The 57,671-nt window shown below is 43.1% G+C and carries 35 protein-coding genes, 2 pseudogenes and 1 CRISPR repeat array (1 of these 38 running past the window's edge); of the genes and pseudogenes, 18 read left to right on the top strand and 19 right to left on the bottom strand.

The window, feature by feature from the left end:
- Positions 1 to 192: 192 nt before the first annotated feature.
- On the bottom strand, positions 193 to 9,729 hold the full coding sequence (locus tag HUZ36_RS18765) for a tandem-95 repeat protein (RefSeq protein WP_176033674.1): 9,537 nt from the start codon (positions 9,727 to 9,729) through the stop codon (positions 193 to 195).
- Between the two features lie 809 nt (positions 9,730 to 10,538).
- On the opposite strand from HUZ36_RS18765, the pseudogene HUZ36_RS21815 reads away from it, so the two are divergent.
- Positions 10,539 to 11,225 (top strand): annotated as a pseudogene (locus HUZ36_RS21815) (transposase); the annotation flags it as partial.
- Between the two features lie 106 nt (positions 11,226 to 11,331).
- Here HUZ36_RS21815 and HUZ36_RS18770 read toward each other — a convergent pair.
- The 6 genes and pseudogenes from HUZ36_RS18770 to HUZ36_RS18795 form a co-directional block, all read right to left on the bottom strand.
- Positions 11,332 to 11,769: a nuclear transport factor 2 family protein gene (locus HUZ36_RS18770; protein ID WP_252095742.1), complete on the bottom strand. Its 438-nt coding sequence runs from the start codon at positions 11,767 to 11,769 to the stop codon at positions 11,332 to 11,334.
- Positions 11,770 to 11,794: 25 nt separating this feature from the next.
- Positions 11,795 to 12,082 (bottom strand): annotated as a pseudogene (locus HUZ36_RS18775) (transposase); the annotation flags it as partial.
- Positions 12,070 to 13,347: an ATP-binding protein gene (locus HUZ36_RS18780; RefSeq protein WP_147389926.1), complete on the bottom strand. Its 1,278-nt coding sequence runs from the start codon at positions 13,345 to 13,347 to the stop codon at positions 12,070 to 12,072. The pseudogene HUZ36_RS18775 and the gene HUZ36_RS18780, both read right to left, overlap by 13 nt.
- Before the next feature lie 7 nt (positions 13,348 to 13,354).
- Positions 13,355 to 14,044 carry a response regulator gene (locus tag HUZ36_RS18785; RefSeq protein WP_128732428.1) on the bottom strand — a complete coding sequence of 230 codons (690 nt, stop codon included), beginning with the start codon at positions 14,042 to 14,044 and terminating at the stop codon, positions 13,355 to 13,357.
- Positions 14,044 to 14,400 (bottom strand): DUF3019 domain-containing protein, encoded by a 357-nt coding sequence (locus HUZ36_RS18790; RefSeq protein WP_241651713.1) that lies wholly within the window; start codon positions 14,398 to 14,400, stop codon positions 14,044 to 14,046. The genes HUZ36_RS18785 and HUZ36_RS18790 overlap by 1 nt, the downstream gene beginning before the upstream one ends.
- Before the next feature lie 22 nt (positions 14,401 to 14,422).
- The gene (locus HUZ36_RS18795) at positions 14,423 to 15,298 is read right to left on the bottom strand and encodes a MipA/OmpV family protein (protein WP_217704717.1); all 876 of its coding nucleotides are present in this window, start codon (positions 15,296 to 15,298) and stop codon (positions 14,423 to 14,425) included.
- Positions 15,299 to 15,668: 370 nt separating this feature from the next.
- Between HUZ36_RS18795 and HUZ36_RS18800 the strand changes: the two genes are divergently transcribed.
- Positions 15,669 to 17,678, top strand: a complete 2,010-nt coding sequence (locus tag HUZ36_RS18800; RefSeq protein ID WP_176033677.1) for a beta-propeller domain-containing protein — start codon at positions 15,669 to 15,671, stop codon at positions 17,676 to 17,678.
- 220 nt (positions 17,679 to 17,898) lie between these two features.
- Here HUZ36_RS18800 and HUZ36_RS21995 read toward each other — a convergent pair whose 3' ends face one another.
- Positions 17,899 to 20,934: a TonB-dependent receptor domain-containing protein gene (locus tag HUZ36_RS21995; protein WP_176033678.1), complete on the bottom strand. Its 3,036-nt coding sequence runs from the start codon at positions 20,932 to 20,934 to the stop codon at positions 17,899 to 17,901.
- 323 nt (positions 20,935 to 21,257) lie between these two features.
- On the opposite strand from HUZ36_RS21995, the gene HUZ36_RS18810 reads away from it, so the two are divergent.
- On the top strand, positions 21,258 to 23,324 hold the full coding sequence (locus tag HUZ36_RS18810) for a winged helix-turn-helix domain-containing protein (RefSeq protein WP_176033679.1): 2,067 nt from the start codon (positions 21,258 to 21,260) through the stop codon (positions 23,322 to 23,324).
- Positions 23,325 to 23,411: 87 nt separating this feature from the next.
- Complete coding sequence (locus HUZ36_RS18815) at positions 23,412 to 23,885, top strand: peroxiredoxin (RefSeq protein WP_128732424.1); 474 nt, start codon at positions 23,412 to 23,414, stop codon at positions 23,883 to 23,885.
- 94 nt (positions 23,886 to 23,979) lie between these two features.
- Here the strand turns inward: HUZ36_RS18815 and HUZ36_RS18820 are convergent, their stop codons facing one another.
- Positions 23,980 to 26,748 carry a methyl-accepting chemotaxis protein gene (locus tag HUZ36_RS18820; protein ID WP_254879594.1) on the bottom strand — a complete coding sequence of 923 codons (2,769 nt, stop codon included), beginning with the start codon at positions 26,746 to 26,748 and terminating at the stop codon, positions 23,980 to 23,982.
- Between the two features lie 203 nt (positions 26,749 to 26,951).
- On the opposite strand from HUZ36_RS18820, the gene HUZ36_RS18825 reads away from it, so the two are divergent.
- A complete protein-coding gene (locus HUZ36_RS18825) occupies positions 26,952 to 27,677 on the top strand; it encodes a YebC/PmpR family DNA-binding transcriptional regulator (protein ID WP_125252585.1) in 726 nt (241 codons plus the stop codon).
- A gap of 66 nt (positions 27,678 to 27,743) precedes the next feature.
- Here HUZ36_RS18825 and HUZ36_RS18830 read toward each other — a convergent pair whose 3' ends face one another.
- Entirely contained in the window at positions 27,744 to 28,559 is an 816-nt protein-coding gene (locus tag HUZ36_RS18830) for a hypothetical protein (RefSeq protein WP_176033680.1), read from the bottom strand.
- 363 nt (positions 28,560 to 28,922) lie between these two features.
- On the opposite strand from HUZ36_RS18830, the gene HUZ36_RS18835 reads away from it, so the two are divergent.
- The 4 genes from HUZ36_RS18835 (at position 28,923) to HUZ36_RS18850 (ending at position 31,272) form a co-directional block, all read left to right on the top strand.
- Positions 28,923 to 29,849 (top strand): hypothetical protein, encoded by a 927-nt coding sequence (locus HUZ36_RS18835; RefSeq protein ID WP_176033681.1) that lies wholly within the window; start codon positions 28,923 to 28,925, stop codon positions 29,847 to 29,849.
- A 711-nt stretch (positions 29,850 to 30,560) separates the two neighbouring features.
- Positions 30,561 to 30,782, top strand: a complete 222-nt coding sequence (locus tag HUZ36_RS18840; protein ID WP_128731904.1) for an EF-hand domain-containing protein — start codon at positions 30,561 to 30,563, stop codon at positions 30,780 to 30,782.
- 47 nt (positions 30,783 to 30,829) lie between these two features.
- The gene (locus HUZ36_RS18845; RefSeq protein ID WP_125252589.1) at positions 30,830 to 31,051 is read left to right on the top strand and encodes a crotonobetainyl-CoA--carnitine CoA-transferase; all 222 of its coding nucleotides are present in this window, start codon (positions 30,830 to 30,832) and stop codon (positions 31,049 to 31,051) included.
- Between the two features lie 8 nt (positions 31,052 to 31,059).
- Positions 31,060 to 31,272 carry an EF-hand domain-containing protein gene (locus HUZ36_RS18850; protein WP_176033682.1) on the top strand — a complete coding sequence of 71 codons (213 nt, stop codon included), beginning with the start codon at positions 31,060 to 31,062 and terminating at the stop codon, positions 31,270 to 31,272.
- A 112-nt stretch (positions 31,273 to 31,384) separates the two neighbouring features.
- Here HUZ36_RS18850 and HUZ36_RS18855 read toward each other — a convergent pair whose 3' ends face one another.
- Entirely contained in the window at positions 31,385 to 31,894 is a 510-nt protein-coding gene (locus tag HUZ36_RS18855; RefSeq protein WP_125252591.1) for a hypothetical protein, read from the bottom strand.
- Positions 31,895 to 32,146: 252 nt separating this feature from the next.
- Between HUZ36_RS18855 and HUZ36_RS18860 the strand changes: the two genes are divergently transcribed.
- The 5 genes from HUZ36_RS18860 (at position 32,147) to HUZ36_RS18880 (ending at position 39,154) form a co-directional block, all read left to right on the top strand.
- On the top strand, positions 32,147 to 33,175 hold the full coding sequence (locus tag HUZ36_RS18860) for an NAD(P)H-dependent flavin oxidoreductase (RefSeq protein ID WP_176033683.1): 1,029 nt from the start codon (positions 32,147 to 32,149) through the stop codon (positions 33,173 to 33,175).
- Positions 33,176 to 33,404: 229 nt separating this feature from the next.
- On the top strand, positions 33,405 to 34,367 hold the full coding sequence (locus tag HUZ36_RS18865; RefSeq protein WP_128731908.1) for an LNS2 domain-containing protein: 963 nt from the start codon (positions 33,405 to 33,407) through the stop codon (positions 34,365 to 34,367).
- Positions 34,368 to 34,617: 250 nt separating this feature from the next.
- Positions 34,618 to 35,535, top strand: a complete 918-nt coding sequence (locus HUZ36_RS18870) for an esterase/lipase family protein (protein WP_176033684.1) — start codon at positions 34,618 to 34,620, stop codon at positions 35,533 to 35,535.
- Positions 35,532 to 36,371 carry a lipase chaperone family protein gene (locus HUZ36_RS18875; protein ID WP_176033685.1) on the top strand — a complete coding sequence of 280 codons (840 nt, stop codon included), beginning with the start codon at positions 35,532 to 35,534 and terminating at the stop codon, positions 36,369 to 36,371. Before HUZ36_RS18870 ends, HUZ36_RS18875 begins: the two co-directional genes overlap by 4 nt.
- A gap of 313 nt (positions 36,372 to 36,684) precedes the next feature.
- Positions 36,685 to 38,359: a CRISPR direct-repeat array (repeat unit 32 nt; unit sequence GTCGCGTCTCCCGCAGGCGCGTGGATTGAAAC).
- 354 nt (positions 38,360 to 38,713) lie between these two features.
- A complete protein-coding gene (locus tag HUZ36_RS18880) occupies positions 38,714 to 39,154 on the top strand; it encodes a hypothetical protein (protein WP_176033686.1) in 441 nt (146 codons plus the stop codon).
- A gap of 125 nt (positions 39,155 to 39,279) precedes the next feature.
- Here the strand turns inward: HUZ36_RS18880 and katG are convergent, their stop codons facing one another.
- The 3 genes from katG to HUZ36_RS18895 form a co-directional block, all read right to left on the bottom strand.
- The gene (gene katG / locus HUZ36_RS18885) at positions 39,280 to 41,502 is read right to left on the bottom strand and encodes a catalase/peroxidase HPI (protein WP_176033687.1); all 2,223 of its coding nucleotides are present in this window, start codon (positions 41,500 to 41,502) and stop codon (positions 39,280 to 39,282) included.
- 386 nt (positions 41,503 to 41,888) lie between these two features.
- The gene (locus HUZ36_RS18890) at positions 41,889 to 42,668 is read right to left on the bottom strand and encodes a class I SAM-dependent methyltransferase (protein WP_125252597.1); all 780 of its coding nucleotides are present in this window, start codon (positions 42,666 to 42,668) and stop codon (positions 41,889 to 41,891) included.
- Between the two features lie 435 nt (positions 42,669 to 43,103).
- Positions 43,104 to 45,122 carry a S9 family peptidase gene (locus HUZ36_RS18895; RefSeq protein WP_176033688.1) on the bottom strand — a complete coding sequence of 673 codons (2,019 nt, stop codon included), beginning with the start codon at positions 45,120 to 45,122 and terminating at the stop codon, positions 43,104 to 43,106.
- A 479-nt stretch (positions 45,123 to 45,601) separates the two neighbouring features.
- Here HUZ36_RS18895 and HUZ36_RS18900 point away from each other — a divergent pair, with 479 nt between their 5' ends.
- Positions 45,602 to 46,015, top strand: a complete 414-nt coding sequence (locus tag HUZ36_RS18900) for a VOC family protein (protein ID WP_128732690.1) — start codon at positions 45,602 to 45,604, stop codon at positions 46,013 to 46,015.
- A gap of 365 nt (positions 46,016 to 46,380) precedes the next feature.
- On the opposite strand, the gene HUZ36_RS18905 is transcribed toward HUZ36_RS18900, so the two are convergent.
- From HUZ36_RS18905 to HUZ36_RS18925, 5 genes are all read right to left on the bottom strand, one after another.
- Positions 46,381 to 49,092 (bottom strand): lamin tail domain-containing protein, encoded by a 2,712-nt coding sequence (locus HUZ36_RS18905; protein WP_176033689.1) that lies wholly within the window; start codon positions 49,090 to 49,092, stop codon positions 46,381 to 46,383.
- Positions 49,093 to 49,446: 354 nt separating this feature from the next.
- Positions 49,447 to 49,980, bottom strand: a complete 534-nt coding sequence (locus HUZ36_RS18910; protein WP_176033690.1) for a GNAT family N-acetyltransferase — start codon at positions 49,978 to 49,980, stop codon at positions 49,447 to 49,449.
- Positions 49,981 to 50,027: 47 nt separating this feature from the next.
- Positions 50,028 to 50,756 (bottom strand): 5-oxoprolinase subunit PxpA, encoded by a 729-nt coding sequence (locus tag HUZ36_RS18915; protein ID WP_176033691.1) that lies wholly within the window; start codon positions 50,754 to 50,756, stop codon positions 50,028 to 50,030.
- 9 nt (positions 50,757 to 50,765) lie between these two features.
- Positions 50,766 to 51,566 carry a D-glutamate cyclase family protein gene (locus HUZ36_RS18920; protein ID WP_176033692.1) on the bottom strand — a complete coding sequence of 267 codons (801 nt, stop codon included), beginning with the start codon at positions 51,564 to 51,566 and terminating at the stop codon, positions 50,766 to 50,768.
- A gap of 10 nt (positions 51,567 to 51,576) precedes the next feature.
- On the bottom strand, positions 51,577 to 53,373 hold the full coding sequence (locus tag HUZ36_RS18925; protein ID WP_176033693.1) for a glycoside hydrolase family 3 protein: 1,797 nt from the start codon (positions 53,371 to 53,373) through the stop codon (positions 51,577 to 51,579).
- A 174-nt stretch (positions 53,374 to 53,547) separates the two neighbouring features.
- Here HUZ36_RS18925 and HUZ36_RS18930 point away from each other — a divergent pair, with 174 nt between their 5' ends.
- The 3 genes from HUZ36_RS18930 to HUZ36_RS18940 form a co-directional block, all read left to right on the top strand.
- Positions 53,548 to 53,892, top strand: coding sequence for a VOC family protein (locus HUZ36_RS18930; protein WP_125252605.1), 345 nt, complete (start codon positions 53,548 to 53,550; stop codon positions 53,890 to 53,892).
- 548 nt (positions 53,893 to 54,440) lie between these two features.
- Positions 54,441 to 56,633 (top strand): sensor domain-containing protein, encoded by a 2,193-nt coding sequence (locus HUZ36_RS18935; protein ID WP_217704718.1) that lies wholly within the window; start codon positions 54,441 to 54,443, stop codon positions 56,631 to 56,633.
- A gap of 267 nt (positions 56,634 to 56,900) precedes the next feature.
- On the top strand, positions 56,901 to 57,671 hold the 5' portion of the coding sequence (locus HUZ36_RS18940; protein ID WP_176033694.1) for an acyltransferase family protein. The gene runs 186 nt beyond the window's last position; the window shows 771 of its 957 coding nt (coding positions 1-771); the start codon lies at positions 56,901 to 56,903; the stop codon falls past the right edge of the window.

The following is a 57,671-nucleotide window of genomic DNA, read 5'->3' on the forward strand; positions in this document are numbered from 1 at the left end:
ATATATGGCAGCAATGAACTTTGAAATTCTATCAATTACTATCTTGTAATCGGAGAGAGTCCATATATGGTATTAATCTTTTTGAGTAATGGTATGAAAAAATAAACCCTGCTCAAAAAGCAGGGTTTATCAACAACCTGAGCCCTATATGGCATATAGGGCTTTTGGCTTCTTTATGTAAATTTATTTCAATTAAAAGCGATAGCTAACTGATGCTGCAATTTCATCAATATTATTCTCTGAAATAAAATAATGACTGTAGTCAACACCCAAGTAAATAGAGCTATTCAGCTGGTAATGCAGCCCAGCCCCCACATAACCGTTGGCGCCACTTTCTTTATGTAACAGGCTAGCACTGCTGTTCAGCCTACTGTTAATTTCAGATTTCCAACTGAGTACACCGACAAACAGCTTACCTACTAATTCGCTGGCTAGATTGGTTTCATAGCCAACCTGCAATGCAGCACCTTTTGGAAGAGCTGGGGCTATAGAAGACAGTGTTTTATGTATTTCACCGGGTGTTGCTGATAGACCACTGAACTCAACTTTTCCTTCACCCAAATCAATATATCTCAAACCAATATCCCACTGTGGAGTTAATCGATAAAAAGCACCGATAGACCAGCTTGTACTTTTTTCATCTAGATAAGTGGTAGCGAACGATTCGTTTGATACGTCACTGTCCGCTGATGTGACACCGACAGTACCCGCAACTTTCCATTCACTAGCCATCGCTGACGTGGTTACTAGCGCTATGCTGCTCACCAGTGCAAATGCAGGTAAACCTGATTTGCTGCGACGAAGCACCAATGCAGAAATCAGTAATAGACTCAGTAAACCCATGCTACCGGATGAACTGTTTTCAACTTTGCCATGAGGTGTGGTCTTGACTGTGACACTTACTTCAGCCTCTGCTTTGGTACCAAATTCATCGCTAATTACGTAACGAATAGTATCTATACCTTCAAAGTTATTTGCTGGAACATAACGCAATTTTGCTCCTTCGATAGTAACAGTACCGTACTTAGCGGTGGCTGAGACTAAGGTAAGTGCTGAACCTTCAGGATCGGTGTCATTGGCCAATACGTCTAGCATTATCGTAGTGCCATCTGTGTTGGCACTGTCATTGATCGCATTTGGCGCTTGGTTATTGACGATAGAAACCATTACCACACTTTGTGCTGTACCACCGACTCCGTCTGTAATACCGTACTGAATGGTTGCAATTCCCACAAACATAGCGGGCGCTGAGTAACTTAACTGGTTTTCTACCACGTCAACTTGGCCAAAGTCGACTGATGCACTAGTAATGGTTAGCGTATTGTCATCTGTATCCGTATCGTTAGCTAGTGCATCGAATACCACATTTTGGCCTGCAAATACGGTCAAGGCATCGCTGTTTGCGACCGGTAAGCTATTGCCTGATACTGGCACTGCAACACCACCTGGGTCCACCACAGTTCCATTAGCAACGCCATCATCGTCGTTCGCACCACCATCTTGAATACGCAGCTGCACACAGTAATCACCTTCGGTCATACCGTCTGTCCACTGGGAGTCCCCCGGAGGAGGGCAGAAGCCTAGCTCACCACGTGCAGATAGCACTTGGTTGCTTGCATCAATCACAAAGTTATTCCACTGGCCATCTTTGAACTTACGGTATACCGCATTGGCTGGAATAGGTTTACGTTGTGGGATCACAATGCTGTACACATCCCCATCTTTTGGCAGACCTACTGCAATGTAGTCAAAGATACCGCCAATGTTGAGCGCTTCAGTGTCAGTGGTAACTTCACTGTCCAACAGCCGTATACCGCCAGTTTGGTTTTGTGCAACAGTGGCACCTTTACGCAAGCAAACACCAGCATCACCTTCTACTAAGAATTGTGACGATTGATCCACGTGTTGTGGCATTACATTACAGGTATCGATGTTATCTAGGTAGTCAGGAATACCATCACCATCTGAGTCCTGGTAGCCTTCTTGGTTATCAGGGATCAAGTCGCCATCGCTATCGCTGTCTGACAAGGTTGCGAGTGCATCGACTACTTCAATATACACTTCAGTTTTAGTTGACAGGCTAGGTGTAGCATCGTCAGAAGCAATCACCACCACTTTGTAAATACCAACCGCAAGTGACTGAGGATTGAATGTAAATACGTTATCAGTGAATGATAAGTTTTCAAGCTCACTTGAAGCTTGCCACTCAACGTTTACTTGGTCGTTTGGATTCACATCGGCAACCTGTGCAGTAACCGACACCTCTGCGTTGGTTGCTGTTACTAGACTGCGCTCCTCACCATTTTGCGAAACCACTGTACGCACGTTTGGTGCTACATTGTCTTCAACAATTGTGATAGTTGTGGTTGATTTAGCACCTGCATTTACACTATCACCTAGGCTAATGACTATGGTTTCGTTGCCTTCCACTTCGCTGTCTGCGAATACGCTGAACTCAATGCTCGCTTGCGTTCCGGAGGTAATAATAAACTCACCAGACTGTAAATCATGATCCGCTGCGTCAGCCGTACCTGTTACTGTATACGGAATAGTGACAGGGTAACTTGGCGCATCACCGTTTAGGTAAACGTTTACATGGTAATTGCGGTCTTCGCTCACTTGGCTGTCTTTTTGCAAAGAGACAAGAGGATTAACCTTGACCACCTGACTTGCAACCACTTCTTGACCTTGGCTGTCTTGTGCTTTCCAATGTACAAGGTGATTTCCCGGCGAGAATATTGGCTGAGCTTTATTAAGCGAGACTGGCAGGGCAACCCCATTACTGTCATTGGCCGTGGCTGTACCTAGGTCGACTTTAGTAAACAAGCCTGTAGCATTAACTGTAATTGCCGGTGGCGCGATAATTGTTGGTCTGGTGTCGCTGTTTGAATTACTTGAAATCGTGACCTCTGCTCGGCCTTGATCTCTGCCTTTATTACTATCTTCAATAGCATAAGTGATCACAGCCTGTCCTTGTGACATTCCTTCTACAAGCAGATTCAGTGCGTTACCTTCAATGACAACACTGCCATATGATGACTTTGCACCGACAATACGAAGTGCATCACCGTCTGCATCGGTATCATTTTCTAAGACTGGTAAAGTATATTGGCCAGAATTAGTCGCGGTGAATGAATAGCTGTCATCTATCGCGATGGGTAAGTCATTGACTGCTGTTACTATCATCGTTACGGTTGCGACAGTAGAGGTGAATGTACCGTCCTTGACGACATAAGTGAATGTATCTGTACCATTAAATTGAGGTAGAGGCGTGTAATTGAACACCTTACCTTGAACTGAAAGTTGGCCACGTTGTGGTTGGTTTTGAACTTCAACAGTTAAGGTGTCACCGTCAATATCGCTGACGTTGGCTACAAAGCTGGTTGTACCGTCTTCTTTAACCGTTTGCTGCATATTGTTAGCAATTGGCGCTGCGTTCACTGCCAACACTTCGAGGTTAAACGTAGCAAGACTGTCGCTTAGCAAACCATCGCTAACGCTTATCACAATGCCACGGTAAGTCCCTACATCATCACGTGTTGGTGTACCTGACAGCACCCCAGACTCTGTGCTGAACTCAGCCCAGTTTGGTTTGTTGGTAATAGTAAATGTCAGCGACTCGGAGTCAATGTCTGACGCAGACGCCGCAAAGCGATAAGGCTTATCTTGTTTCACATTAAGTGTTGGCGTCCCAGAAATCACAGGCGCATCATTTACGGCATTCACTGTGATGCTAAACGCATTTAGGCTGGTTGTGGTTTTACCATCGGTTACTGAAATGACAATGCCAGCATAGTTGCCATCTTGACCTTCGGTTGGTGTACCTGTTAACGTACCCGTCGCGTCATCAAAGCGTGTCCAGCTAGGCTGATTTTCGATAGAAAACGTCAACGCATCTTGATCCACATCGCTAACAGCTGGCGTAAATCGATAGGCTTGATCCTCATCAACTGACTGAGATGGCGTACCTGAAATTACCGGTGCATCATTGACCGACTCAATGGTGATGGTTACTTTCGCTTGGTTGGACACTAACCCTTCGGTGTCTTCAACTGTGTATATTAACTCGTCATTACCAAAGTAGTTGCCATTTGGCGTGTATAAAATAGCGCCTTTTACAGTAACTTTAGCGGTACCATTTTTTGGTTGTTGAACCACAGTCACCGATGTTGATTTCAACTCACTATCCACGTCGGTGTCATTACCTAGTACATTCACTTCAACACTGCCATCTTCTAGCAGTTGTGCTGTGTTTTCTTTTGCCACAGGCGCGTCGTTTACAGGGGTAATTGTCACTTCAACACTAGCAGGTTCTGAGCGCAAATCTTCGCTATCAGCTACGGTATAAGTAAAGGTAAGTAGACCGTTTTTGTCCTGCTTAGGCGTAATAGTTAGTTCCCCATTATCACCAACAGTAACCTTGGCTAACTCGTAGTCACCACCATCTTGTAACGTAATTTTGGCAGCTGCGAATGTTTCATCTTCAATGTCTTCATCATTAGCTAAAATAGCTAAGGTGACTGACTCATCTTCTTTGGTCGTCGTTGTGTCGTTTGTAACTGTCGGACGGTCATTGACTGCACCAATGTTGATAGACACTTCCGTTTCGTTTGACTCTGCGCCATCGTTGTCGGCAATCACATACTTAAAGCTGTCTTCTTTGTTTGCGTTCTCATTTGGCGCGTAAACAAGCGTACCTGCTTCTTGGTTAATGGTGACTCTACCTTTACTTGGCTGTTGAGTAATACGAATGTCGCCTTTCGGGTTGATGTCTTCAACGTCAGTTGCTGTTGCTCTTACCGCTAACGCGTCTGATGTTGTGTCTTCATCAATGTTAACGATGAAGCCTGCTGCTTTTGGAACGTCGTTTACCGCCCTAATGTTAACTTGCACCTTGGCTTCTTTCGATACCTGCTGCTGAGTGTCTTTTACAGTGTAAGTAAAGCTATCTTCACCATTAACATTGTCATTCGGGGTGTAGATTACAATACCGTTTTCGACGTTTACCTTACCTTTGGTTGGCTGAATCACCAGAGTCATCGAAGACTTATCCATATTGTTTTCAGGATCGGTGTCATTGGCTAACAAATCCACTTTTGCCGATGGCGTGTCTTCTGTTAGGTTAATCACATCGTTCGCAACAGTCGGTGCGTCTTCAACGGCTTCAACTGTAATAGTCGCAGTATATTTATCAGACTCTGCTTTGGCGTTGTCTTGGTAGTAGAAAGTAAAGCTATCTTGATGGTTTTCGCTACCATCATGAATATATTTATAGCTACCGTCTTGGTTTAACGTCAGCGTGCCGTATTTGGGTTGGCTACCAGCAAGCACAATAAGCTTTTCATCAAGATTATTAGCAGTGTCATCGTCTTTGCCGTTCTCCATCAAGCCACCTGTCGCGTTAACTTCTAGTGTTTCACCTTCTTTAACGTTAAGTATTACGTTTTCACCAGTCGGTGCGTCATTAGTATTAATCACTTTTAGATCAAAGCTATCTAAGCTAGTTTCATCTGTACCATCGTTAACGGTAATAATGATCCCTGTGGTTTCACCCACGTGCTCGTTCTTTGGTGTACCAAATAAGCGTCCAGTGGTAGGCTCAAACTTCGCCCAACTAGGTGTTTTATTGATCGTAAAGGTATGAGTATCGCCTTCGTCGGTGTCTGTTAATGTCGGCGTAAAGTCAAACTCGCTGTCTTCATCTACCGTAGTTGCTGGTTGACCAGATAGCTCAGGTTTGAAGTTATAACGCTTTGTCACTGAGGCTGTTACGGCGTCACTGGTGTTACCCGCTTCATCGGTTACTAGTATTGACAGTGAAATTTCACCTTCGGGAAAGCTAGATAAGTCAATATTCGCGATAGTTTGCTTGCCATTAACCGCTGCAAAATCAGGTGTAAGTACAATTGGCTCTGGCATGCGACCATCAACCATTTGACCTGTGAAAGTCAACTTAAGTGTGCCTTTTTCTTCCAAGCCGGTAAGCGTAATGCTGGTCGTTTGTTCATTGGCTTTGTTGATCAGTGTTTGATCAAACATCGCTGTAATACCCGCAGGAGCTTTGGTATCAACCGTGATAGTAATGTTATCACCGAAAAGTGTATTGCCCGCGTTATCAACCACACGCACAGCAAAAGTATGATCACCATCGCTATAAGTGCCTGCAGGCTGAAGTGACCAATTGCCATCGCTCCCCGGTTTTGCAGAACCAACCACTTCACCATTGACGAGTATTTCTACGGTATCGTCTGTGCTAGCAGTACCTGAAAAAGTAAACGTGGTTTTGTTAGTCAGTTTATCATTTTCACTGCTAGTTGAATCACCGCTTAGTTTGATTGTTGGTTGAGTCACTGGTTTATCAGTGTCGATTATAAGCGTATACGCCGCTGACGCTGGGCTATCGTCACTGAATTCGCTGCTATCAGTAGCCGTTGCTGTAATGACATATGTGGCTGAGTTCTCAGCTAGCTCCGACGAGGTAATAGACCATTTTCCTTCATTCACAACGCCACGACCAATCTCATCACCATTTGCAAGTTTGAGGATAACAGTGGAACCATTTTCACCTGTGCCGATAAAAGTTGGAGTGCGGTCATTAGTGATATTGTCAGTAGTTATACCCGAGTTCGAGTCAACATGAAGCGCAGGAACCGATGGCGTTGCAGGTGCAATATCATCTTTTACTTTAACCGTTAACGCTTGCTCAAAAGCTGTCGTTCCGTCATTGCTCTGTACACAAACGGTGTAGTCTCGTGCTTCAAGTTTTTGTTTAGAAAGCAGTTTATTTTCCGTGATGGTAAATGCTGTGTTATCCGTGTTCGCTGCACAGCGACCATTATCACTTGTACCTGCTGTTACCAAGGCATAGTGATGACTGTCACTCGCATCAACGTCTGTGGTTTCAACGGTAATAACTGTTTTATTTTCGCCAGTTATTGATTGATTAACTTCTGTCGCTGATGCGGTAATGGCCGTTGGCGCATCGTTTACGTTAACTACTTCCAATGTAAACGCTGGTAGGCTGACAGTGTCTTTTTCATCAGTTACACTGATAATGATGTTTTCAATTTTACCTACGTGCTCATTTTTCGGCGTACCTCTAAACTCACCTGTGCGCGTATCAAAGGTTAGCCACGAAAGCTTGGGATCAGTTAGGTTTTTATTGATAGAAAAAGTAAGCGCATCACCTGCGTCGGTGTCTGTCGCACTGGCTTTAAAGTAATAAGGGCTGTCTTCATTTACTTGAGTCGCAGGCGTGCCGCTGATCACAGGTTTGGCGTTATATTGTTTTTTAGCTGTGTCGGTCGCAGCTGCGCTTTCGTTACCAGCCCAATCGCTCACAACCACAGACAGTTTCAACGTACCTTCAGGTAAGCTTGTTAAATCAATATTCTCTAGTTTTTGCGTACCTGTTGTTGAAGTGATCAGTGTTTCTCTAACTATTGGTGTTGCATTTTGACCTTCAACGGTAATGGTTGCTGTTATCTTACCTTGGCTTTCTAAGCCAGAGATAGTGATGCTCGCGGTTTTTTCATTTTCTTTGGTGAAGTCGTCTTGATCAAACGCGGCAGTGATGCCCGTTGGAGCCGTTGTATCAACCTCAATAGTATTACTAGAACCGCTTGCGGTATTACCCGCTGCGTCATTCACGACAATTTTAAAAGTATGGCTACCATCAGTCAGTGCTAGGTTAGTTGGAAGCCTTGCGGTTAATCTGCAACAAAAACTACCAGTATTAAAATCGGTGACATACGTTGATGTACCACTACCAACCTTATACAAGCTATATCTGTGGCTACTATCCCCTGAACTGGTACTGGTAAATGTTGGTATCTTTTCTTTTGTTAGTTTATCTGTACTAGATAGTCCAGTATCACTCGAAGAGGATAATACGATTTCAGGATATTCTTTCGGTGGGACAGCATCTATCCTTACAGTCTGTTTTGCTGATTCAGCACTGGTATTTCCAGCAAAGTCTGTTGCTGTTGCGTAGACTTTCGAAGTCTCATCAATTTCCCGACGGTTTGGGTATTTAAGGATACCTGTGGCTTTTATTTCCCAAGTATTGCGATAGTCTGGCAGCCTCACTCTACCCAATTCAATCGTCTCAGTTGTATTAATCTGAAGATTTTGTACAGTCCGCTCAGCATACAGTATCACAGTCGAGTTTGGTTCTGCAGTACCTGTAAATGTTGGTTCCTTTATATTGGTAATCTGATCAGACTTGCTTCCAGAGTTTGAAGCATCAGTCATAGTAGGTATTGAAGGCGCTTCTGGTGCCTCGTCATCTATAATGCTGAATTCGATTGGTTTTTTAAATGTTTCGCCTTCACTGTCTTTACTTAGCACACAGACTGAGAAGTTACCATTAAACCCGTTATATCCGGTCATATTGTATTTGCCATGCAAACTCCCTTCAACAATCGTAAAGTACATATTGTCAATGTCACCAGAGTCACCGTTGGGCAGTGAGCATGTACCAGCAGTCGCTTGTGTTGCGCTTGTGGCTAATTCATAGGTATGTGTATCCCCAGTATCTGGATCTACCGTTGACAACGCACCTAAGACTTTCGATGTGCCAAGTTCACTATGTTTAAACGACGTTTTAGCAAGCGTTATATCTGTTGGTGCGCGGTTTGGAAAAGCAATTTTTACCCCTAGTGTATTGTCACCTTGGCTATCGGAAATACCATCATTAAAGGTATATTTAAGTGATACGTTATCTGAGGGGGTCTGAGAAGTGTTTTTGTATTTTATTTGAGCAATGGCGGTGTTTAAGCTAGTTTTTGAAAGCTTGGAACTATCGCCAGATTTACGGTCAAACTTTATTCTTAACACGCCCTCTGAGTTTTTCTCTACCTTGCCAAAATGTTGACCAAAGATTTCGAAGTTACCGTTTTCAGCCAAGTTAGTATATGGATGTGAAAAAACATCTTCCTGATTTGCGCCGCCATCACGCATGATTGTGAGTGTACTACCAAAATAGTCACCTTGTGCTGACAGTTCGCTGTCATATATCTCAAGTTGCGAAGTTATCTGTACCGGTTCGCCACCGAGCTGATAAGCTGCTCCGGCGATAAGCTTTCTGAAAACAGGCGGGGTGTTAGCTGGAACCACAGCATCTGATACACGAACAGATTCTATAACGTGTCTATAGCCATACTTTCCATTGCGTCGACCATTACTGTTGATCATTGGAAAGCGTATATCTACTCTATAGACGTTATTCCAAGCATCGCCCGCAGGGTTAATTGGACGTTGCTCTTCTAGGTCAATCTGACCCACTGAGTAAGTTTCGACGAATTTACCGGAGGCAGAATAACCTGTCAGCTCAACATGCAAAGCATAACCATTAACAACATTGTAACCTGACTGAGCATAAATCGAAAAACCTAGAAACTTAAACGCTGTATTGTTTTCTGTATATAATTTATACCCTCTATTACGTGTAAGACCACTATCATCTTTTGATGATATCACCGTATCAGAGTAAAAGTCAGTGTTATAAATTGTCACTTTTTCTTCGTCGAGTGTTTCTCCCTCTCCTGCATCAGCAAAAATGGTTATTTGTTGCTGAGCTGAATTAGTAAACGAAGAAGTGACATAATCACCCTGATTCTGGGAAGTGAAAGCGAGCGTTACACCTTCAGCTAAAAGATTCGATGAGTACATCATGCACGTAAATAACCAAGAGAATGTTATTCCCTTGATCAATTTGGTTAGCTTCATATTTACTCCATATTCAGGTTTTACCCTGAGGTAACCAAAAAGTTAAAACAACGATGAGCTGGCATGTGAGCCATGCCGTGTTCATTTCTATATAAAATAAAACTTATTATTAAATTCAATAAAATGGCGGTACTTAATGGGCTTAATGATTTTCAGCTCCGTTGTTAAGCCCCCAATTAACCGCATTATTTGGTGGTTGTAGGTAGAAAACTCATACTGGCCTCCAATCCAAATAACACTCAAAGCGGTAACCGTGGAACAACCCATGCAGGGTGCCAATAAAGTCAAATCGCAGGCTTGAAAACATGGTACTTTTTAACGTCAAGAAAGACTTAAGTTGAGTATAAGTTGAATGTTTCAGTAGCCATTTTACTGAGGGTTTTACATAGTCAATCGCGGGCGGGAAAACATTTCTTTTTTGTTGTTTTTGCATCACGGCTCTTATTGCATTCAAAGCATGTTGTTGTTTGTGTCGTTTTTCATTGTGCGAGTAAGTCCGCACTATCTTTATCAAAGACTGATTATCAGAGCAGAGAAAAATACCTATATTGCCCTCTCACAATGGCTTAGTCGCCAACAAAGAAGTTATTGCGACCGGAAGTTAGAGCTATATAGTTAGTGTACCAAATTGCTAAACAAAGATACATTACAGGGTATTACATAAATCTATAGTAATTAATGACTTGCGATAAAAAATGATAACAGAATGATAGCATGGTGTTACTGTTTCAACCCATTGCTGCTAAGCCACAGCTTAGTTTTTTACTTGTCTAGCTAAGGAGTTTTAGCAGAAGCACCGCATTTGCTGACACAAGCTATTTAAAGGTAATTGGATAACGTGGAAGTTTATCGAGGAAGAGCCACTAATCGAGTTAGAACAGCTGATACTCTATGAATATATTGCCAAGTACAGACTAAGATTGGTAGATATTAGCTGGTTTATGCGGGTACTCAACGAGGAGATTGCCCGCAGGGCAAATAAAGAAGATGAATGTACTGGCAGATTTTGGGAAGGCAGATTTCAAATCTCAACCCTTGTTAGACGAGGCCGCATTAGCTGCCTGTATGGCATAAGTCGACTAAAACCCCAATAGAGCTAAATTAGCTCCAACGCCTGAAACCGCTGACTTTACCAGTATCAAAAAACGCACCGACCATGCAAGGCAAATGACCAAACAGCCGATTACGTAAGGTTTGCGGACAGCCCCGACAACACATGTTAAAAGTCCTGCCTTTCGAACTCAAGGCTTACTTAGAGTTAGTGGAGCTTACGGGTAAATGTATACGCACCGATAAAAAAGGCGCTATTTTAGAGTTTTAACCAATTTTGTCTTAACTAAACATCGAACCTGATTTTTTGGATAAAGCTCACAACACTATTTTGTTGGGTTTTTTGCAGGGCTGCAGGTCGAGCGCAGGTATTGAAAACTTACTGTGAAACACTCAAAAAACGACGACGCACAAATCTGGCAAATTGTGAATGTTTGCTGGTTTAACCAAATAAAGCCTTTAGCTACAACTCTCCAAGCTATACAAGTCATGCTAGCTTTTTCGTGTGCGGTACACTGATTTTGGCGTCGAGAAATACGTAAATACTACCAGCTAGAATATGCTATTTTTGTTCCTAACTTTTCCACCAGTAAGAAGTGCATACAGGCGCATAGAAAAGCTAATGCCCTGAATGGTATCCCAATGTTCGACAAGGCGCCCATTTTCCACACGCCATGTATCCACAATATTAAACCCCTCGGTCTCAATGCCTCGATGTTTGGCCTTTAAAGTTACATGTGAATGCAATACGACATGGTCACCATCAACGAAAATATGTTTGATGTCGTAACTGAACTCAGGGGCATTATTTACAAGACTGCTTACAGCTTCAATGACGCCTTCAATTCCATCTGCGATGTTTCGGTTATGTTGTATGTACTGTTGGCCATAAAAAAGCTCGCGTATGCCATTGAAGTCGTGATCATTCATGATGCGCTGTACAAATTCGACAGCAAGCTTAGCGTTATGTAAATCTGTAACTCCACCCAATTTAGTACAGCTCTTTCGTAGAATTTTATGCTGCCTCAAGGTAACCAATTGGTGTCATATCACCAAGTGAATCATGAGGCCGCTCATAATTATAAATACTTAACCACTCATCTATGATTTCACGTACTTCTTGCAGTGATTCAAACAAGTATAAATCTAGCACTTCTTCACGGTAACTTCGGTTAAACCTCTCCACAAAGCCATTTTGATAAGGGCTACTAGGTTTTATAAACTCAAGTTTAATACAGTTTTCCGTCGCCCACGTTTCCAGCATAGTCGAAGTAAACTCTGGGCCATTATCTACTCTAATTTCGCATTGGTGCCAGAGTAACTGCTTGTGCGATGTGCGAGTGGCAAAATAAAGGTAAACTTAGCTCCGCCAAGTTCAGTTGAGCAACCAACATGACAGCTACCCTTATGCCAAGTGGCAATCTTGCGTACAATTGCAAGGCCAAGTCCATACCCTCCACCGCCTTTGCTACGGCTTGCATCAAGTCTAGAAAAGGGCACAAATACGGATTCCCACTGTGATTTTGGGATCCCATTACCATCATCTTCGACCTGAATATAGGCATATTTTTTGTCACTTTCGGTACGGATCATGATGGCTGAGTTGCCGTACTTGTCTGCGTTTTGCACAATATTTTGGATAGCGCGAGATAAATAATGTGGGTTGGCTAGGAGGATAATTTCATCGCAGCTGCCTTGAAAGGAAACCTGTTTATCAGTGAGTTTACTTAGCTTGCTTATTTGGTCTTGAACTAACTCATTAAGGCTAAGCGGGATCAGCTCCAGCTTTTTTACTTCAAATTCTAGCCGCGCATAGGCCAGCATTTCATCTATCATGGCCTCCATTTCCAACACATCATCAGCCATATCATTGCCTTGCTCTCGACTGTTTTCAGGTAGCATTGCAAGAGCAAATTTAAGTCTAGCCAAAGGGGTACGCAGATCATGAGACACAGCGTTGACTAATAGCTTTTGATTGTCAATCAGTCGTGCCACTTGCGATGCTAAGTGGTAGATTTGCTCTGTAAGATTAGAGATAGCAGAGAATCTAGAGCGTCGCGTCGTTTTAGGCACCTGACCTTGAGCGAGGCATTCGGTAATATAGCGAAGTTGTAAAAGGTCAAGCCAGAGCGGCCTTATCCACAACATGAGTAAAAAGGCCAATACAGCATAAGAGAGTAGCTTGATAAGCCATTGCTTGTTGGTCGCAGAGGTTGCAGGGGCGAGCGGCCCTAGTTGCAGCAATAAAGTTGACTCTGGTATTTTGAAAGTCAGCCAAGCACTGCCGGTATCATCAAAACTCGTTAATATACCACCCTGTTTTAGGGTACTAGCTTGTTCTGGCAACCAAGCCACATCATCCATATCGAGTATTTTTATGGTGTCTGACTCTTTGGGTAAGCTATTTGGAGAAATACTGGACTTCAGTGTGTGTGCTATGGTTTTTGCATGGCGCAACTCGTCAGGTGCAGAATGCACCCAATGCGTCCAAATTGCTTCACTTACTTGGTTAATAATAACAATGCTGGTAAACACAGCTACATATAAGCTGAGTAATAGCTTTAACACAGATAAACTAATCCCAAGCAGACTTTGAACAAAGGTAACCTTTACCCCAAACGGTAATGAGTCGAGCCGGTTGCTCTAAGTTGTCACCGAGTTTTTTACGCAGACGGCTAATACGTACGTCTACACTTCTATCCAAGCCATCGTATTCACGTCCAACTACATGTTTGTAAATGTAATCACGGCTGAGGGTTTCTCCAGCATGACCTGCGAGTGTCTTCAATAAGTCAAATTCATAACTGGTGAGCTCTACTTCATGATTGGATAAATAGACTTTTCTGTCTGATTTATTGATCCGTAACTTGCCAAGCACGATAGAGTCTGATTGTACTTGTTCGCTTTGTGTGCGCCTTAATAGGGCGTTTAGCCGAGCCAGCAATACATAGGGTTCTACTGGTTTAATAATATAATCATCGGCACCAATTTCTAGCCCTTTGACATGATCAAAGTCGCTATCTTTGGCAGTTAAAAATAAAACAGGCCCTTTAAACTCACTTCGAGCCGCTTTACAAATGGAGAAACCATCAAGTCCGGGCAACATGATATCAAGAATAAGAATATCGGGCTTTTCGGCTTCAATCGCTTTTATCGCATTGATGCCATTGTGCAATTGTACGACTTCAAAGCCGTTGTGAATAAGAAACTTTGCGGTTAACTCTGCAAGCTTAACATCATCTTCAACTAGTAATACTTTTGCCATTAAAACACACTCCAGTCGCTTCTCAGTTTGCGTCGATATTGCTGGTTGACGCTTGTGTGTAGTTCGATAGTTTGTTTCGCAATCATGTTATTTTTAGCATCCCTCAAGCTAAAAATCATGGATTTTGATAGCGAGATGGTCTGTGTTGATTTTGCCTCAGCAGTTTGCTCCCAACATTGTAGTTTTTGTTCTTCTTGAAATAAGCACAAATTTCTTTGGAAGGGAGATTGCCACGCTATTTTTGCGGTCATTTCACAGCGTTGTCCTGCTTGCTTTACCATACAAGTAATGGGTTTAATTTCAAAGTTAACTTCATTGCTAGGTGTGGTTGAGGCGGTGCTAGAAGCACTAAACATTATAATTATTATTAAGTACAACCTAAAATTCATATTTTCCCCCGACAAAGACTGTCGCGGTATAGCTATCCTCGACTATCGGGCTATCTGTCATAACAGTGTCAAGCTGTTGATATTTCGCGTTAAATTTGAAAGTCCACGATTTGCTTATGGGATATGAATAAGCAAAACTCAAATAGGGCTGGTAACTTGAGCTACCTTCATACCACAAGGCTGAGTTAAGGGTGTCAGCTTTATCAATACCATAGTAGTAATCGATTAATTGTCTACTTTTCCATTTTAGTCCTGCTTTGATGAGTGCATGGGCATTTGGTGTATTATTGAAGCGGAATCGGTAACTTATACCTATATCCGCATTATAACCTTGATATGTGTTGGTGATGTCGCTCAGCCATGATGCTGTTACTTTGACATTATCATTGATAATCCAATGTGCTAGCACTCCCCCATCAACTGCCCATTTCCTTGACTTAATATCATCAAGTGAGATGACACGTTGCTCCGCGAGAAACTCACCTCCAGGTAATTCAGCACTGGCATCTAACAAACTTTTTTGTACAAAAATATTACTCGGGTGGAATTTCTCAAAATACGCTTGTTCTGTGTTAAATGTGCCAATTAAGCTGATGTCAAATTGGTCGTGATAGTAGAGTGTATAGCCTAATGTTCCATTATCTAAAAATAGGTTCTCGCCGTAATAGCTGATATAAGGCACTGCAATCAAAGGTATGTTATCACCGCCATGTAGTGGGTTGGTGATCACCCCGCCACCGAGTGCGACACCAAAACGCCATTGGCCAATAGCTGTACATTCGCTGTCATTGGCGTCACATGGCACTGTATTGGCACTTACCTTGGCGGCGAGCAGCAAAGTTAAGGCCACTAGTAACTTTTTCAATGTGAAACTCCAGTTTGAGTGATACAAATTTGTTTCGTTAGCTGATCTATTTTGATGACAGAAAGCAGTGTTGATAACACCACTGTCGCATTTTGTTATCACCAAGCCATTTGTGTCCATGTTGGTGACGTTAAATAAAAAGCGGTAATGCCGTCAGTGTTTGATTTCCTCAACTTGAGTCAGTATTAAAACAAAATGGTAGTCGTTTTTTGGCGGTGAGTGGTCAGCCTGCCCTAATGTGTAATTTACCAGTCGCGGTACAAATTACCAGAAAGGGTAACATTAAATAACAAAACAAACGCTGATGATAACAGAAATGCCAGCGTAAAAGTTTAGGCTTAATTGACGCTTAACTTTCAAGGATAACATTATGAATTACAAAATTTGGTTGAGCTTGCCACTTGCTGCAGGTTTGAGTGCATGTGGTGGTAGCAGCAACAATGAAGAGAATAAGATGTTGCCAGCGCTTAATGCGCTAAATAACAGTACGGCACCGCTACAAGCATCTTCCACAGCGCAATTTAGTCAGTTTGTTAAAAATGGTATTTTTATCGCAAGTGGAGGGGGGAAAAACGGCGAAGACGTGTCGGAAAACCCAGCCGCTACTACCGTAACAACGCCATACTCTGGGACAAACCAACTTGTGGATGGGGTATCACAAAGCGACCGGATCAAGTTTGACGGGCGCTATTTGTATATTACTGGGACGACGGAGGTTGCCTACGAGGGGGACAGCAGTAAAACCTTCGTTAGAGTGTTAGATACTGTGGCTGACGAAGTGCCAGTACAAGTGAATGAACTTATTGTGTCGGACTCAGCGTTTGCTAGCCAAAACCTCTATTTACAGGATCACCAGTTAATCAGTGTATTGATGGATTATGATTACGACTTTGCAGACGACATATCGATACAGTCAATCCAGCCACAAGTGGATTATCAAGGTTTTATAGAGCTGGCTTTCAGTGACGTATCCATGCCCGAACAAGCAGCCGTCGAGAAACGCTTTCGGATGGATGGCTCACTAGTTGGTAGCCGCCTAATAGGTGATACTCTGTATGTAATAGCTGAACATACATTGAGTTACAGTGGATATACGGACAATGACAGATTAGCAAGCTATAACCAACTAATGGATATGGATGTCAACGCACTGCTCCCTACCTTTAAAAACCTACAAACAAACGCAGAAGCACCATTAGTCGCAGCAGATAGCTGCTATCTGCCTGCAGATGCAACGGCATTAGATGGCTACCATGGCTTAACCACCATAACCCAAGTGAATATTCACACTCCTGATGACTTTAAAACAACATGCGTAAGCACCCGAACCGCGGGCTTTTATATGTCAGCGACGGCGCTATATCTGTATAACTACACATTCGCCGATAACACTGATGAGGTCAATACCGCGATTTGGCAACCTCATGGTTTAGTATTACACCAATTGACACTAAATAATGAAGGGGTAACTTATCAAGCGACAGGAGAGGTTGAAGGTCAGCTTGCACAGGTGAGTAGTAACATGGCGGCAACGCGATTTGATGAACAAGACGGTATGCTCAGAGTGTTCACAAGTAAATATGACACTAGCATGGGAAATAGCCACAAGCTGCATATTCTAAAACCAGAAGGCAACACATTGGTAACAGTTGCCACTTTACCAAATGATAAATATCCCACCCCAATTGGTAAAGTGAACCCACAAACCAATCAAGTAGATGAAGATGTGTACGCCGTGCGGTATTTTGGCGATACTGCCTATGTTGTTACTTTTAGGCAAACAGACCCTTTATATGTCTTAGATTTATCGGATGTTACAGAGCCTAAAATGGTTGGCAGCCTAGAAGTACCCGGTTTTTCCTCATACTTACACCCAATTGGCGAAGGCTTATTGCTTGGCGTTGGGCAACATGTAACGGAGCCAAACTCTGAAGTCGCTTCAGGTACACAAGTGAGTTTATTTGATGTGGCTGATCCGGCGGCACCTAAGCTGTTAAAAGCACATATCTTTGAAGGGGGATTTACGCCACTGGAGTATGATTATCGTACGCTGGCGATGCTAAAAGACAATGAATCAGTGACGCGATTTACGTTACCTATTGTGTATTGGACTACCGAACAAGAGAGTGACGCTAGCTCCACTTGGTATACTGCTAATGACCTGGCTGCATTTGAAGTAGTACAAGGAGTGGACTCCACGTTGACCTACCGTGGTAGCAGCCGAGCAGCGCTCACCTTGCCTATTAGTAATGATAAAGTGCTGGGATATACCGAGGCGGATAGGGGGCTTATCCAAGGCGATAAACTTTTGTACATACATGGCAACTATGTGTGGCAAAGCGATTGGTTAACACCTCAAAATAACACCGGCCCACATTAGAGCAGATGGTTACCGTTTGAACTCTTAACGTCGTTTTAGGGGGATTTCACAGTCTTGTTGTACATGGTTTTGTTGTGTAGCGGTGAACTGTAGCACCGCAGCCTACCGTTTCAGTAAGAGCGTTACATTTGCTGAGTCTGTATCGATAAAATCATGATTTTAGCCCCACCTAATGTGGGGCTTTTTTGTAATTACCGTGGCCTAAACCACAGTATTTACTTTAAAATTGGTACTTGGCACCAATGAACGCAAAGCGTCCAACACCAGAACCATAAGCACTATCAAAGTTACCTCTACCACCGACAATAAACGGTCCCTTTTCATCGAATAGATTGTTGATACCACCATAAATCGATAAAGAGCGATCGTTATTCAAATCCATGCTGTAGTTTACACTGATACTATGGGTGACAACCGATGGCAGTGAACCTTGCCACAGTGGCTCAGGGTTACTGATGCAGCTTGACTCTCCAGCGGCACAACGGGCATCATTTTTCGTCATTGCAGCTTGCCAATCTTCATATCGAGAGCGACTTGCTTCCACAGCACCTTTGTACTTTGTACTCCAGCGCACACGCCAGTCATTTTTGTACCAAGTCAGTGCAATAGCGCCCTTGTCTTCAAAAATGTCATCGCCTAAGTAGCCTTCGTATAAATCCTCATATTGGCCATCAGGACCCGTACTGGTGATTGAATACTCAATGACGTGCGTCCAATCCGCTTTTACCTTAAAGCGGCCATATTCACTGGCATCGTACAGATACTCCATGGCAATATCGTAACCTTTGGTGCGAATTTCATCAGTGTTAATAACGCGCTGATTTACTTCAAAGATCTGCCCTTCTTCATCACGCTTGATGTCGCGACAAAATTCATTTTCGCTGCCATATTCCATGGATGAGGCATAACAGAATTTGATGATATCTTCGTTGCCCAGCGCCGTAACTGCGTCATCGATTTGAATATCATAATAGTCTAACGCCATTCTAAGGTTGGGAATAAACGAAGGGGCAAGGGACAAGCCAAGCGTAATTGTATCAGCTGTTTCTTCAAACAACTCATTATTCCCTGAGTTTGGAGAATAGCCATTATTCTCATCTTCAAACTTCCCTTCTGCAGCAATGGTAGCGAGGATCCCTGCCTCTTTTCTACAGTTATCATGGCCCGGTTCCATTGAAGTGGCAGTAACGCCATCGCAAATATCATCAAAGCTATCATAATCACCACGAGGAGGAGACATTAGCTCTGTGATAGTAGGTGCTCTCATCGCTCTGGCCCAATTGGCCCGGATTGAGTAACCTTCAATTGGCTCGTAGATAAATCCAGCTTTATAACTTTGGATAAGCCCTGTATTTGCCCAGCTGTAATCGGCAATACGAGCTGACACTTCTGCACTGAGAGACTTAGCCAAGGGGGCATCTTTTAGTAACGGCAACGAAAGCTCAGCAAAAGCTTCTCGCACGCTCACATCACCATCAAAAGTAGGTACATAGTTGAAGGTTACACCGCCATTAGGCACATTGGTAGCGACACTCTGACTGTCTTTTCTATATTCGAAACCAAAAGCAGAGCCTACAGCACCTGCAGGGAGCTCAAATAAATCGCCGGTGATGAAACCAGATACAGTAACTTGATCGATATCTGTGGTTATGGATGGATTAGCTCGAATATAATTAGCGGCTTCTGCTGTGATTGACCCTTCACCAAATAAGTTGATTGGTACACAACCTTGGCCTCGAGCTTGTTCGTCTTTACACTGAATGGTGCCGTCCGCTAGACGCTCGGCGTTGAGTGCTTGTTTGACACGTGCAACAAAAATCTCGTTACTACGGTTTTGCTCCTGTTTGAACTTGCCATAACCTACGGAGACATCCCACTCCCAGTCATCCCACAGGTAGCCGCGTAATCCACCCCATGTCCTAATCGTGGTTCTTTCATTGTCGTTTATGATATTTCCCACTTCTGAGAACAGTCGATCCCATTTTACGCCTTTTGAACTTGCTTCTGCGCGGATAGCGTCAGGCATATAGGGATTATCATAGGGGATACGGCCCATACAATCTGAGCCAAATTGATTGTTTGCAGGATCGTATGTAACTATCGCATCGCACTCATCTTCACTTTCTGGTGATTTGACATTGCGTGAGGTGTTGCGGCTGTATTGTAATTGGAAGTAGGCTTCTACTTCATTGTCAAACTCATACTCAGTTTTTACTGCTGCAGAAATATCTTTATCTGGCACTTTTAACATCGTAAATTGGTTGAAGTTAATGCCGTGGCGTTCCTCTTGCCAATCGTTTCTGAACGTAGTGCCATCGTACCAAAAACCGGCGTCGGGTTTAAAGCTGCTCGACTCGTCAAAGACGCCACCAGGGATAGAATCGCTGAGGCTAGTCCATTGTGATTTGTCGATGTCTCGCATACATTGATAGGCTGTTTTTGTGTCGGGATCGTAAGCTGCTGTTAGCATCACGTTGCACATACGGTCTTCATCGTAGTCCCAGCTGTCTTGCTGTTGGGCACGTTTTCTATCCCAGTAACTTAACCCTTTTTCTTCATCATACGTGGCACTGAAAAAGAAGTAGCCCTTACCATCGTCGTAGCTGGTACCGTAGTCTGCGCTTATTGTGTATTCTGCTGCGCCACCTTGTGTACTTTCTCCTCCACGAGCATGGAAAGTTGCCCCTTCTTTATCTTGTTGCGTAATGATATTTACCACCCCAGCGATGGCATCAGAACCATAGGCAGCTGAAGCGCCTCCGGTGATGATTTCTACTCGGTCAACCATGCCTTTAGGGATAGTTGAGAGGCTAACGTAATTGCCTGAGTAGCTATTGGAAACCACTCTGCGACCATCAATCAGGGTTAACGTGCGGCTAACCTCTAACTCTCTGAGGTCGATTGTAGAAAGTCCCGTATTTTGAACGCTACTTTGCGAGTTTCCGTTACCTGTTCCTTCGCTGACTTGCGGCATTTCTTCGAACAAAATATCCGCCAGTGAACCAAACCCAGCATCATTCAAAGACTCCGCATTCATTGTTGCAATTGGTGTTGGCACCGAAAAGCTGTCTCTTTTAATCCTCGATCCGGTGATCACTATTTTTTCAAGCGCCTGATCTTCGGCCTGAGTGTTGGTTGTCGAGCTCGTTTGCTCTACCTGTTGACGTTCAATCTGTTGCGCTTGTGCAGTTGTGGAATGACTACATGCGAGTGCGATAGATAGGGTAATGAGTTTTAATTTATTATTAGGTAACACGGTGATCCCTTTTCTAATTGTTGTTCATTGATTTAGGGTCTGCTGGGCGGGGAATGCCTTATTGTTTCACAAACAAAAGGCGATATTCTGGACCAGTGTTGCTCATTCTGACCATCCCTTTGGTACATGCAATGATACCAATATCTATTCTTTAACGTTTTTAGCTCTATTTAATATCTATTTAAAAATAAGCATTTAAAACAGATGTTTAATTAATACTTTAAGATGGATTTAAATATGAAAGTGGCATTCATCGTGTAAATTTTTTCATTTAGACACTAATTTAGGTATGATTTATTGCATACTTATTCACAGATGAAATCATGCAGCACGACACTACTTTTCAGTTATTAGGCGTAAACATCGATCCTATTGGACATAGTATGTCTAAAGATGGGAAAGTGTGTTGTGTCCAACCAAAGTTTATTGAGGTATTGTCAGTATTGGCACGTGCCTACCCCAACGTAGTAACACGTGAAGAGATCATTGCTCAAGTATGGGATGGCAATCTTTTTGTTGGTGAAAAAGCCTTGACCAATGCTATTTGGCATTTGCGAAAAACCTTCAGAACACTGGATTGTGGCACTGAAAATACAGAAAACGAGGTTATCGAAACCATTCGTAAGTCAGGGTATAGATTAAAAGTTCCTCCTCATTTTGAACCCGCAGCTATTAGCCCTGAGGTACAACCTAATATTGCACAGTTTATAAGTGTCAACAAAGTCATGATGTTGACAACTTTGTGTATTTTAGTCGTCACTTTAATGCTGTATTTGAACAGTGACCGTCCAAACGATGCGCTCGTTGACGTAACCGATTACCCCGGGCGAGAGTTGTTTCCAAGTATTTCTCCTAATGGGCAATTTATGGCCTTTGCATGGCGAAAGCTCGGTGGTCATGCACATCTGTATTTAAAAGATCTTACTCATCCAAACCGTCCTCCTGTTAAGCTCAGCAATGGTAACGAAAATGCGTCTGTTTCGGTGTGGGCGCGAGACAACCAAACGGTATTTTTCATTGCAAAGCAAACGGGTAAGTGTGCCATCAAATCGCTAAATACAGTGACTAAAGCACAAAAAGTGCTCGCAGATTGCCCTGTAAACACGACGACCACACTGACCTACTCGGCAGAAAAAAATCTACTTGGGTTTGTTGCGAAAAAAAGTGAAGGTAGTGGCGGGCAGGTCGTCTTACTTGACTTAACTCATCTGACCGAAACGGTCTTAGATTGCCAGTTGAACTGTCAAGATAGCTATCCTGAAAGTATTGTGATGTCACCCGATGCGTCTAAAATCGTGATCAGTCGCAACTTACCCAATGGTTTAGAAAACCTCTACCTGAAAATGCTGGACTCAGGTCGGGAGATTACGCTTCTACAAGGTCATGATGACTTACGAGGAGTGACTTGGCATCCTACTGACAATTACCTTGTGGTGTCATCTATAGAGCATGGTGCACGTAAAGCATATAAAGTGTCACTTGACGGCAAGATATTGGCCTCGCTACCATTTTCTGGGCTCAGCTACCCAAATTTCAGCGCTTCCGGAGCGCTTTATTTTCATAATTGGGAGATAGATACTTCTATTATGAAACTTGATTTAAGTGCAACTGTAGCAAGCTCCCCATTTCCAATTTTACACTCACAAGTGAGCTTTCGTTACCCTGATTACTCATCAGATTCAGAGCAGTTGCTTTTTATTTCTAATCAGTCTGGCTTTGATGAAGTGTGGATGTCTAACCTCAAAGGTGACGAGCGAGTACAGCTAACCCAATTAGAGTTACAAGCGTTGCATCCAGCATGGTCCAAAGATGGCAGCAAAGTGGTTTTTATCACTAAATCATCGCAGGGGAGTCAGCTCCAGCTACTGGATGTCGCCGACAAGCAAGTGATCCAAATAAAAACAGGTCTTGAGTATCATGGCAAGCCTAGCTGGTCCTCTGACGACAAGCATATATATGTCTCAGATGGCAAAGACATATTTCGAGTGTCAATAGAGGCACATCAAAAGCCCGTGACTAAGTTAACCGCTGGGACGACAGCGATCGAGTACAAAGATGCCTTATACATATACAAAAGTGAACAACAAGAAATGTGGAAAATGGATCTGATGTCTAAAGAACATCAGCATTTATTTACTGGGGCATATTTAGCATCAAGCGCGAGCTGGTCAGTGTCTCGTTCAGGTATCTACTACTTATCTGTTCATCGTGGTGATTTTCGCATTAGCTACTTTGACTTTGCGAGTAAACAACATAAAGACATTATCCGAGTGCCTGAGCGCAGTTTTAGCCGCAGTAGGGGACTGGAGTTTATTGAAACAAAAAACTGGCTATTGTTTACAGGCTATGAGATCCCGCAAGTCGATATAAAGCGTATTGATAGACTCTGATGTTGAGTGAAGCAACACGTTAAGGTTTTCTCGCCTCAAAAGAGACCACTTAATTAAGAACATTGGTATAAATTGAAGGAATTGAAAATGATAGAAGTTGGACAAAAACTACCTCAGGCACAACTGAGCGAGCTCACCGCAGATGGCATGGTTAATCATGATGTCGCTACCTGCTTTGCCGGTAAAAAGGTTGTTCTTTTTGCCGTGCCAGGCGCATTTACACCTACATGCTCAGCTGCGCACCTGCCTGGTTTTGTGGTTAATGCAGATGAGTTTACCGCCAAAGGTGTGGATATTATCGCATGTGTATCAGTAAACGATGCTTTTGTGATGAAAGCGTGGGGTGAAGCACAAAATGCACAAGCCATTATGATGCTTGGCGACGGTGATGGCAGCTTCACAAAAGCAATTGGGCTGGACATGGATACCGGTGCTTTTGGTGGCCTGCGCTCGCAGCGCTACGCCATGGTGATTGAAGATGGTGTAGTGACAAGCCTGAATGTGGAGCAACCAAAACAATTTGAGGTAAGCAAAGCTGAAGTTATCTTAGCTTTGCTCTAGCCTATGAGTTGAGGATAATGAATGTGTCTTAGCTAGCAGTGAGAAAGGCATTAATTAAACCGAACTCAGATCAATTATCCGAATTTCAAGTCACTTACTCATCGTTTAGGTTGTTTAGCTGAAAAAACGCAACTTGGTCGGTGAGTAGTTTAGCTTGATTTTCCATGTGCTTTCCTGAGCGGGAAGTGGTTTCTACTAGCGTCACATTTTGTTGGGTGATGTTATCCATTTGCGCAATCGTGGTGGATACCGCAGAGATCCCATCCGCTTGCTCTTTGCCTGCATTGTCTATCTCTTCGACCATCTGGCTGACATCTGCGATAGACTGCATCAGTTCCTCAAAGGTTACACCAGACTCATACACAAGCTTGCTGCCTTGTGCTACTGCATCCACACTATTTTTAATTAACGACTTAATTTCCCGCGCGGCTGATGCACTGCGCTGTGCTAAGTTTCTGACTTCACCTGCAACAACGGCAAAACCACGACCGGCCTCTCCTGCTCGTGCTGCCTCAACTGACGCATTGAGTGCCAGTAAATTAGTTTGAAAAGCAATTTCATCAATTACGCTAATAATGTCAGATATTTTCGTGCTGTAGGATTCTATTTTTCCCACCGCTGTGATGGCATCATCAATTGATGCTTTACCTGAATGCGCTTTCTCGCTAACAAATGTCGCTTTTTCGGCAGCATGACTGGCGCTATTTGCATTTTTCTTGACGGTGGCAGTGAGCTCTTCCATTGTTGCTGCGGTTTCTTCCAAGCTCGCGGCTTGGTTTTCAATTCGGCTATTTAAGTCTTCGTTATTGCTGGCAATTTGCTTTGCAACATCGAATACTTGCTCAGCGCCGCGATTGATTGTATTGACCAAATCACTCAGCTTATCAAATAAGCCATTCATAGCTTGCTGAAGTACGCTAAATTCGCCATCTAGCGGCACGGTGATACGATGCCTTAGGTCGCCTTGTTCCATCGCGAATATTGCCGCTTTAATACACTCAACAGCTTGTTTTTGAGCCGTAATATCGGTTGCATATTTGACGACTTTAAAAGGTTTCCCTTTTTGATCTAGGATAGGGTTATAAGATGCTTGGATCCAAACATGGTTACCATGCTTATCGTGCCTTAGATATTGCCCTGAGTCGAACTCGCCTCTATTAAGCTTATGCCAAAACGCTTGATACTCGGCACTGTTTGCTTGTTTAGCTGTGGCAAAAAGGCGATGATGCTTACCTTGAATTTCCTCCAGTTTGTAGTGCATGGTGTCAAGAAATAGCTCATTTGCCCATAAAATAGTTCCATCCATTGCAAACTCGATCACCGCTTGTGACTTGCGGATTGCAGCTAATTGCCCTGAAAAGTCGGCATGGCTCAGCTTTTGCTTGGTTATGTCGGTCGCAAACTTGACCACTTTAAGTGGTTTACCTTGCTCGTCCAAAATTGGGTTATAGGTTGCGCTGATCCAGACCTCTTTGCCTCCTTTGGCCAAACGATGAAACTCGCCTGACTCAAACTGTCCTTGCTGAAGGCGTTGCCAAAAGGCTTTATATTCGGTGCTTTGAGCATAGTCTTCTGCAACAAATAAACGGTGATGTTGGCCGATAACCTCTTCTTCTTTGTAACCCATAGTGGATAAAAAGTTTTGGTTGGCTTTTAAAATATTTCCCTGTAAATCAAATTCAATGACGGCTTGTGAACGATTGATCGCCGCAATTTGCCCAGCAGAATCAAAAGAAGCGAGTTTGGTAGCTGTGATGTCCGAGGCGTACTTTATAATTTTGTAAACGTCACCGCTTTCATCACGTATGGGTGTATAGGTTGCTTGTATCCAAAGTGTTTGCCCTGTTTTAGTGACGCGCTTGAATTCGCCTGATTGATGCAGCCCTTGCCGCAGAGCTTGCCAAAAAGCGATATATTGGCTACTTAAAGCCTCATTGTTATCCATGAATATTTGATGGTGTTGGCCTTGTACTTCTGTCAGCTTGTATCCAACGGCATCTAAAAAGAGTGGATTTGCGGTAATGATATTGCCGTTCGGGTCAAACTCAATAACCGCTTGAGTTTGCTCGATGGCGCTGATTTGATGCTGATATGTCGCCTCTTGAAACTTTTGCTCCGAAATATCAATAGCGTATTTTATTATTTTACTCAGCTGATTATTGGCGTTAACGATAGGGGTATAAGTGGCATGTAGCCATACCGTTTTACCGGATTTTGTTTTTCTTTTATATTCACCCTCAAAGCTTTTTGCACTGTTTAGCTGTTGTAAAAACGATTGATAGTCTTCACTTTTGGCATCGTTATCTTCAACAAACATACTGTGATGTTGATTCTGGATCTCAGCTAGCTCATAACCCAGCAAAGATAAAAACTTGTCGTTTGCGGATAAAACAGTGCCATCAACGTTAAATTCAACCATTGCAAACGAAGATGAAAGTGCTTGCAGGCTTGCTCGTGCAGTATTGATAGTGGTGCGGTAATGGCTAATATCTGTTGCAATCAACACAATCCTCCCTTGTGGTGTTTTGGAGAGCTCAAGCAGTAATGGCTTAATTACTTGCTTTGCGGTGTCGAAGGCTATTTCAACGCTAACTTGAGATTGGTTCGCCAATTGCGTAATGGCTTGCTTTAGTGCGCTTTTGTGTTTTGTGCTGCGGCAAATTTGATTGATTGAAGTAAGCTGTACATCGGGTGCATACCCCAATAGCTGCTTAAACCGATTACTGACCTCAATAGTATTTCCTTGATGATCAATCTCAAGGTACGCAGTGGTTTTTTTTATGTGCTGAAAAAGAGGAGCGTCTAGGTCATTGTCCCTTTTTGCCTTTCCTAAGCCAAACATGATCATAACAAACTTACCCATAGTAGGTTATTTAACAGTAGTAACTATAGTGTAGTTATTTAGCTGTGCCACAACATTATCGTATAAGCCAAGCTACTGGCTACTGAGTAAGTGAACCTCTTAAGCTTAACGTGCCGCTAATTACCTACACAGATAATTGGGTATAGCCGTAACTCAAATGTCTTGGTAAAATCTTCGACAATTTTTACAGAACGAGCATTAAGATGGGCAGAGCATTTGAAGTCCGCAAAAACGCCATGGCAAAAACGGCGGCGGCAAAAACAAAAGTAAACTCAAAATACGGAAAAGAGATTTACGTTGTTGCTAAAAATGGCGGCGCAGATCCTGAAACTAACTTGTCGTTACGTCGTTTAATCGATAAAGCAAAAAAAGATCAAGTTCCTGCGCACGTAATCGACAAAGCAATTGAAAAGGCAGCCGGTGGTGCCGGTGAAGACTACACGCCAGCACGTTACGAAGGATATGGCCCAGGTAACAGCATGATCATCGTTGACTGCCTAACAGATAACATGAATCGTACTATCAAAGATGTACGCTTACCGTTTACCAAAACTGGCTCAAACCTAGGAAGTCCAGGTTGTGTTGCGCATATGTTTGATCACTTTGCAATCCTTGGCTTTGCAGGTGATGATGACGAGTCAGTTTTGGAAGCGCTAATGATGGCTGATGTCGATGTGACTGACGTGGAAGTAGAAGACGGTCAGGTATCGGTTTTTGCTCCACATACTGAGTACTTCAAAGCAAAAACTGCATTAACAGAAGCATTTGAAGGCATCACATTTGAAGTGGATGAAATCACTTGGGTGCCGCAAACACATGTAGAAATAGATGATGCAGAAGCGATTGAAACATTCGAAAAGCTAATCAATATGCTAGAAGATGTCGATGACGTACAAAACGTTTATCACAATGCGATCATAAAAAGATAATATCTACGCTTACGTTCAAAGTAGATAGAAGGCCGACATTGTTCGGCCTTTTTATGTGGTGGTAGCTTAGCGTAAGTGTTGGTTCATTGTGTGAGTGCGTATCAGGGCGATAGGAAATAACAACAATAGTGCTTGAGAACTAATATAAATAATCCAATTTACATGTCTGGCAATGGGGAAATACCCTTCGCCATTATTAGCAAAGAGCCAAAATTGTCCGATGATAGCATCAGCAACCATGGCTAGAATAAAGCCAAGGGCAACAGCATAATTTAGTCGCAAGCCAAGACGTAAATTTTGAACCGCTAACCAGCCACCAAACACCGCAAGTAACGCCACCAAAAAGCTATAGCCAGCACTTAAAAGCAATGAATATAAACTTATATTAGGTAAATAGAGTTGGTAATAACTCAGTGAAGACAACACTGCTGCCACGACGATTAATAGCGTAGTTTGGGTGATTGTGAGCGAGAACTCCCGTTTGAGCATTCTAACGAGTAGCCACAGCAAAAGACCATAACCTGATGCAAATAACCAAATTGAGTCAATGAGGTAGTCGTGCTTTATTACGGTATCTTGGCGATGGTAAATCTGTAAGGGGTTAACATTGATGAGATCTCCACCGCTACATAACAGCAGCGCGACCCAACAGAGTTTGATGTCCAAATACAGCGTAGTAGTGCCAACACTCAAGCTAGCTTGCCTAATACGCCATCCCAAGTGTAATAACAGCAGCACTGACACCGCTGGAAGCCACCACTGTAGCAGCGCTTGGTGACTGTGCCACAGTGCACCATTACCAAAGATAGCCATAATAAATGCGATGCCAAGCAAACTTAGGACATGTAATTTATAGTGTTGTTTAGCCAGTATTGGTTCCAATTAAACTCCGTTTTACATTATATCGACTGTGCTGGGGCGTTATGCCAGCTTTAAAGCGCTCTGGTATAAATTAAGGTAAACTTAAAAAACAATATGTTAGCTCACTCCTCATTTAAACTATAGGTATAACCTGAGTCTGGGACAATAACTTGTTATCCAACCGCTGTTATCCCTTGTTATTGCGTTAAACTGGTTTGTAATAGACTAGCTATTGACGCACAAATGTACCTTGTATTAAAAAATAACTTCTTACTCCAAGTTTAGGTTAACTAGACGAAGCTGTATCAATTTACAATACAATCATTTACAGTATTTATCTTGCAGATGTATTACATTGCTACTTTTTCAAAGGGTAACTTGCTCATGTCAAATCTTAAACTCAATATTGCGCTTTCTTGTTCGGTTCTTGCATTAGCTTTTTCTGGGTTTAATGTTATCCAAACAAAGCTAGCGACTAGTCCTGTTGCAACTCAAGTCTATCCTGCACCCGCTTATCAATCTACAGAGCAGGCAACGCAATACCATGTCTTTGCAAGCACAGCGAACGAGCAAACTCAAGATATTGCTGCGCTATTGACCCGAATCGATAAGCTAGAGTCGCGTATACAAGCGCTGTCGATGGAAAAGTCAGAAATGTTGTCTGAACAAGCGCCTCAAGAATTTGAATCTTTGGTGTTTTCGCTAATAGAAAAGCGTGAGCAGCAAAAAATAGCAGAAATGAAAGCAGAGAATCCAATTTATGGGTTTTATGAAGACTTACCTGAAGACTATGAAATGCGGATTAAAACCGATCCTGAGTATGCAAGCCAAGTAAGTAACGAATTAAAACAGAAAATCCTCAATAGCAGTCTACCAGCAGCAGAGCGGTTAGCTGCAATGAGTCAGTTACAAATGAATATGTTTATGCTAAACCGCAATGACTTAGAGCAATATGATTACCAAGCGGTAGAATCCATTCTTAATATGACGCACAGCATGAACGATGAAAAGTTAAGATTACAAGCATTAGAGCTAGTGTCACGCACTCCTATTGTTGATGAGCGTTTGTCACAATCGTTTGTGAAAATGCTTGAACAAGAGCAGAACGATTACGTAAAGAGCTTAGCTGCTGAAGGGCTGATGTCACAATATTTTCAGTCCGGCTCAGACCCTAAACAGCAGAAGAAAATCGCGCAAGATTTGTTGTCTCTTTATGAAAACGCAGCAGATCCAAAGGTCAAAGCAATCTTGAAAAACTTGATGGGTGACGAGCGTATGCTGGAAGAGCTAAAAAGCCAATCTAATGGGTAAAGCGCTGCATTGATACTGATTCGTTGTCTGCCTTAATCCAACGTATCGTCGATGAAGCAAATGTGTTGCCAAATAGCAACACATTTGCCTTTTGTATTTATTTCCTACCAAAAAATCTATCGAATATAGATTAACATTAGCATGAGTGTTTATATCTAGTTGATATTTATGAGCTTATTTTTTTCTATGTTGTAAATTATGTCGATGGCTTTTTCGCTACAATGGTGACAGAACCATTGTTTTGGTGTTTTTTCGGCAAACTTACTTTCCTTTTAAAAGACCTCTTATTGACTATGTCGCTTTTATGCGACAGTTTAATTTTATGAATTACTTAACTTTTTTCTATCTTCTCTGGATTGGTGTTGCCAAATAGCAACAACGCTACTGAATCGACTCTGAATGCGCTCATATAAATAAATTTAACATATTGAAAAATATTGCTTTTTTAATTTTGGCACTAAAGTTGGAATGGCCATAGCGACAGTAATACCAATTTGCTTAATTAAGTGGTCTATTTTGAGGCGAGAAAACCTTGTCGATAACTAGGCAAAAATTTTGATATTTAGTTGTTCTAAATGAGAAATTTTTAACGCTGTTAGCGTCAGATTTACTCCTTCAAATTGAGCAAGTATTAAGTCAAATTGGTATAAGCTTCAACACGCACGGTGGGGAGCAGGCATAACAAGTTTAGTTATTTTAGAGGAATCAAATATGAAAACGTTAGCAATCACATTATCAACTCTTGTACTTTCTTTTGCATCTGTCGCAGCTCATGCCAGCGCAGACTTTGATAAATATGATGCCGATGGGGATGGCTATATTTCTTTAGGTGAGTCTAAAGCGAATCCAAATTTAATGGCGCAGTTTAAAGACCTTGACGCGGATCAAGATGGGCAGTTAAGCCAGTCTGAATTTAACGACTTCAAAGGCTAATAAAAGAGTGTAAGCCAAATTAATTTAGCATGGTAAGGAGAATAGTGATGAAACTTAGAACAGTATGTGCAACAACGATTGGCGTATTAGTGAGCACAATGGCACTTGCGGCGACCTTGTCATTTCAAGATGTAGACAAAGATAAAGATGGTCAAATAAGTCAGCAAGAGGCTTCGATGTCCTCCTCACTACTTGGTCAATTTGAGAAGTTGGATGCGGACAAAAATGGTCAGCTTAGTGCGTCTGAATTTTCTAATTTTAAAGGTTAGGAGGGATCATGAAACCACTAATCACTCTTTGTTTGGCCATTACGGCACTAGGGTCAAGTGCTGTCATGGCAGCCGAGTTTAGCGACTTTGACCTAGACCAAGATGGGTTCATCTCAAAAAGCGAAGCCGCATTATCAGATTCACTCGTGGCTATTTTTGATAAACTAGACAGCAATGAAGACGGTAAGCTGTCTCCACAAGAACTAATACCACTTAATTAAGATAATTGGTTTTAGCCTCTAAGAGTGGAGCACTATGTCATCACTAACCTAGCTGTTTAGCTGAGTTGGTGATGACAAAAAGAACAAAACCTCATGTGAACCACTAGTTAACCTACTCATTAATCCAGCGACGCTCTCTGATCCATATTTTCATTTTAGGAAAACCCGCTTTAGGGCATGTCATTTCCCATGCGTCGAGCAGTGGATAGCCAAGTCCACCGCCGCTCTTAAAGGCATCAATTAAGTTTGAGGATGCCCCCTTATAGCCATCTTGGTGTAGTACGACTTCAATTGGCAATCCAATATGTTGGATTGCGGCCACAGACCAAGCAATTGCTGCCATTTCTTCAGCGTGCATGGCTTGCTTTTCTCTGCCATTTTTTAGTCCGTTTTTATACACATCTTCATGTAGTTGCTTGCGATATATAGGCTCGCATACTGCAATATGGCCGCTTTCATGAAGTATATCACCTGGGTACATGAGTTTATCGGTATCAATATAAAGTGTGCCCATGACAGTTTTTAAACCAGGTAAAAATGTGTCTGCTTCTACTGAGTGGAGTTTGTAGGGTAAGTTTATTTCGCTAAGAAAATCACAGATACGTTGTGTATGCTCGTGCATGGTACATCCTTAAACTGCGCAGTGAGATCTACGAGAGTGTAACTCAAGGCTGCCGCTACGCAAATTACTTTAGATTACAATGCCAAAAACGCAGGAGATGAAGGCACGTATGCGTTAGGTTAAAATCGAGTGCCAACGAGCAAAAAGGTGTCTAATGAACACGGTTGTGTTTTACTATGTTGCTGGCCCCACACAGAGCGTGTTTATAGTGTATGAGCGTATCAGCGCTACGATAAAAACAAGGACTTTATAATGCAGCTTTCTACATTACTTAATATTTCAATTCCTATGATCCAAGCGCCAATGGCAGGCGTGCAAAATTGGCGCTTAGCAGCCGCAGCAAGCAAGGCTGGAATTTTAGGCTCAATCCCATGTGGCATGCTTAACGCAGAGCAGGTGGTGTGTGAAATAAAAAACTTTAGGGCACAAACATCCAAGCCGTACAACCTTAACTTTTTTTGCCATGATATGCCCAAGTTGGATACGCAACAGCAAAGTAAGTGGCTACAAAAACTAGCACCATATTATGCTGAATTTGGCCTAACACCCGACAATGAGGTTGGTGTACTTAGGAGGCCATTTGATGAGGAGATGGCTGAGGCGATTGCTCCTTACAGACCTCCAGTTATCAGCTTTCACTTTGGTTTACCAAAGCCAGAACTGGTGGCAAAGGTAAAGTCTTGGGGAGCGACGATTTTATCTTCAGCAACAACAGTCGAAGAGGGAATTTGGTTGGCAAAAAATGGTGCAGACATTGTGATCGCTCAAGGAATTGAAGCTGGTGGTCACCGAGCAACGTTTACTGAAGCTAAACTTGATGAGCAATTGCAAACAAAACAATTGGTAGCACAGCTGGTTGAGAAGTTACCTATTCCGGTGATTGCCGCAGGTGGCATTGCTTCACATCAAGATGTGTTGATGATGCAAAAACTTGGTGCATGTGGAACACAAGTAGGTACTAGTTTTTTACTCTGTGATGAAGCTGACACCACGCAAGTTCATCGTCATGCACTTAAATCATTAGCTGAGCCTTCTGCTGTGACAAATGTATTTTCCGGTCGACCAGCTCGTGGGATTGAGAATCGGCTAATGCTTGCACTTGATTTTATCTACGAGCAAACACCAAGCTTCCCATACGCATCTGCTGCGTTGACACCTTTACGCGTTGCAGCCGAAAAGCAAGGGAAAGGTGACTTTAGCCCGCTTTGGAGCGGTAGTAACCGACGAGGATGTCAGGAAGTCAGTATCGAAGCAATGGTCGCTATCTTGAATGGAAAGTAATACGTGCTTCTAATGCGATAGAGTTTTCTGGATACAGGCTAATTTAGCAGCGTAGGGTTTATATTTTGGATTAATATTGATTTAACATATTTGACACATTTCGAGTTTATGCTCTAGCGTTTTATGACAGGGCGATGATTATCGTGCCTTGCGCTTTATCACTTGAGAATAGCAAAGTGATCCTCAAGTGATGTATTTGTTATCGACAATAATAAACACGGAGTCGTGCATGAGACATTCTATTTTAGCCGTTGCGTTATTCGCTTCATTTTCTTCACTAGCAGCCCCAAAGTGTCCCAACATCAGTGAGCTAGAAACACAGTATGCTGCCCCTAATATGGAAAAGCGCAGCTTTTCTAATCACTTTAATAAGTATTTATCTTGGCTACCGAGCTACCATATGGTGCATGATCAAGTAACAGCAAGTGGTACCGTAACCCAGATCACCGCAAAGTTTGATTATGGTAGTATCACCCATAAAGATTTAGAGTTTGAAGCTGTGGAGTTTTACTATCGCAGTGAGTCAGACTCGAACTGGCATTATCTTGGGGAGCAAACGACAAATGGCGATGGCAAGGCCTTTATTTCTTTGCCAGCGCTACCTGCAGGACAGTATCGTATATACGCTGGGGTGCCCGCTGACGGTACTGGGGCGCAGGGTTATGTCACCGTGGTAGAGCCTGGGACTCAAGCTGTGTTGTTTGATATTGATGGCACCTTAACAGAGTCCGATGCGGAGCAAATCGGCGACTATACAGGAATAGATCACGCCTCACCAAAAGACGGAGCATACGATCTAGTCCGTCATTATTTAGATTTGGGTTATCAACCTGTATTTTTGACGGCGCGCGTATATTGGTATGCAAAAGGGACACGCGGTTGGTTAAATTGGATGGGCCTACCGCAAGGGTTTTTGCGCACCTCTTTGAGTAACGAAACCAGCTTATTCAAAACGGCTGAGTATAAAACCGCTGAAATTAATCGCCTAGAAGCACAAGGTATAGAGGTCGTGCGCGCCTACGGTAATGCAAAAACAGACGCTGAAGCTTTTATTAAAGCAGGGATCCCAGCATCGCAGGCTTTTACCATAGGTGCTGATGCAGGGCATTACGGTACAACGCCGATTACAGGAAATAGCTATCGTGTTCATCTTGATGGCTTGGCAACCTATCCGCATGCAGATTGTCAATAAACGCTGATCCCGAAGCTTGGATGAGCCAGCTTGCTTCTTATCCAAGCTTCATATAGACAATAAACCAGCAGCAACAATTTAAAGTGTAGATATTCAGTTACTAATTTTCTCATTCTGCATCCTTTTTATATTTACATTTGTTTACCTTTGATTCATTAAAATTTCATTTAACACATCATTCTGGCTTGACCTCTGACCATTGTCCTCTACAGTTGTATTGTTATTAAATTGTAACAATTGGAGCAAGTACATGAAAAGGTTAATTCTTGGCGCCCTATTTGGGGTATTGGCAATCGTGGGATCCCCCGCGCATAGTGAAGAGCAGCTAACATATCCGGTGATATTAGTGCACGGGTTGTTTGGCTTTGATAATTTGCTGGGTGTAGATTATTTCTATCGCGTCCCGCAAGTTATTCAAGAAGAAGGTGGTCAGGTATATGTTGCACAAGTATCTTCTGCCCATAATTCAGAATTGCGTGGCGAGCAGTTGTTGGCGCAAGTCGCAATAGTGAGAGCATTAACAGGGCAAGAAAAAGTTAATTTAATCGGCCACAGCCAAGGTGCACAAACTATCCGCTATGTGGCCTCGGTAAAACCTGAGTGGGTAGCGTCTGTAACCAGTATCGGTGGCGTTAATTGGGGCAGTCGATTTGCGGATGTGGTGCGTGGTGGCGTTGATAGTGGCTCATTCTCAGAGCAGTTTTTAGCTTCCCTTGCTAACGCGCTTGCAGGACTAATTGATTTACTGTCAGGTAAGTCAGGCGCACCAAAAGACGCGCTAGAAGCACTCAGCGCCTTAACAACAGCAGGAACCTTGGCATTCAATCAAAAATATCCTGAAGGTGTGCCGAGTAGCTACTGCGCTGAAACACAAAGCCTAGCCAGTAATGGCGTACATTATTTTTCTTGGAGTGGCAGCAAAGCATGGACGAATGTTTTTGACCCTGCCGACAATGCTTTAGCCTTGTTCTCACAAGTATTTGATGAAGCCAACGATGGTTTGGTGTCGGCTTGCTCTAGTAATTTAGGCCAAGTGATTAATAACCAATTCAAAATGAACCACTTAGATCAGGTAAACCAAACAATTGGCATTCACCATCTGTTTGAAACTGATCCATTAACAGTTTATAGACAACATATCCGCCGCTTGAAGGCATTAGCACTATGAAAAAGTGGAGCCTGCTGCTTATCGTATTTCTGAGTATGTTACTGATTTTTACTCAGCAGCAACGGTCAAGTCATTTCCCCCAGTTAGTGACTGCACCTGCTCTTAAATACGAACAGAGTAAGGCTCCACAATCTATCAATTCGGTATCTGTGAGTGCTGAGTGCAAGCCTTTCAGTAAAGAGGATAAATATCTAATCGATGACTGGCTTTTTGCATTACAGAATTTACAAGAAGTTGAGCAGTGGGCTGATCACCTAAGTTTATTGCCTGAGTGCCTTCATCAAATAGCTGGTAGATATGTGGAGTTTAAACAAGCATTAGGGCAAGTGGATGAGCAGCTTAATTTGTCAGAGCGGCTTGAGCAATTGCACGCCTTACAGCGTCGTTTTTTTACCAAAGAGCTAATTGTGCTGTGGTTTGAGGAGGATAACGCATGGGATAGGCAAACAGTGAACCGTTGGCAGATTTTATCAGACACTCGCTTAAGCGATGCGCAAAAACAGCAACTTATAGAAGCAAATATCAGTCAGCTTTCAAAGCCCGAGCAGTCTTTGTTTCGTGCGACGGCGCAGCTTCATGATTTACACGCTAACCTCAAGCAACGAAGTTACAACGAATTAAGTGCTGATTTTGGTGATGACGTTGCGATGCGTGTGCTTGAAGTAACACAGCAAGACCTAGATTGGCAGCAAAAGCTGCACACGTTTCAAGCGCAAAAACAAACCATTTTAGCCGAGTATGGTAATACCCCAATGGCAACAGAGCAGATTGAAGCCCTATTAATAAAGAGTTTTACTGAAAATGAACGCAAGCGAGTGGCCGTATTGACCAAATGATCCATGCTGATAGGCACAAAGCGTGTTGTAGCGTGCGTTGTTAGCTGTACTGACAAATTATTGCTGTATATAAGTCGCGATTGACAGGGGTTAAGTTTTTTACATAGTGTATGGTATAAAATATGAAGTCGATTAAATCGCTAGGGCAGCGTACTCATCAAAACCCCAGGGATCTAGCGATTTTATAAGTTATTTAAAAATATGGAAAAATTCCTTTTTTGCGCCAGTTAAACGGGCCTTATACCCCATTTAATTGACAGTTAGCGGAAAACAGCAATCCGTGCTAGGGTTGTTGTGCCTTGAAAGCAAGGCAGTCGCGTCTCCCGCAGGCGCGTGGATTGAAACATTACTAAAAGTGTTGGTGCATATAGAGCAAACAGTCGCGTCTCCCGCAGGCGCGTGGATTGAAACTTGTTCGCCACAACCTCTAGCTGCATCTTGAGCGTCGCGTCTCCCGCAGGCGCGTGGATTGAAACTGCAATTGTGTCTATTGCTTGCTGATCTGCTTCGTCGCGTCTCCCGCAGGCGCGTGGATTGAAACAGAATATACAGCTTTGAAACTGCTTTTAGTGGGGGTCGCGTCTCCCGCAGGCGCGTGGATTGAAACTTTGTCCGTTATTAAATAGATTTTCATCGGGTAAGTCGCGTCTCCCGCAGGCGCGTGGATTGAAACTCAGTCCAAAAGCAAAAGCGTAAAGAGCAAGGCAGTCGCGTCTCCCGCAGGCGCGTGGATTGAAACTCAATCGATGTAAGAGGCGCTGAAAGTCCGAACAGTCGCGTCTCCCGCAGGCGCGTGGATTGAAACATTTAAGATATGTCCAGAGCCGCTACTATCTAATGTCGCGTCTCCCGCAGGCGCGTGGATTGAAACGGCCTATTAATTTGCCATTGGTAGTGTTGACGAGTCGCGTCTCCCGCAGGCGCGTGGATTGAAACAATTGCGTCTATATGTGATTGGTTTAGCGTATTCGTCGCGTCTCCCGCAGGCGCGTGGATTGAAACAAAGCGCCCTACTCAATGAGGACGCAACACTATTGTCGCGTCTCCCGCAGGCGCGTGGATTGAAACTACTTTGCGCTTGGCATCATAGCTAGTTAACGTAAGTCGCGTCTCCCGCAGGCGCGTGGATTGAAACAACTCTTCCTTGAATGTGTCTTTAATCCATTTCGTCGCGTCTCCCGCAGGCGCGTGGATTGAAACTGGTGCGCGGGCTGCTATGACTTCGCTGGCAAGGTCGCGTCTCCCGCAGGCGCGTGGATTGAAACCTAGTGTGGTTAGCATATCTTTGCCTCCAATTGGTCGCGTCTCCCGCAGGCGCGTGGATTGAAACATGTCCATACAGGACACTAGAATAAATACAAAGGTCGCGTCTCCCGCAGGCGCGTGGATTGAAACATCAGATACAAAGCGCCTAAAACAACTAGACCAGTCGCGTCTCCCGCAGGCGCGTGGATTGAAACATGGCAGTATTATTGAGTTGAGTTAACGCCTCATGTCGCGTCTCCCGCAGGCGCGTGGATTGAAACCAGTTCCTGGCGAACCAGTGCCGCAATAGCTTGGTCGCGTCTCCCGCTGGCGCGTGGATTGAAACAACATAAACCAGTAGTTGTCTTACGGGATAACAAGTCGCGTCTCCCGCAGGCGCGTGGATTGAAACAGGCGCAAAAATCAACCTGAAGCATCAAAACTTTTGTCGCGTCTCCCGCAGGCGCGTGGATTGAAACCATTCTTACCACCTGTCACCGGGCCAATTGTCACAGTCGCGTCTCCCGCAGGCGCGTGGATTGAAACTGATCCGCGCACTATAGGTGTTTTTGAGAAATATGTCGCGTCTCCCGCAGGCGCGTGGATTGAAACTGCTGATACCATCAACTAATAGAGTTTGATTTTGTCACGCCTCCCGCAGGCGCGTGGATTGAAACGAAATCCAATCTAAACAGCGCGTTTTCTATGCGAGTCGCGCCTCCCGCAGGCGCGTGGATTGAAACCACGCCACGGAAAATCGACCAGTGCAATGTAGGGTCGCGCCTCCCGCAGGCGCATAAGGTTATTTTCATTTGAGAGCTAGCATAATAAAGGAATAAAGCTTTAAACTTTTTGCCTAAGTCACATATCAAGATAAGGTGTAATACCAATTTGACTTAATACTTGCTAAATTTGAAGGAGTAAATCTGACGCTAACAGCGTTAAAAATTTCTCATTTAGAACAACTAAATAGCAAAATTTTTGCCTTGCCTACAGGACGTAGGTACCTCGGCGTGAGCAGGACGCGGAAGCGGTGTTATCGACAAGATTTTCTCGCCTCAAAATAGACCACTTAATTAAGCAAATTGGTATAACAAATGAGAATTGAACCAGATTTATGGCAACTATACTTGGATGTGTATTTTAGACCAACACGGCCACTGCGCTTTGAAGCTTCAGGGGCGATTATCAGCCTCTGGAATCCTAGCGGTGAGATACAAAGTGCAACTAAGAATGAGCGGCTTTCACGATTTTGGCAAGGGGCTTTACAGCGTGCCAATAGGCCTTATCAATTGCTTTGGGGCGGTGATAAACCCATGTTATACCGAGAGCTGAGTGTTTTTATCCGTTGCGATCTGGCTTTAGCGTTTAGGTGGGCTTCGCGGTTGGATCAGCTAGGGTTTTATTATGTGCAACAGGATAAACAGCTACGTCTCTATAATAGCTGGGACATTACACAAACTGAATTGGTAACAGGTGAAATGCAAACGCGTCTGTGTTTTACCTCTTTGCCTAGAACCAATTTGGCGTTGCAATAATTTGAGTCAGCGCTTGGCGTGTAACTTAGCTTTGCCGACAGGCGCAGGTCTTGTTGCCAGAGTAGGGCTAAAGCCTCAGGCTAGATACAACAGGGTCTAGTGTAGACCCTGTTGAGTGAGCGCGGTTATTTTAGGTCAAAGCGGTCCAGTTGCATGACTTTTACCCAAGCTGCGATAAAATCATCAACAAACTTCTGCTTGGCATCGTCTGAGGCATACACTTCTGTAACTGCACGAAGTTCAGAGTTTGAGCCAAAGATTAAATCCACAGGTGTTGCCGTCCACTTGATTTCACCAGTTTTACGGTCACGACCTTCATATAAGCCCTCTTGACCATCCACTTTCGACCACTTGGTTGACATATCAAGCAGGTTGACAAAAAAGTCGTTACTTAATTGTCCTGGCTTGTCGGTAAATACACCGTGATCAACACCTTGATAGTTGGCATCTAACGCACGTAGACCTCCAAGTAACACGGTCATTTCTGGCACGGAGAGATCTAGCATATTGGCTTTGTCTACCAACATGTCAGCTGGTGACATATAGGCATCCTTACTGTAGTAGTTACGAAATGCGTCGGCTTTTGGCTCTAAGTAGCTAAACGAGAGCACATCAGTTTGTGCTTGTGAGGCATCTGTTCGACCTGGGGTGAACGGTACACTGATGTTGTGTCCGGCATCACTTGCTGCTTTTTCAATAGCAGCGGCACCACCTAATACAATAAGATCCGCGATAGATACTGCTTTTTTGCCTGCGCGTTTATTGAAGTTGGTTTGAATGTCTTCCAGCTTGGCCAGTACTTTTTTTACCTCTTCTGGATTGTTAATTTCCCAGCTGATCTGTGGCTCAAGACGTAAACGCCCGCCATTTGCACCACCTCGCATGTCAGTCACACGGTGACTTGATGCTGCTGACCATGCGGTTCTGATCAGCGCTTGTGTTGTCAGGCCAGAGTCGAGGATAGATTGCTTCAGCGTCTTAATATCTTTATCGTCAATTGTCTGGTGATCAGCTTGAGGAATTGGGTCTTGCCATGTAAGTACTTCACTCGGTACTTCAGCGCCGATATAACGGGCGCGTGGTCCCATATCTCGGTGTGTTAGCTTAAACCAAGCCTTTGCAAAGGCCTCTTCGTATTGCTTTGGATCTTTGCGAAAACGTTCAACAATTTTGCGATATTCAGGATCTTCTTTTAGCGCGATATCTGTAGTAAACATAATAGGTGCATGGCGCTTACCTTTTATGTGTGCATCTGGTACTAAGTTGGCTGCGGCCTTGTTATCTGGGATCCACTGTGTTGCTCCCGCTGGGCTTTTCGTTATTACCCAGTTAAAGTTCATCAGATTATCTAAGTAGTTTGTTGACCACTGAGTTGGGGTTACTGTCCAAGCGCCTTCTAAACCACTGGTTGTTGTATCTGCACCTTTACCGGTTCCGCACTTGTTTTTCCATCCAAGGCCTTGCTCTTCTATTGCTGCTGCAGCGGGTTCTTTACCCACACAGTCAGACGGTTTTTTGGCTCCATGTGCTTTACCAAACGTATGGCCACCGGCGATAAGCGCAACAACTTCTTCGTCGTTCATTGCCATGCGTCCAAATGACATGCGAATATCTTTTGCTGCAAGGAGTGGGTCTGGTTTACCATGGGGACCTTCAGGGTTGACATAAATCAGTCCCATTTCAACTGCGGCAAGCGGCCCTTTCAATTTGCCTTTTTTGTCGCGTCGCTCGTCTTTTAAGAAAGCGTCTTCAGGACCCCAATAAACGAGATCTGGCTCCCAGTCATCTTGACGACCACCAGCAAAGCCAAAGGTTTTAAAGCCCATTGACTCAAGTGCTACGTTTCCTGCAAGTACCATAAGATCCGCCCAAGACAGACTACGACCATACTTTTGCTTGATAGGCCATAATAGTCTTCTTGCTTTGTCTAGATTGGCATTGTCTGGCCAACTATTTAAAGGATCAAAACGCTGCTGACCACCTGCTGCACCGCCTCTACCGTCATGAACACGATACACTCCTGCGCTGTGCCAAGCCATGCGGATCATAAATGGACCATAATGCCCCCAATCGGCTGGCCACCAATCTTGTGAGTCGGTGAGTGTGCGTTCAATATCCTGTTTAACCTGTGTTAGGTCAAGCTTGCTAAATTCGGCTGCGTAGTCAAAGTTTGCTCCGTATGGATTTGATTCTGGACTATGCTGTCTTAGAGGGCTGAGGTTTAATTGTTCTGGCCACCAAAATTGGTTGGTTTTTGCTTCGCTTATCGCTGCAAAACTTGGTGCAGATAAAGTCGTTGTCACTGCAAGTGCAACAGCTGATAACATCGTTCTTGATTTTTTGTTCATGGGTGCTCCCCTTTGAATAAATTGGTCGTAACGTTCGCGTTAAACTTTAGTTCACAAATCAAAAAGAGAAAATCCAGAAAAATAAATCACAGCATTCGGAAAAATGAATCGTTATTTTTTATTAAATAACAGTGTTTTACCTTTTATTTGTAATTTCGCTTAAGTTAGATCAAAATTATAAGAAACTTATAAAAATACCTTTCAATATTTTTTTGATAACTAAAGGTTAATTTTTTGATGTTCAATGTTGGGTTTTGATGGTGGATCAAACAGTTTTTAAAAAAGCATTGTTATGGAATTTGAGCGAAGTGAAGACAAATACGACGATTCAAGCAAATGTCTAAAGGTTGGTAACTTTTCTGAACAAAAAGCTTAAAACACGCAAACTACTCATTTGCATGTTTTTTTGCCATGACTGAAAATAGTAAAGGGACTTGCTGACCTTTGTGAAGTAACTGGAAACCATGTCCAGGCACAGCCTCAAGCCCGTCAAAACAGTTATACGGACTAAAAGGATGTTCATCGAAGTGTGTGATTGTAAGGCCTGCTTGCATTAGTGCAGTGAGCACCTCGCCGATTGAGTGAGGCCAAGTAGCGATGGTTTGAGTATCGCTTTGTTGGTTTTCGGTGTAAGTAGCCTCTGTTGTTACATCGGGTTGCTGCTTTGCAAAGTATGAGTAGCCCATATTAAGATCAATACTTGGGTGAAATTCAACAAAGCAAAACTGACCTCCCGGTTTCAGGGCATTGGCTATCGTGGTGGCCCACGATGAAAGGTCGTGCAGCCAACAAATCGTACCATAGGATGCAAATACAATATTAAATTTGTCGGTATTGGTGCTGCCAAACTTTTCAATGTCCTGACAAATAAAAGTTGCATCCAGCTTTGTTTGCTGTGCTAGTGTATTCGCGCGTCTAATGGCCTCTTGCGAGAAATCGACGCCCGTAACTTTGGCACCAAGTCGAGCAAGTGAAAGTGAATCCAAGCCAAAATGACACTGCAAGTGAAGTATGCTTTGCTCAGACACACTCCCCAATAACTCACATTCAATTGTATTTAGTGAAGATTTTCCCGCTAAAAAACTATTTACGTCATAAAACGTCGAATCAAAGTGCGCAATCGCTCTTTCTTCCCAAGCTTTTCTGTTTAGAGAAAGGTAATCCATATTGATCCTCCTTAAAAAACTAATTTCTAAATAAACATTACTGCGTACTGCTGCTAATACGCTCGCAATTATACTGATAAGGGCTCAATGAGTGCTATTCATATCGTGAGCAAATTTGAGATAAGTCGGTCATAATAAGTAAGTACACGCTACTGAAGCGAAAAAGTATTGTTAGTTAGGTAATCTGCGTTTCTTGCTAATATATGCTCACACTTTCCAAGTAATCGCCATAGAAAGTACGTTTAATATAGCAAGCGTAAAAAAGTTGCTGAAAAATAAAACCCCATTTTTTCATAGGGTTAGTTTGTACCATGAAGGGTTGTAAATGAAGTGAATATGCTTTTCACCTTTCAAGTTGGTCTAAGTGTTAATTTAATAGTTAAAAGCACACTGAGGTCGGCTGACCTCAGTGTTTTATCGAGTTCAGGTGATTTACTACTTCTTCGGATCGTGCTTATCAAACCACCACTGAATGTACGCCACTTTATTTAATAGATTAGATGGCCTTTTGGTAATGCCGTGTGAAGCGTCTGGGATTCTCACCATCGCGGTTTCTACTCCTTGCAGTTTTAGCGCTTGATAATATTGCTCCGTTTCTGAAATTGGTGTGCGATAATCGGCTTCCCCTGTCAGTAGCATAGTCGGTGTTTTCACGTTACCTACATAGCTAATTGGCGAGCGCTTCATATAATGATCCAAATGCTCCCATGGCTTACCAGGAAACCAATAATCTGCAAAAAATGGATAGAAATCAGCAGTTAACACAAAGCTATACCAGTTGATCACAGGCTTTGCTACTACAGCGGCGGCAAATCTGTCGGTATGGCCAACAGTCCACGCAGTTAATACGCCACCACCAGAACCTCCGGTAACAAATAAGCGGCTCTTGTCTATATATCCTTCACCAATTAAGTGATCGACGCCAGTCATGAGATCGTCAAAATCATGGCTGGGGTAATTATGGTGAATAGTTTGTGCAAACTCTTTGCCGTAGGAGTCACTACCGCGTGGGTTCATATACAGTACAACATTACCTTGAGCGGCAAAAAGCTGAACTTCAGCGCTAAAATGTGGGCCATAATTAGCAACTGGGCCGCCGTGGATCTCAAGCACAAGTGGATATTTTTTGGATTTATCAAACCCAGGAGGGTAGGCAACCCATGCCTGAATTGGCAATTGATCATGCTTTGACTTTAACCAGACCTCTTCAACGGTTGCCAGTGTTTTATCGCCTAAAGCATCTTCATTTAGTGCTGTGATAGGCCTAGGCTCACCGCGCTTAACGATGGCAACGTCGGCGGGTCGTAGCGGATCTGCCAGTGTAAATGCAACTAGGCCACGGTCGCTAATGGCATAATCGCCACCTGAATATGGACGTCCAAAGCTAACACTACCAATGGCATCGGTTATTTGTTCAAAACGTCCCTTTAAAGGCTGATAAGCTAAAGTGGTTTTACCTTCATTATCGTAGCTAACATAGACTCCACGGCTATTGGCTGCCCATGTAACGGAGTCTAGACTTCTATCTAAATCGGTGGCATAGGTTTTGGTCTCACCAGATTTAAGGTCTTTGATGTAAAGTAGGCTGTTTTCATAATTGGTTTTTTCATCGTCATAGCCAAGGTAGGCAAGGTATCGACCATCTGGTGAGACGGCGGGGTGGTTATCTGGCCCCTTTCGGTCGGTTACCGCAGTGATTTCAAGTGAGCTTAAGTCTAGCTTGTAGACTTCACTATTGGCTGGGTTTAGTTGGTTGTCCTGATGGCGATTAGCTGAAAAATATAGGGTTTTTCCATTGTCAGCAAAGCTAATTACGCCGCTATGATTAAAATCACCAGAGGTGATTTGTTTGGCATTCCCACCATTGGCATCCAGCTTAAAAATATGATTAAAACCAGAGTCTGTATAGCCTGCGCCATCAGCACGGTAATACACATCATCGATAAACACGGGTGGCTTTGCCCACTTTGCACCTTCAGGCTTGCCTTTTATGGAAACTGGAGGTGCTTTTTGGCTTGGTACAAATTGGCTAAAATAGAGGCTTTTGCCATCTGGTGACCAGTGCAGCCCTGATGGGCCATGAGTTAAGTTACTGATTTTTGCAATGGCACCGGTATCTAGCCATTTCACATAGATTTGGCTGCTACCATCACGAGTGGAGATAAATGCGACTCTGTCATTGCTCGGTGACAGAACTGGAGCATAGTCCATGTGGAGGCCAGAAGTCACAGGCTGCATCGCGTTTGTTGACAGATCAACAGACCAAATATTGCTGACTTTTCTGTCGCTTTTGATGTCCATGCGGTTACGCACGAAGAATACCTTGTCGCCGTTGTTGCTGATGTCTATTTGATTGGCGTATTCAAGGTTAAAAATATCGGTTGGTTGTAGCGGAGTAGCTTGCAGTGTCAATGCCGTGCTGGCGATAGCTGCGCTTGCTAAAAAGTGTTTCATAGCTGATCCTGTTGCTTATTATTTTCTCTACTATGGCGTTTATAACGGCTTAATCAACTCTTTGCGATGAACGCGCTGCTGTTTACTAATACAATGCTGTATTTCTCTGACTCTGGCCTAATGCAAGCAGATTTACCCTATAGCAGGGTGTAATAACTTAAGAGAGTAAGCTGTTACCTCACGCTTAGGTTATACCAATAAGCCTTAATACTTGGTCAATGTGAAGGAGTAAACCTGACGCTAACTGCGTTAAAAATTTCTCATTTAGTACAATTAAATAGCGAAACTTTCTCGCCTCAACATAGACCACTTAATGAAGATAATCGGTATTACTGAATATTCCTGATGTCGAAATATGCGCTGTAACTTTGCTCTTTATTAAAAAATCGCTTTACCTAAACATAACTTAAGGTTTTATGGTGTGCAGCGTATCAACAACACATCGAAGTGCGCATCGAGCGTAAAGTAAGGAATAGTATATGTATTTAGAGCATGTAAACTTAGTTGTAAGCGACCTAAAAGCAACACTGGCATTTTATCAAGCGGCTTTCCCACATTGGAAGGTGAGAAGTCAGGGGCAAGGAGAGTGGCACGGAAAATCACGGAATTGGCTGCACTTCGGCGATGACTATCACTATATTGCATTTAGCGATCACGGAGAGGGGCAAAACAGGGTACTTACAGGTCACCAAGTTGGCTTTGCACACTTTGCCTATGTTGTACAAAATATAGCAAGTGTTGTAAAGCGGCTAACAGAGGCGGGATACGACGTTGATAAAGTGGGTGCGCAGCATCCATATAGAAAAAATGTCTATTTTATTGACCCAGCAGGCTTTGAAATTGAATTTGTTGAGTATTTAAGTGATTTACCAACGCAGCGCAACAGTGACTGAAGTCAAATTAAGTATTTCGCCACATCAATTCGAGAGTTGACAGAGAAAATAGCCGCGAAGTTGCGTAAAGCACCTGGCGGCTATTTGAGTTGGGAGGGCTTTATCCCCATTCAGGTTATTTAACCTGAGGTTTGGATAAGGAATGTTCCAACTCATTGTTGCTAAAGTACAACTTAGTTTTTTCTTGTCTAGCCAGAGAGTTTTAGGGAAAACACCGCTCCCGCGTCCTGCTCTCGCTAAGGTACCTACATCCTGTAGGCAAGGCGAATTTACGCACCAATAGCTGGCTATTGGAAGTGAATTCAACGCAGTTAGCGCTAAAACTGGCTGCTAGAAAGGCATTAATTATCCGCAGCTCAGGTTATTTAGTTTTGATAGTTTGACCAGCGTTTAATTTGCTCAAATACCGCAGGTGATGGCTCGCTTTCTTTCTGTACCGCTTGTCTATCACTGTGCATGATGGATTTCTGCGTCCGAGACTCCATATCTTGCTTTGTATGGCCGCTGTTCGCACCACTCCAAAATTGCGTAAAGTTGAGTATCAGACTTGACCATTCATCATAGTCATTGAGGACCGAGGTATTGTCATTGTCACCGTTAAGGTCAAAGTTGGTTAGGAGATCAGAGGTACTACCGTTACAGTCAAAGTCGATTGCCTCAGATTTATCGTTGTTTAGCCCTTTTGACTCATCGATATTCGCTTCATTTATTGGCTTATTATGACCATGCGAGTAGTCAATTATAAAATGTTCTAAGCCTTCTGCTGGGCTATTTACCAGTGCAGTTCCCTTAGGGAAGCAGTTTTCGTTACTATAAAACCATCGACTTAAGTACCGATCTCCTTCTTTATTCCCCACCGTTGGCAAGCCATCGAGTTGATATAGGTAGTTCATCACACTCACATGGTTTGGTTTGAAGTTTACATTTTCATTGCCACCATGATACAAGCCAAGGTTGTGACCTAGTTCGTGCATAATGGTGCCAGCTTGAAAGCTGTAAGTTACATTGGCTGCAATTTCTGAATTAACATTTAGCCCCCAATTACCAAGTGAAATCATCAAGTCATTGCCAAACAGTTCTGCTAAACCGGATGAACCTTGACTGCCGTCTTCTTTTTGGCTGTTGGCCATCAACATGTAGTGGAAAATAGGTTTACGTTTAAGGTCAAAATGCTTTGCTTTGTGATCCAGTACGCTAGGTGCGGCTTCTGTGCTGGCAAAAGTAGTGGTTTGCACAAAAGGAATTCGACTACCACCACCAAGGTCATAATGTGCCGGTGATAACCCATCTGCCTGATGGTATAAATTTCCTACATCAAAGTGTACCGCGATATTTTGTGCTGCAAAAGCTGCTTTCACTTTATCAAGGGCAGGTTTTTGCGGAATAATACCGGCATCTTCACTGTCCATGTAATCCACTTCAATAAAAATGTCTCTGATCCCAGCTCTTGCCCCCCATTCATATAAAGGTAAACCTGCAAAGCTGCCACCAGGCTGTTCAGCACAATCTGGGATCCCGTCTAAATCAGCATCCTCATCGCAAAGTACATCGTTTTTGCCACCTGGAGTGAAAAATGATGCAGGCTGCCAATCATCTATCGTATTACTGTCAATAAGCAAGTTTGTTCTAACTAAGCTTTGGCCTAACTGAGTAGAAATAGGCTGCATTTGATCACTTTGTTGCCACTGTGAAGCGGTCGCTGGCGTGTTCTGGCTTTCGCCAAAACGCACAAAATCAACGGTTTCTCCTTGCTTGTTTTGTAACTCTACATATCCAGATTGATACCATGCTGGGGCGTACAAGCCTTCACCTATCAACATTAATTGCGACGAACTGGAGACGCTATTTTGCCACGTTTGCGGGCCATGCTGGTTTTGTATCACAATATACTCACCAGGTTGCAATAATAGCGCTGTTAATGGAAATACCCGCGTACCTCCATCAGTATAATTCTCAAGTGCAACGCTTTCGGTGACCAGCTGATACTGACTTAAGTCTATTGCTTCATTGGTACCGTTATATAACTCTACCCAGCGATTATCATCTATGAACTTGGATGATGAGATTTCAGTTATCAGTAAGTCTGTGTGCGCAGTGACAAAATTAATCGTCTGGGCTTGTGTCGCGCTTGTGCCATAATAATTTGTCACGGCATCTGTGATTATGAGCTCATACTGTGAACTGGCTTGCAGCGACTCGTTGGGTAGCAAGGTCAGAGTATAATGTACATCCTCTTGTGCTTGTCCAACGGAAAAAGGTACACAAGTTTGGTCGTTCATCTTACGAAGTTGAATAGCGCCATTGCACTCAGGAGTCCCAATCTCAGTTACCCAAGATGCAGACATGTTGTCGTCGAAGCGCAGCACTAGCTCATCTGTTGTACTAAAGGGAGTCGTGTCAGACTCAGGGTAACTAGATAGTAATTGTGGCGCTGAGGTATCAACTACATCAATCAACACTTCAGCTTCGGTGGATAATGCGCCATCAGATGCACTAAAACGCAACACTTCTCTATTAGTGCTATTTTTGTGTGGCGTGTAGCGGTATGTCTGTGTTGATCCATCAATTAGAGTAAGATCACCAGAAAGCGGTGGTTCATAAGTAACCGTAATGGCGTCACCCTCTGCGTCTTTGGCATCAAGGGTGAACTCAAGGGTATCATTAAACTCTACGTTGTAGGCACCGCCTGTCAGCTCCGGCGCTTGATTAACTTGTTTGATCGTAACCGACACACTTGATTCGGCTTTGTCACCATCATTGTCTGTAGCGCTGATTAAGAAAACGACATTGATATCTTCTGAGACCTCAGGGGCAATAAATGAAAGACCTGAATCACTGAGTGTGAGGTCGATAACCTCTGGCCCTTCCGTTTGTTTTACGGTACGGGTTGCAACGGAGCCATCACTATCAGAAATTGTCACTGAGCCACTGACGTAGCTTCTTTCATCGGCACTGGACTCAAGTGCTGAAACTATCTGTGGCGGTGCGTTTTTATCGTCACCACCTGAGCCACCACAACCACTAAGGTGTAGCATCCCTAAACTTATCAAAGAAAGTTGGAATATTTTTTTATTCATTATTATTGATCCTGAACTATGGCGTACATCCGGCCATCAACTTACTTTTTTAGGGACATTAAGTACAGACTTGGGTGTTAATGAATGTAAAAATTCCGCATTAATTTACTAATTTGGGTTATATTTTTCCCGGAAAGAATGAAAGTTAAGCCAGTTATCAGCTAAAAGTGTATTAATTAACCCAAAAATCGGGGTGATTAATACCTCTCTCGCAGTCAGCTTTAGCGTTAACTGCGTCAATTTGCTTAGTTATTATCAAAATGCCCTACATAAGGAAAAATTTGATGCGGGCTTAAAAACAATGAACTGGCGCACTTCTTATCCAAAGCTCAGGTTCGTTGTACCAAACACAGGTTATGGGGCTAGCATTCCAAATTTTTCATCGTTTACCCAGTGCCCAGCAATTTGATAGTTGTCCTTTAATGTGCCCTCTAGCTCAAAGCCGAGTTTTTTCAGCAGCCGATGTGAAGCTTGATTACCTTGAGTCACGGTTGCAACAAGCTTATGGTAATTACATTGCTGCCACGCGAGTGATAGCACCGCTTGAGAGGCTTCATAAGCGTAACCTTTTCCTTGAAACTCGGGGGCTATCATAAAGCCCAGCTCTGCTTGTTGAAAAGGCGTCCACATACTTAAAAAGCCGTGAAGCCCTACGGCGATACCGGTTGCTTTTTCCTCAATCACCAGCGTAAGCCAGCTATTGTCTTCCTTGCGCCACTGTCCAAGCCCTGCACTTAAGCGTGAGTTAAATTTCTCCCGTACTGTATCTTCGTTGGCTATATCACCGATATAGCGCATTACATCAGGGTGCTGGTGGAGTGCTTGCCAAAGCGCCCAATCGGACTCAAGAAGTGGGCGCAAAGTGAGTCTCTCAGTTGTTAGCTGCATGTATTATTCCTTAAATGATGAAATCCATCTCTGTAAAGTATCACAATCTACTGATTTATCATGCTTTTTATTTCTTGGATTAACGCAATGCTGGCCGCATTGTCACCGTGAACACATAAAGTATCGGCACGCAATGTCAGCGACTTACCTGATGCCGTAGTAACGCGACTATATTTGCGTAGTTGTTCAACTTGCGCTAGCAGTGCGGCTTTGTCATGCACCGCAAGTGGTTCTGAACGAGGTGTTAGAAGCCCATCGTCACGATAAAGCCTATCTGCAAAGGCTTCAAAAATTAGCGTGACACCGTGCTGCTCAGCGAGCTTTTGATGTATATCTTGTTTTGCACTGGCCAATATCATCAACTTCAGTTTTTTGGGGTAACACGCAATGGCGTTAAGAACTGTGGTCATCACAGCTTCTGATTTCATCATATCATTGTATAGTGCGCCATGTGGTTTTACGTAATGTAGACTCGTATGTTGCACCTGTGCCATCCCATCAATAGCTGCGATTTGATAATGCAGGTGATGTGTTAACTCTTGTGCACTGAGGGACATCGAGCGTCGGCCAAACCCCTGCCGGTCTGGGTAGCTCGGATGTGCACCTAATATTACTTGGTGGTTTTTGACCAATGTCAGTGTCTTTGCAAGTACATCTGGGTCGCCCGCATGAAAGCCGCAAGCGACATTTGCCATATCAATATGTGGCATGACTTGTTCGTCTAAGCCCATCTTCCAAGCGCCAAAGCTTTCGCCTAAATCGCAATTTAACAACATGCTGTTTTCCTATTTGTGTACTGCTAATTCTAAATCTTGCATGTCTGTTACCAGCAAGTGATGTGGACAATTCATTATACAAAATTCAGGCGCGGCTTTGGTAATCGCTAACTGTGCCGTTAAACTGGAACCCCAAAATACCGGTAAGTGGTTGTGACTAAAAGTTAGAGGCTCTCCAAAATTAGGCTTACTAATATCGTCTATACCAACTTCTTGTGGTGTGCCAAAATGTAGTGGCATCGCAAAGGGAAGACGGCTTAGGGTCGCTGCTTGAATTGTCTTGATTAAGTCTGGTTTCGACAGCGCCCGCATTGCCAGTACTTGTGTTGCGGTGTATTTACCAACTGGGTTACAGGGAATGTTACTGATGTAAAGAGGTAAGGGAGTGGTTGGGTTTACCGAATGAGAAGCAATACCATACTGGCTGAGTAAGTAGTCAAAAGACAGGTAACTGGCGAAGAAAAATGTGACTAAATCATCTCGCCAAAGTTGCTCAATCTGCAGGCACTTTTGTGCTTGTTGTCCATTCTTAAAAATTTGATATTTCGGTATGTGGTGGCGAATATCAACCTCTTTTCCCAGCTCATCAGCACGAAAGCAACCGGGATCCGTTGGTGGTATAAGCAGTTTACACGTTTCTGGATTTCGTTGGCAAAAGTTGAAGAAATCATAGGCTTCACGTTGTGGCAAAATGATTACATTGCACTGGGTGAAGCCTGGAACAAACCCCTTAGTTGGACCGCTATAGTCCCCATCTTTAATCATTTTTCTGATTGCGTATGGTGCGCTCAAAGAAGCACTGGGATCCATAAAGTCTCCATCACTTATCTATAGTCACGGGTAGAGAACCTTGCGCTTTTGCTATGCCCAATAGCACTTTAGCCAACGCGGTATAAGCAGGACCCGAGACCTTGTCACCGTTAACTATATCTACATTATAGGCGTAACTCGCTAACACTGCGTCACTGAAAGGTGCAAACGTACTAATTTCATAAGGGGCTCTTAGGCTAATAAAAACCTGTTTTTTTGCCAATTGTTTACCTTGTTTCAGTAATTTTTGCAGTGCGGCGGGCTGCTCGTTTTTCGCAACACCATGCGCACGTAGTTTTTTAACGTCGTCCATCCCACCTATCTCTACAGCACTTTGTGGCGGAGAAGCATGAGCGGCAATGACCACATCAGCTTGTGACATTGCTTTGAGTGCAATATCAGGGTCGTATGCTTGTAAACTGGTACAAGTCACCGTTAGTGGATGTTGACTTATTGTCTGTAATGCTTGCTCAAGGGCCAAGCATTTTTGTCTGTCGGGCATTATCAGATGAAGCGTTTTAACGTCATTTGAAAGTGGTACCAGTCCTTCATTTTTTACTTGTGTGATTGCAGCTAGGGCGAGCTCAGCTTCTAATGCACGATGTTTCGGGTTGCCAAGTGTAGAGTGTGCGATTGCGCCGGATGCCGCGGTATTGGGTATTTTATTTTTTAGGGTGGTAATACGGGATATCGACTCATTCAGCTGGCTTTTATCAAGCCTACCGCTTTCAGCGGCTTGAGCCAGCTTACTCATATATTGTTCAAAGCGTTCAATGTCTTTAGGGCTTCTAATTGCAATCGGCATCAGTGCAATATCAACACCGGCGTTAAACGTTGCAATAGTGGCGTCAACTGGGTTAAAAAAGTCACTGATCCCGGCCATATCCAAAGCGTCCGTCACCGTCACCCCTTGGTAGCCAAGCTCGTGCCGCAAAAGTTGTGTCATAATTTGATAAGACATGGTAGCAGGCTTAATCATGCGTTGACCTTGGGAATTTACAAGTGTGCTGCTATCAAGTGCAGGGTATTGAATGTGTGCAGTCATGATCATACCTGGTGGATGTGCCTTTATGATCTCTGCAAATGGAAATACATCCTGACTATCAATCGTTTCGCGGTCGTGATCAACTCGGGGTAAACCAGTATGACTATCAACGTGGGTGTCACCGTGACCTGGGAAATGTTTTAACGCTGAGATCACGCCTGCGTCTTCAAATGCTTTTACTTGAGCAAGTCCTAACTTTGCGACAACTTCAGGCGTTTCGGAAAATGAACGTACATTGATCACTGGGTTATTGGGGTTGCTGTTGACATCGACTGTTGGTGCAAAATTAACATTAATGCCTAAACTATGTAGCTCTTTACCAATTGCCTCTGCGACTTTTGTTGCATAGCTATCACCGTGTTGTAGGTAAGTTGCGCCAATACTCATGTTTCCAGTAAATGAGGTGGCTTGTTGACGATTAATGCGAGCAACCCGGCCGCCTTCTTGATCAATAGCCACAAATAAAGGAAGCTTGCTTTTACTATTTTGTGCAGCGCGTTGAAGTGCGTTACTGAGGCCAACGATTTGAGTCGTATCTTGTACATTCTCGGAAAACAAAATAGCACCACCAATCTCGTATTGGCTAATTAATTCTGCCAATTCAGGGGGGAGCGTGGTCATCGGTATTCTGCAATCGGCACTGGCTTTTTTGTGGTCGTGACAGTAATAACGAAAGTCGAGCATTAACTTTTGTCCAAGCATTTGAGGTGTGGTTAGCGGTGCTGTTGTTTCAGAAGCAGTAGACGAAGAAGTGAAACTCATGAATGTGATAGTTCCTAAAATAGTTCCTAAAGTAGAGAGCAAAGATAATAATCGCACAATCAATAATAAACGCTGAATAAAATTGCCTACACTGTATCACTGATATGGAAGTGACTACAAAGTGCAAAACCTGAAAACAAACGAAAATATTGGTAACACGAGAAGGAGAAATCAATGAATAATCATATTGACTACATTGAATTGGCAGCGAAAGACTTACCTGCCACGCAGGCATTTTTTGAACAAGTATTTAACTGGCAGTTTGAATCATACGGGCCTGATTATATTGCTTTTTCAAACGCAGGGTTGAATGGTGGTTTTTTTACAGCGCAAGGTAGTTCAAAGCAAGCTAACGGCGGTGCATTAGTGGTGCTATATAGTGATGACTTGGAATTAGCACAAAGTAAAGTAGAGCAAGCTGGAGGTGAAATAGTTAGAGCAATATTTACGTTTCCAGGTGGTCGCCGCTTTCATTTTGTTGAGCCAAGTGGCAATGAGTTGGCTGTCTGGTCTCAGTAGCCACAGCGCAACAGTATAATGTCATGTTAGCCAGATGGTTGGATATTACTCTTGTGGAGATCAATTTAACACGGCTACGGAATTGTCTCTGCTAGACAACAAGCAGTTATCTCGAGGCCTGTTACATTTTCTGTCAAACGCTTTGTAAAGCCTATTTACAGAGCGCTATCGTTTACCATTATTGCTATTTAATTTCAGTTATCTTAATTAAGTGGTGTATTTGGGGGTTAGCAAACCTTGGGATAACACCGCACCTACGCTGTGTTCTCGCCAAAACTCTCTGGCTAGATTTGGAAACAATTTAGTGTGACTTTAAAAACTACCTATTAGCCGACTCCTTATCCAAATCTTTGGCTATTTACGCTTTGCCGTTGCTCCTACAAACTTGAATTTACTACTGCCGTGAACAATAGTTAGAACTTACCTAAGCTCGCATTTTTTGGTATCAGACAGTAACACAATATCTTATTGGCTCTGGGCTTTTAGTGTTGTGTGTGTCGTGTTTTTACCAAAGCGTTTTCCCTTACTCAGTTCAGGTTAGTTGGGCGATGAAAGTAATATTTTCAGGTATTAGCATTGTGTTTCTGATAGTGGTGTTGATGGCCGATAAATTTGCTTTATTTAACCTGAACCTCTTTGTGTATTGTGCCTTATGTTTCGTTATATTAGCGTTACTGTTGTGGTATTTCAGGAGCGGTGTATCACGGCAACAAAGTATTCACTTAGGAGCTGATGCACCCTTTCCTCAGCTGTTGCTAGATGGCTCAGGGGTAGTTGTACAGGCTAATGATGAGGCGCGGTGTTTGTTTGCTGATGTTGCTTCTGTGGAAGGGGAGTCATTAGACGCTTTAATCTCGGTCTCAAATACTAAACCAGAGTCAGAACAAGGGTTATTACCTGTGTTACTTGGCCAACTGAATCCAAACTGTACTCTTAAGTGTGACGGTAGCGCGATGACGGCTATCGTTGTGCCACTGTATTTTAATGGCTCACATTGTCGCTATATATGTATTTTCAAAGACATGAAAAAAGAGGTAGAGCTAACTGAGGCTTTTGAAGCAGAGAAAGAGCTGCTCGAAGTTACAGTAAACTCAATAGGTGATGGGGTGATATGTACCGATACTCAGGGGATCATTACTTATGTTAACCCGGTGACAGAGGCTGTGCTGGCGATGTTGAGTGAGGAGTTGGTCGGGCGGCATTTTGATGATGTCATGTCTTTGTATCACGAGGTGACTAAAAAACCACTCAAGAAGTTTCCTGAACGTTGCCTCAAGCAAGGTCATACAATTTGCTTACCTGAACTTACCTCGTTCACGAACCATTTAGGGCTAACCTTTGCAATTCAAGATTCATTCTCTCCAATCATTGCTAAAGATGGTACATACTTGGGGACCGTGATGGTGTTTCAAGATGTCACAGAATCAAGGCTAATGGCGAAAAAAATGAACCATTTGGCCCATCATGACGCCCTCACAGGCCTGCCAAACAGACTCTTACTTCATGATCGGCTCGTTCAGACGTGCAAAAGAGCCAAGCGGGTGCAGCATCAATTTGCTCTGATATTTGTAGATGTGAATAAATTTAAGAAAATCAATGACTCTCTTGGCCATGATTATGGAGACTTACTCCTCAAAGAAATCGCAAGTCGACTCACTGGGCAAATCAGGCGGTGTGATACTGTTGCAAGAGTGGGCGGAGACGAATTTGTGATACTCATTGACAGTATCAAAAACAAAAAATACGTCCGAAAAGTGATTAGTAAAATATTGGCGTGTGTTAATGGTCAATATACGCTCGAGCGAGTAACTATCAAAGCCTGCGTTAGCGCTGGAGTCGCTATTTATCCAGATGATGGCGAGGACTCTGAAGCATTAATAAAACATGCCGATGCCGCTATGTACCGAGCTAAGAAAATAAAACAGACAGAATTTCAATTTTATAACGCTCGTTTAGATCATGAAGCTGAGAAGCGGCTGCAACAAGAGAGCGACCTTATTGCAGCGATACAAAATCAAGCATTTATGCCTTTTTATCAGCCAATTATTGATGTCCACACACGAAAAATAAAAAAGCTTGAAGTACTAGCTAGATGGCAACAGGGCGATCAACTACTGCTACCGAAAGACTTCTTTGAAGTTGCCTGTGACGGTGAATTGATGATTGAAATTGGCAAACAAATCCGTGAAAGAGCACTACGAGCAATGCAGGCTTGGTGCAATACCTTTGAAAATCTAATTATCACGTTTAACTTTTCTTTGGTGGAATTAACGGATCAAGTGTTGATGAAGCAGTTTTTAGCACAGATTGCACAGTATAAAATAGCGTATCGTCAAGTTGAGATAGAAATTAAAGAAGTAGACATCATTGACTTAATTGAGACAGCACCAGCCATTCTACAGCAGCTAGAACAAACTGGGATTCGTATTGCGATTGATCACTTTGGTATTGGTCATGCTAACATGCTGTACCTACAGGATTTTGTATTCGACGCAGTAAAAATCCCACCGGCGTTTCTGGCTTCATCAGAGTCTTTAACTTCACAGAATAACCTAATCAAAGTGATTGTCCAAATAGCGACAACACTTGGGATCGAGAGTACAGCTGTGGGGGTTGAAACACCGATACAAGCAAAATCATTAAACCTTGCTGGGTGTCACCTTATCCAAGGAAACCACCTATGTCCTCCTTTATCAGAAGCTGACGTCACGCCAGTACTGGCAAGAGGTAAAGCCATATAAAATCAGTGGTCTGCCGCCATGACGTGTTGGCGTGAAAGTGGTGTCGTTACGCAGGGTGTTGCAATTAACGGTTGTATTGGCTAGCCAACAACTATATCAAAAGAGCCAATTGTTATATGTCTGCTCCATAGCTAAAAGTAGCTCAACAAAGCTTCCCAACCTAAAAACCGCTGTTGAACCTAAATTTGGATTCTGAGTGAACTTTTGCAGCTTATTTTTTGATAAAATGCTTCCATCATCTATGTAAGAGGAAAGTAAGTATAATTTATGGATAGAAATGTTTCTCTCGATATGCTGAAACTATCAATGGCTTTTATGGTTGTTGGTTTACATGCTGGCTTTTTAAGTGAAATATCAGCGTTGGGATCATACCTTACAGTTCAAGGTGTATTTAGAATTGCAGTCCCCGTATTTTTGATCATTAACGGGTTTTACTTTTTTCCTGTTTTAGCTAAAGGAAGGCAAACCACGTGGTTGAAGCGAGTCTTTATTCTGTATGCAGTGTGGATGCTATTTTATTCCTATTTTTGGTTTTCATTACCGAGTTTTTCGTTAAAAGATATTATTGAGCTAATCAAAAACATCATCGTTGGTTACCATCATTTGTGGTATATCGCGGGAATGTTGGGAGCAGCGTTATTACTATGCGCATTGCAACGATTTTCATCTGCTGTTTTGGTTATGACGATTGTTGTCACTGCCGCACTAGGAATACTGATCCAATACTTAGGAAATTATCATTATTTTGAAGGGAGTAGGCTAGATAACTTTTTCAACTTAAATTGGTTTCATCGAAATGCTTTATTTTTTTCGTATCCATTTTTCTGTATTGGTTTTTTGATAAATAAGCATCGCATTCATACTAAGATTAGTTTAACAAGCGCTACAACGCTGAGTGTTTTGGGTCTTGCTTTCTTACTGCTAGAGTCTTATATCAACTACTCCCAAGCCAGCATGGATGAAGGGTTCGATAACTATTTCTCACTTTTAATTCTGTGTCCTTTTGTTTTCATTACTTTTACGAAAATAAAAGTATCA

The organism is Pseudoalteromonas sp. McH1-7 (assembly GCF_013366255.1).
Classification (GTDB): domain Bacteria; phylum Pseudomonadota; class Gammaproteobacteria; order Enterobacterales; family Alteromonadaceae; genus Pseudoalteromonas; species Pseudoalteromonas peptidolytica.

Excerpts from the sequence above, each read along its gene's own strand:
- HUZ36_RS18855 (WP_125252591.1), bottom strand. The coding sequence starts at position 31,894 with ATGCACGAGCATACACAACGTATCTGTGATTTTCTTAGCGAAATAAAC.
- HUZ36_RS18810 (WP_176033679.1), top strand. The coding sequence starts at position 21,258 with ATGCAGCACGACACTACTTTTCAGTTATTAGGCGTAAACATCGATCCT.
- HUZ36_RS18935 (WP_217704718.1), top strand. The coding sequence starts at position 54,441 with ATGAAAGTAATATTTTCAGGTATTAGCATTGTGTTTCTGATAGTGGTG.
- HUZ36_RS18905 (WP_176033689.1), bottom strand. The coding sequence starts at position 49,092 with ATGAATAAAAAAATATTCCAACTTTCTTTGATAAGTTTAGGGATGCTA.
- HUZ36_RS18815 (WP_128732424.1), top strand. The coding sequence starts at position 23,412 with ATGATAGAAGTTGGACAAAAACTACCTCAGGCACAACTGAGCGAGCTC.
- HUZ36_RS18865 (WP_128731908.1), top strand. The coding sequence starts at position 33,405 with ATGAGACATTCTATTTTAGCCGTTGCGTTATTCGCTTCATTTTCTTCA.
- HUZ36_RS18765 (WP_176033674.1), bottom strand. The coding sequence starts at position 9,729 with ATGAAGCTAACCAAATTGATCAAGGGAATAACATTCTCTTGGTTATTT.
- HUZ36_RS18785 (WP_128732428.1), bottom strand. The coding sequence starts at position 14,044 with ATGGCAAAAGTATTACTAGTTGAAGATGATGTTAAGCTTGCAGAGTTA.
- HUZ36_RS18835 (WP_176033681.1), top strand. The coding sequence starts at position 28,923 with ATGTCAAATCTTAAACTCAATATTGCGCTTTCTTGTTCGGTTCTTGCA.
- HUZ36_RS18845 (WP_125252589.1), top strand. The coding sequence starts at position 30,830 with ATGAAACTTAGAACAGTATGTGCAACAACGATTGGCGTATTAGTGAGC.
- HUZ36_RS18890 (WP_125252597.1), bottom strand. The coding sequence starts at position 42,668 with ATGGATTACCTTTCTCTAAACAGAAAAGCTTGGGAAGAAAGAGCGATT.
- HUZ36_RS18920 (WP_176033692.1), bottom strand. The coding sequence starts at position 51,566 with ATGGATCCCAGTGCTTCTTTGAGCGCACCATACGCAATCAGAAAAATG.
- HUZ36_RS18930 (WP_125252605.1), top strand. The coding sequence starts at position 53,548 with ATGAATAATCATATTGACTACATTGAATTGGCAGCGAAAGACTTACCT.
- HUZ36_RS18900 (WP_128732690.1), top strand. The coding sequence starts at position 45,602 with ATGTATTTAGAGCATGTAAACTTAGTTGTAAGCGACCTAAAAGCAACA.
- HUZ36_RS18915 (WP_176033691.1), bottom strand. The coding sequence starts at position 50,756 with ATGTTGTTAAATTGCGATTTAGGCGAAAGCTTTGGCGCTTGGAAGATG.
- HUZ36_RS18850 (WP_176033682.1), top strand. The coding sequence starts at position 31,060 with ATGAAACCACTAATCACTCTTTGTTTGGCCATTACGGCACTAGGGTCA.
- HUZ36_RS18860 (WP_176033683.1), top strand. The coding sequence starts at position 32,147 with ATGCAGCTTTCTACATTACTTAATATTTCAATTCCTATGATCCAAGCG.
- HUZ36_RS18880 (WP_176033686.1), top strand. The coding sequence starts at position 38,714 with ATGAGAATTGAACCAGATTTATGGCAACTATACTTGGATGTGTATTTT.
- HUZ36_RS18875 (WP_176033685.1), top strand. The coding sequence starts at position 35,532 with ATGAAAAAGTGGAGCCTGCTGCTTATCGTATTTCTGAGTATGTTACTG.
- HUZ36_RS18790 (WP_241651713.1), bottom strand. The coding sequence starts at position 14,400 with ATGTTTAGTGCTTCTAGCACCGCCTCAACCACACCTAGCAATGAAGTT.
- HUZ36_RS18800 (WP_176033677.1), top strand. The coding sequence starts at position 15,669 with ATGAATTACAAAATTTGGTTGAGCTTGCCACTTGCTGCAGGTTTGAGT.
- HUZ36_RS18825 (WP_125252585.1), top strand. The coding sequence starts at position 26,952 with ATGGGCAGAGCATTTGAAGTCCGCAAAAACGCCATGGCAAAAACGGCG.
- HUZ36_RS18820 (WP_254879594.1), bottom strand. The coding sequence starts at position 26,748 with ATGGGTAAGTTTGTTATGATCATGTTTGGCTTAGGAAAGGCAAAAAGG.
- HUZ36_RS18870 (WP_176033684.1), top strand. The coding sequence starts at position 34,618 with ATGAAAAGGTTAATTCTTGGCGCCCTATTTGGGGTATTGGCAATCGTG.
- HUZ36_RS18895 (WP_176033688.1), bottom strand. The coding sequence starts at position 45,122 with ATGAAACACTTTTTAGCAAGCGCAGCTATCGCCAGCACGGCATTGACA.
- katG (WP_176033687.1), bottom strand. The coding sequence starts at position 41,502 with ATGAACAAAAAATCAAGAACGATGTTATCAGCTGTTGCACTTGCAGTG.
- HUZ36_RS18910 (WP_176033690.1), bottom strand. The coding sequence starts at position 49,980 with ATGCAGCTAACAACTGAGAGACTCACTTTGCGCCCACTTCTTGAGTCC.
- HUZ36_RS18925 (WP_176033693.1), bottom strand. The coding sequence starts at position 53,373 with ATGAGTTTCACTTCTTCGTCTACTGCTTCTGAAACAACAGCACCGCTA.
- HUZ36_RS18840 (WP_128731904.1), top strand. The coding sequence starts at position 30,561 with ATGAAAACGTTAGCAATCACATTATCAACTCTTGTACTTTCTTTTGCA.